Source organism: Acidovorax sp. NB1 (assembly GCF_005405905.1).
GTDB lineage: Bacteria > Pseudomonadota > Gammaproteobacteria > Burkholderiales > Burkholderiaceae_C > Acidovorax.
The window spans coordinates 167,561-222,694 of sequence record NZ_BJHU01000025.1 but is presented as its reverse complement, the minus strand read 5'-3'; the positions used below and the strand labels follow the sequence as shown (position 1 = coordinate 222,694).

General features: G+C 67.5%; 53 protein-coding genes (2 of these 53 only partly in view). 32 read left to right on the top strand and 21 right to left on the bottom strand.

Annotated elements, in window-relative coordinates; genetic code table 11:
* A protein-coding gene (locus AvAM_RS12260) for an acetoacetate--CoA ligase (protein WP_137747317.1) crosses the window boundary here: on the top strand, positions 1-1,831 show its 3' portion. Its footprint begins 278 nt before the window's first position; the window shows 1,831 of its 2,109 coding nt (coding positions 279-2,109); its start codon lies off the left edge, out of view; its stop codon occupies positions 1,829-1,831.
* A gap of 284 nt (positions 1,832-2,115) precedes the next feature.
* On the opposite strand, the gene AvAM_RS12255 is transcribed toward AvAM_RS12260, so the two are convergent.
* Both AvAM_RS12255 and AvAM_RS12250 read right to left on the bottom strand, forming a co-directional pair.
* Entirely contained in the window at positions 2,116-3,111 is a 996-nt protein-coding gene (locus AvAM_RS12255; RefSeq protein WP_137747316.1) for a tripartite tricarboxylate transporter substrate binding protein, read from the bottom strand.
* An 89-nt stretch (positions 3,112-3,200) separates the two neighbouring features.
* The gene (locus AvAM_RS12250) at positions 3,201-5,165 is read right to left on the bottom strand and encodes an AMP-binding protein (protein ID WP_137747315.1); all 1,965 of its coding nucleotides are present in this window, start codon (positions 5,163-5,165) and stop codon (positions 3,201-3,203) included.
* 80 nt (positions 5,166-5,245) lie between these two features.
* On the opposite strand from AvAM_RS12250, the gene AvAM_RS12245 reads away from it, so the two are divergent.
* The 4 genes from AvAM_RS12245 to AvAM_RS12230 all read left to right on the top strand — a co-directional run bounded on the left by AvAM_RS12245 (position 5,246) and on the right by AvAM_RS12230 (position 8,196).
* Positions 5,246-6,199, top strand: coding sequence for a LysR family transcriptional regulator (locus tag AvAM_RS12245; protein WP_137747314.1), 954 nt, complete (start codon positions 5,246-5,248; stop codon positions 6,197-6,199).
* A 40-nt stretch (positions 6,200-6,239) separates the two neighbouring features.
* Positions 6,240-6,866: a CDP-diacylglycerol--serine O-phosphatidyltransferase gene (gene pssA, locus AvAM_RS12240; RefSeq protein ID WP_137747313.1), complete on the top strand. Its 627-nt coding sequence runs from the start codon at positions 6,240-6,242 to the stop codon at positions 6,864-6,866.
* A 55-nt stretch (positions 6,867-6,921) separates the two neighbouring features.
* Positions 6,922-7,287: a hypothetical protein gene (locus AvAM_RS12235; RefSeq protein ID WP_137747312.1), complete on the top strand. Its 366-nt coding sequence runs from the start codon at positions 6,922-6,924 to the stop codon at positions 7,285-7,287.
* A 66-nt stretch (positions 7,288-7,353) separates the two neighbouring features.
* On the top strand, positions 7,354-8,196 hold the full coding sequence (locus tag AvAM_RS12230) for a PhzF family phenazine biosynthesis protein (RefSeq protein WP_137747311.1): 843 nt from the start codon (positions 7,354-7,356) through the stop codon (positions 8,194-8,196).
* 61 nt (positions 8,197-8,257) lie between these two features.
* Here the strand turns inward: AvAM_RS12230 and AvAM_RS12225 are convergent, their stop codons facing one another.
* Positions 8,258-9,181 (bottom strand): LysR substrate-binding domain-containing protein, encoded by a 924-nt coding sequence (locus AvAM_RS12225; protein WP_137747310.1) that lies wholly within the window; start codon positions 9,179-9,181, stop codon positions 8,258-8,260.
* Positions 9,182-9,247: 66 nt separating this feature from the next.
* Between AvAM_RS12225 and AvAM_RS12220 the strand changes: the two genes are divergently transcribed.
* The 3 genes from AvAM_RS12220 to AvAM_RS12210 all read left to right on the top strand — a co-directional run bounded on the left by AvAM_RS12220 (position 9,248) and on the right by AvAM_RS12210 (position 11,237).
* Positions 9,248-10,396: an MFS transporter gene (locus AvAM_RS12220; RefSeq protein WP_375708154.1), complete on the top strand. Its 1,149-nt coding sequence runs from the start codon at positions 9,248-9,250 to the stop codon at positions 10,394-10,396.
* Between the two features lie 58 nt (positions 10,397-10,454).
* Positions 10,455-10,733, top strand: a complete 279-nt coding sequence (locus AvAM_RS12215) for a hypothetical protein (RefSeq protein ID WP_137747308.1) — start codon at positions 10,455-10,457, stop codon at positions 10,731-10,733.
* A 237-nt stretch (positions 10,734-10,970) separates the two neighbouring features.
* Positions 10,971-11,237 (top strand): hypothetical protein, encoded by a 267-nt coding sequence (locus AvAM_RS12210; RefSeq protein WP_137747307.1) that lies wholly within the window; start codon positions 10,971-10,973, stop codon positions 11,235-11,237.
* Positions 11,238-11,347: 110 nt separating this feature from the next.
* On the opposite strand, the gene AvAM_RS12205 is transcribed toward AvAM_RS12210, so the two are convergent.
* Entirely contained in the window at positions 11,348-12,271 is a 924-nt protein-coding gene (locus tag AvAM_RS12205; RefSeq protein WP_137747306.1) for a DMT family transporter, read from the bottom strand.
* Positions 12,272-12,442: 171 nt separating this feature from the next.
* Here AvAM_RS12205 and minC point away from each other — a divergent pair, with 171 nt between their 5' ends.
* Genes minC through AvAM_RS12185 form a run of 4 tightly spaced genes read left to right on the top strand, consistent with a single transcriptional unit; the run spans position 12,443 to position 14,778 of the window.
* Complete coding sequence (minC, locus tag AvAM_RS12200; protein WP_137747305.1) at positions 12,443-13,213, top strand: septum site-determining protein MinC; 771 nt, start codon at positions 12,443-12,445, stop codon at positions 13,211-13,213.
* Between the two features lie 46 nt (positions 13,214-13,259).
* Complete coding sequence (minD, locus tag AvAM_RS12195) at positions 13,260-14,078, top strand: septum site-determining protein MinD (RefSeq protein WP_137747304.1); 819 nt, start codon at positions 13,260-13,262, stop codon at positions 14,076-14,078.
* Positions 14,079-14,081: 3 nt separating this feature from the next.
* On the top strand, positions 14,082-14,348 hold the full coding sequence (gene minE / locus AvAM_RS12190; RefSeq protein WP_056163087.1) for a cell division topological specificity factor MinE: 267 nt from the start codon (positions 14,082-14,084) through the stop codon (positions 14,346-14,348).
* A gap of 37 nt (positions 14,349-14,385) precedes the next feature.
* Positions 14,386-14,778: a VOC family protein gene (locus tag AvAM_RS12185; protein ID WP_137747303.1), complete on the top strand. Its 393-nt coding sequence runs from the start codon at positions 14,386-14,388 to the stop codon at positions 14,776-14,778.
* 22 nt (positions 14,779-14,800) lie between these two features.
* Here the strand turns inward: AvAM_RS12185 and AvAM_RS12180 are convergent, their stop codons facing one another.
* Positions 14,801-15,391 (bottom strand): MOSC domain-containing protein, encoded by a 591-nt coding sequence (locus tag AvAM_RS12180; RefSeq protein WP_137747302.1) that lies wholly within the window; start codon positions 15,389-15,391, stop codon positions 14,801-14,803.
* Entirely contained in the window at positions 15,388-15,909 is a 522-nt protein-coding gene (locus AvAM_RS12175; protein ID WP_137747301.1) for a flavin reductase family protein, read from the bottom strand. Before AvAM_RS12175 ends, AvAM_RS12180 begins: the two co-directional genes overlap by 4 nt.
* 105 nt (positions 15,910-16,014) lie before the next feature.
* Between AvAM_RS12175 and AvAM_RS12170 the strand changes: the two genes are divergently transcribed.
* Positions 16,015-16,803 carry an alpha/beta fold hydrolase gene (locus AvAM_RS12170; RefSeq protein WP_137747300.1) on the top strand — a complete coding sequence of 263 codons (789 nt, stop codon included), beginning with the start codon at positions 16,015-16,017 and terminating at the stop codon, positions 16,801-16,803.
* 74 nt (positions 16,804-16,877) lie between these two features.
* Positions 16,878-17,636: a YdcF family protein gene (locus tag AvAM_RS12165; protein ID WP_137747299.1), complete on the top strand. Its 759-nt coding sequence runs from the start codon at positions 16,878-16,880 to the stop codon at positions 17,634-17,636.
* 20 nt (positions 17,637-17,656) lie between these two features.
* Here AvAM_RS12165 and AvAM_RS12160 read toward each other — a convergent pair whose 3' ends face one another.
* Both AvAM_RS12160 and AvAM_RS12155 read right to left on the bottom strand, forming a co-directional pair.
* Positions 17,657-18,235: an NAD(P)H-dependent oxidoreductase gene (locus tag AvAM_RS12160; RefSeq protein WP_137747298.1), complete on the bottom strand. Its 579-nt coding sequence runs from the start codon at positions 18,233-18,235 to the stop codon at positions 17,657-17,659.
* The gene (locus tag AvAM_RS12155; RefSeq protein ID WP_249368092.1) at positions 18,232-18,882 is read right to left on the bottom strand and encodes a TetR/AcrR family transcriptional regulator; all 651 of its coding nucleotides are present in this window, start codon (positions 18,880-18,882) and stop codon (positions 18,232-18,234) included. The genes AvAM_RS12160 and AvAM_RS12155 overlap by 4 nt, the downstream gene beginning before the upstream one ends.
* Positions 18,883-18,974: 92 nt before the next feature.
* Here AvAM_RS12155 and AvAM_RS12150 point away from each other — a divergent pair, with 92 nt between their 5' ends.
* On the top strand, positions 18,975-19,661 hold the full coding sequence (locus tag AvAM_RS12150) for a hypothetical protein (protein WP_137747297.1): 687 nt from the start codon (positions 18,975-18,977) through the stop codon (positions 19,659-19,661).
* Positions 19,662-19,716: 55 nt separating this feature from the next.
* Here the strand turns inward: AvAM_RS12150 and AvAM_RS12145 are convergent, their stop codons facing one another.
* Positions 19,717-21,054 carry a D-amino acid dehydrogenase gene (locus tag AvAM_RS12145; protein WP_137747296.1) on the bottom strand — a complete coding sequence of 446 codons (1,338 nt, stop codon included), beginning with the start codon at positions 21,052-21,054 and terminating at the stop codon, positions 19,717-19,719.
* 119 nt (positions 21,055-21,173) lie between these two features.
* Between AvAM_RS12145 and AvAM_RS12140 the strand changes: the two genes are divergently transcribed.
* Positions 21,174-22,085, top strand: a complete 912-nt coding sequence (locus tag AvAM_RS12140; RefSeq protein ID WP_063462142.1) for a LysR family transcriptional regulator ArgP — start codon at positions 21,174-21,176, stop codon at positions 22,083-22,085.
* A 129-nt stretch (positions 22,086-22,214) separates the two neighbouring features.
* The gene (locus AvAM_RS12135; RefSeq protein WP_063462141.1) at positions 22,215-22,829 is read left to right on the top strand and encodes a TetR/AcrR family transcriptional regulator; all 615 of its coding nucleotides are present in this window, start codon (positions 22,215-22,217) and stop codon (positions 22,827-22,829) included.
* 88 nt (positions 22,830-22,917) lie between these two features.
* On the opposite strand, the gene AvAM_RS12130 is transcribed toward AvAM_RS12135, so the two are convergent.
* From AvAM_RS12130 to AvAM_RS12115, 4 genes are all read right to left on the bottom strand, one after another.
* Positions 22,918-23,856 (bottom strand): fasciclin domain-containing protein, encoded by a 939-nt coding sequence (locus AvAM_RS12130; RefSeq protein ID WP_063462140.1) that lies wholly within the window; start codon positions 23,854-23,856, stop codon positions 22,918-22,920.
* Between the two features lie 178 nt (positions 23,857-24,034).
* Positions 24,035-24,457, bottom strand: a complete 423-nt coding sequence (locus AvAM_RS12125) for a universal stress protein (protein WP_063462139.1) — start codon at positions 24,455-24,457, stop codon at positions 24,035-24,037.
* 114 nt (positions 24,458-24,571) lie between these two features.
* The gene (locus AvAM_RS12120) at positions 24,572-25,417 is read right to left on the bottom strand and encodes a metallophosphoesterase (RefSeq protein WP_137747295.1); all 846 of its coding nucleotides are present in this window, start codon (positions 25,415-25,417) and stop codon (positions 24,572-24,574) included.
* A 12-nt stretch (positions 25,418-25,429) separates the two neighbouring features.
* Positions 25,430-26,398, bottom strand: coding sequence for a LysR family transcriptional regulator (locus AvAM_RS12115; protein ID WP_137747294.1), 969 nt, complete (start codon positions 26,396-26,398; stop codon positions 25,430-25,432).
* Positions 26,399-26,523: 125 nt separating this feature from the next.
* On the opposite strand from AvAM_RS12115, the gene AvAM_RS12110 reads away from it, so the two are divergent.
* Positions 26,524-26,964, top strand: coding sequence for a hypothetical protein (locus AvAM_RS12110; protein ID WP_137747293.1), 441 nt, complete (start codon positions 26,524-26,526; stop codon positions 26,962-26,964).
* A gap of 195 nt (positions 26,965-27,159) precedes the next feature.
* Here AvAM_RS12110 and AvAM_RS12105 read toward each other — a convergent pair whose 3' ends face one another.
* From AvAM_RS12105 to norR, 5 genes are all read right to left on the bottom strand, one after another.
* Positions 27,160-29,034, bottom strand: a complete 1,875-nt coding sequence (locus AvAM_RS12105; protein ID WP_137747292.1) for a phosphoenolpyruvate carboxykinase (GTP) — start codon at positions 29,032-29,034, stop codon at positions 27,160-27,162.
* A 290-nt stretch (positions 29,035-29,324) separates the two neighbouring features.
* Complete coding sequence (queC, locus tag AvAM_RS12100; protein WP_137747291.1) at positions 29,325-30,035, bottom strand: 7-cyano-7-deazaguanine synthase QueC; 711 nt, start codon at positions 30,033-30,035, stop codon at positions 29,325-29,327.
* 89 nt (positions 30,036-30,124) lie between these two features.
* Positions 30,125-30,271 carry a hypothetical protein gene (locus tag AvAM_RS25645; protein ID WP_171012206.1) on the bottom strand — a complete coding sequence of 49 codons (147 nt, stop codon included), beginning with the start codon at positions 30,269-30,271 and terminating at the stop codon, positions 30,125-30,127.
* A gap of 75 nt (positions 30,272-30,346) precedes the next feature.
* Positions 30,347-31,546, bottom strand: coding sequence for a threonine ammonia-lyase (locus AvAM_RS12095; protein WP_137747290.1), 1,200 nt, complete (start codon positions 31,544-31,546; stop codon positions 30,347-30,349).
* A 154-nt stretch (positions 31,547-31,700) separates the two neighbouring features.
* Positions 31,701-33,266: a nitric oxide reductase transcriptional regulator NorR gene (gene norR / locus AvAM_RS12090; RefSeq protein WP_137747289.1), complete on the bottom strand. Its 1,566-nt coding sequence runs from the start codon at positions 33,264-33,266 to the stop codon at positions 31,701-31,703.
* A 277-nt stretch (positions 33,267-33,543) separates the two neighbouring features.
* Between norR and AvAM_RS12085 the strand changes: the two genes are divergently transcribed.
* The 6 genes from AvAM_RS12085 (at position 33,544) to ipdC (ending at position 41,357) form a co-directional block, all read left to right on the top strand.
* Positions 33,544-35,826 carry a nitric-oxide reductase large subunit gene (locus AvAM_RS12085; protein WP_137747288.1) on the top strand — a complete coding sequence of 761 codons (2,283 nt, stop codon included), beginning with the start codon at positions 33,544-33,546 and terminating at the stop codon, positions 35,824-35,826.
* 84 nt (positions 35,827-35,910) lie between these two features.
* Positions 35,911-36,339, top strand: a complete 429-nt coding sequence (locus AvAM_RS12080) for a hemerythrin domain-containing protein (protein ID WP_137747287.1) — start codon at positions 35,911-35,913, stop codon at positions 36,337-36,339.
* A gap of 224 nt (positions 36,340-36,563) precedes the next feature.
* Positions 36,564-38,582, top strand: a complete 2,019-nt coding sequence (locus AvAM_RS12075; RefSeq protein WP_137747286.1) for a ribonucleoside triphosphate reductase — start codon at positions 36,564-36,566, stop codon at positions 38,580-38,582.
* An 87-nt stretch (positions 38,583-38,669) separates the two neighbouring features.
* Positions 38,670-38,873, top strand: a complete 204-nt coding sequence (gene nrdD / locus AvAM_RS12070; protein WP_063463280.1) for an anaerobic ribonucleoside-triphosphate reductase — start codon at positions 38,670-38,672, stop codon at positions 38,871-38,873.
* Positions 38,815-39,546, top strand: coding sequence for an anaerobic ribonucleoside-triphosphate reductase activating protein (locus AvAM_RS12065; protein ID WP_137747285.1), 732 nt, complete (start codon positions 38,815-38,817; stop codon positions 39,544-39,546). Before nrdD ends, AvAM_RS12065 begins: the two co-directional genes overlap by 59 nt.
* A 164-nt stretch (positions 39,547-39,710) precedes the next feature.
* On the top strand, positions 39,711-41,357 hold the full coding sequence (gene ipdC / locus AvAM_RS12060; protein WP_063463278.1) for an indolepyruvate/phenylpyruvate decarboxylase: 1,647 nt from the start codon (positions 39,711-39,713) through the stop codon (positions 41,355-41,357).
* A 68-nt stretch (positions 41,358-41,425) separates the two neighbouring features.
* Here the strand turns inward: ipdC and recQ are convergent, their stop codons facing one another.
* Together recQ and AvAM_RS12050 are read right to left on the bottom strand one after the other, a co-directional pair.
* Positions 41,426-43,333 carry a DNA helicase RecQ gene (recQ, locus tag AvAM_RS12055; protein ID WP_137747284.1) on the bottom strand — a complete coding sequence of 636 codons (1,908 nt, stop codon included), beginning with the start codon at positions 43,331-43,333 and terminating at the stop codon, positions 41,426-41,428.
* Positions 43,333-44,802: a PLP-dependent aminotransferase family protein gene (locus tag AvAM_RS12050; RefSeq protein ID WP_137747283.1), complete on the bottom strand. Its 1,470-nt coding sequence runs from the start codon at positions 44,800-44,802 to the stop codon at positions 43,333-43,335. The genes recQ and AvAM_RS12050 overlap by 1 nt, the downstream gene beginning before the upstream one ends.
* Before the next feature lie 132 nt (positions 44,803-44,934).
* Here AvAM_RS12050 and AvAM_RS12045 point away from each other — a divergent pair, with 132 nt between their 5' ends.
* The 5 genes from AvAM_RS12045 to yegQ all read left to right on the top strand — a co-directional run bounded on the left by AvAM_RS12045 (position 44,935) and on the right by yegQ (position 49,581).
* A complete protein-coding gene (locus AvAM_RS12045) occupies positions 44,935-45,396 on the top strand; it encodes a rhodanese-like domain-containing protein (RefSeq protein ID WP_137747282.1) in 462 nt (153 codons plus the stop codon).
* Entirely contained in the window at positions 45,390-45,935 is a 546-nt protein-coding gene (locus AvAM_RS12040) for a GNAT family N-acetyltransferase (RefSeq protein ID WP_137747281.1), read from the top strand. Before AvAM_RS12045 ends, AvAM_RS12040 begins: the two co-directional genes overlap by 7 nt.
* Positions 45,932-46,996, top strand: coding sequence for a homocysteine S-methyltransferase family protein (locus AvAM_RS12035; protein WP_137747280.1), 1,065 nt, complete (start codon positions 45,932-45,934; stop codon positions 46,994-46,996). Before AvAM_RS12040 ends, AvAM_RS12035 begins: the two co-directional genes overlap by 4 nt.
* 181 nt (positions 46,997-47,177) lie before the next feature.
* Entirely contained in the window at positions 47,178-48,107 is a 930-nt protein-coding gene (gene ttcA / locus AvAM_RS12030) for a tRNA 2-thiocytidine(32) synthetase TtcA (protein ID WP_137747279.1), read from the top strand.
* A gap of 34 nt (positions 48,108-48,141) precedes the next feature.
* A complete protein-coding gene (gene yegQ / locus AvAM_RS12025; protein ID WP_137747278.1) occupies positions 48,142-49,581 on the top strand; it encodes a tRNA 5-hydroxyuridine modification protein YegQ in 1,440 nt (479 codons plus the stop codon).
* Between the two features lie 25 nt (positions 49,582-49,606).
* Here yegQ and AvAM_RS12020 read toward each other — a convergent pair whose 3' ends face one another.
* Entirely contained in the window at positions 49,607-50,551 is a 945-nt protein-coding gene (locus tag AvAM_RS12020; RefSeq protein ID WP_063463265.1) for a LysR family transcriptional regulator, read from the bottom strand.
* Positions 50,552-50,726: 175 nt separating this feature from the next.
* Between AvAM_RS12020 and AvAM_RS12015 the strand changes: the two genes are divergently transcribed.
* From AvAM_RS12015 to AvAM_RS12005, 3 genes are all read left to right on the top strand, one after another.
* Positions 50,727-52,367 carry an argininosuccinate lyase gene (locus AvAM_RS12015; RefSeq protein WP_171012205.1) on the top strand — a complete coding sequence of 547 codons (1,641 nt, stop codon included), beginning with the start codon at positions 50,727-50,729 and terminating at the stop codon, positions 52,365-52,367.
* A 156-nt stretch (positions 52,368-52,523) separates the two neighbouring features.
* Positions 52,524-53,867 carry an SH3 domain-containing protein gene (locus tag AvAM_RS12010; protein WP_137747277.1) on the top strand — a complete coding sequence of 448 codons (1,344 nt, stop codon included), beginning with the start codon at positions 52,524-52,526 and terminating at the stop codon, positions 53,865-53,867.
* Positions 53,868-53,981: 114 nt separating this feature from the next.
* Positions 53,982-55,134, top strand: the 5' portion of a protein-coding gene (locus tag AvAM_RS12005; RefSeq protein WP_137747276.1) for a hypothetical protein. The gene runs 500 nt beyond the window's last position; the window shows 1,153 of its 1,653 coding nt (coding positions 1-1,153); its start codon is at positions 53,982-53,984; the stop codon falls past the right edge of the window.

The window sequence follows — 55,134 nt, the reverse complement described above, 5'->3', positions numbered from 1 at the left end:
CAATTACGCACGCCAAGCGCTACGGCATGTGGATGCGGCCCACGCCGCAGGCCTGCCCGCCATCATCAGCCGCAACGAAAAAGGCCAGCACCGCGAACTGAACTGGCCCGAGCTGCGCCGCCAGGTGGCGTCGCTGGCGCTGCACCTCAAGGCCCAGGGCGTAGTGCCCGGCGACCGCGTGGCCGCCTACCTGCCCAACGTGCCCGAAGCCATGATTGCCTTTTTGGCCACGGTGAGCATCGGCGGCGTGTGGAGCATCTGCGCGCCCGACATGGGCACGCACGCGGTGCTCGACCGCTTCCGCCAGATCGAACCCAAGGTGCTGATCGGTGTGGATGGTGTGAGTTATGGCGGGCGCGACCACGACCGCCGCCCCGTGCTGGCCGAGCTGCGCGAGTCCCTGCCCAGCGTGCAGCACGCGGTGCTGCTGGGCAATCTGGATGCTTCTGTTTCGATAGCTGGTTGGGCAAGCTGGACTAGCGCTACCGCCCAAAATGATGCTGAAACGGCGGCTTTCGAGCCGATGTGGCTCCCGTTCGACCACCCGCTGTGGATCGTCTATTCCAGCGGCACCACCGGCCTGCCCAAGCCCATCGTGCACGGCCACGGCGGCACGGTGCTGGTGGCGCTGCAGCTCAAGGTGCTGCACAACGACATCGGCTGCAGCTACGAGGCCAACAGCTTTGGCGAGCGCTACCACTGGTACAGCTCCACCGGCTGGGTGATGTGGAACGCGCAGCTCTCGGGTTTGCTGTCGGGCACCACCTGCGTGATCTACGACGGCAACCCCGGCGGCAGCAAGGACCACCCAGACTGGGGCGTGCTGTGGCGCTTTGCGGCCGAAACGGGCGTGACCTTTTTCGGGGCGGGCGCGGCGTTTTTTGCCAACTGCATGAAGGCGGGCATCACGCTGGCCGACTACGGCGACCTGACGCGCATTCGTGCGCTGGGTACTACCGGCTCGCCGCTGTCGCCCGAGGTGCAGCAATGGGGCACGGCGCAGTTCGAGGCCATCGGCACGCATGACATCTGGTGGAACAACATCTCGGGTGGCACCGACTTTTGCGGCGCCTTCATCGGCGGCAACCGCGAGATGCCGCAGGTGCCGGGCGAGATGCAATGCCGCATGCTGGGCGCGGCCGTGGAATCATGGGACGCCGAGGGCCGCCCGGTGCAGGATGCGGTGGGCGAGCTGGTGTGTGCGCAGCCGATTCCGTCGATGCCGCTGTACCTGTGGGGCGACAAGGACGGCAGCCGCTACCTGTCGAGCTACTTCGACATGTACCCCGCAGGCCACGGCCGCCAGCCCGGCGGTGGCGACGGCCCCGCGAGCATGGGCGCGGTGTGGCGCCATGGCGACTGGCTCAAGATCGGCGCCAACGGCGGCTGCGTGATCTATGGCCGCTCTGACGCCACCATCAACCGCCACGGCCTGCGCATGGGCACGAGCGAGATTTACAGCGCGGTGGAGGCCTTGCCCGAAGTGCTTGACAGCCTGGTGGTGGACCTGGAATACCTGGGCCGCGAGAGCTACATGCCGCTCTTTGTGGTGCTGCGCCCTGGCTATGCGCTCGACGACGCATTGCGCGCGCGCATCAACGGCGCCGTGCGCACGGCGCTGAGCCCACGTTTTGTGCCGGACGACATCTTTGCCGTGGCCGAGGTGCCGCGCACCCTGAGCGGCAAAAAGCAGGAGCTGCCCATCAAGAAGCTGCTGCTGGGCCAGCCCATCGAGAAGGTGGTGAACAAGGACGCGATGGCCAACCCGGGGTGTCTGGACTGGTATGTGGCGTTTGCGGCTGAGCGGGTTGAAAAGCTACAAAATCCATAGCTATCCAGGCATGCTGGACGCGCGGTAACGGCCATTTTGTTTGATTTTTTGCATGGCCGCACTGCTGGATCAGGCCCAAACCACTTGAGCACCAGCGGCGCTGCGGTGTGACTCCCTCTCCCCCCGTGGGAGAGGGTGGGGGAGAGGGGGCCTGTGCCAAGGGCGATGCCTTATCACCCCCTCTCCCCGGCCCTCTCCCGCGAGGGGAGAGGGGGTGTTCGGGGGCGCTATGACCAATGGTGCGGTAGAAGGCTGCCCCGCCCCTCAATCCGTCAAACCGTCCGTCAATCCAGCTTCGCGCCGGATGCCTTGATCAGCCGCTCCCACACCGGCCGCTCCTTGGCAATCGCAGCGGAGAACAGCGCGGGCGAGCTGTTCTGAACATCAAAGCCCATGGCCGCAATGCGCTGCGCCACATCGGGCAGCTGCGTGGCCTTGCGCACCTCCTCGGCAATGCGTTCCTGGATGGCGGGCGGCGTGCCTGCGGGCGCACCAAACGCCAGCCAGCCCGCCACGCGGTAAGCCTCGTCGTTCAGGCCCTGTTCGGCCAGGCTGGGCACATTGGGCAGGGTGCCCATGCGGCGTTCGCCACTCACGCCGATGGCCCTGAGCTTGCCCGCCTCGATGTGGGGCTTGGCCTGCAGCGCGCTCGCAAACGCGATCTGGATCTGGCCGCCCAGCAGGTCCTGCACCATGGGCGCCTCGCCCCGGTAGGCGACATGGCTCATGTCGGCGTTCTGCGTGAGGCTCATGTAGGCCCCGGCCAGGTGCGGATACGCGCCGGTGCCATACGAACCATAGGCCACCTTGCCCTTGTTGGCGGCCACGTACTTCAGCAGCTCGGGGCCGGTGGCCACGGGCACGCTGGGGTGGGCCACCAGCACCAGGGGCGCGATGGCGATCTGGTAGATGGGCGCAATGTCCTTCTCGGGGCTGTAGGGCAGCTTGGTGTAGAGGAACTGGTTGGTGAGCATGGAGTTGCTCAGGCCCAGCAGCAGGGTGTAGCCATCGGGCGCGGCCTTGGCCACCGCGTCGGTGCCGATGATGCCGGCCGCGCCGGGCTTGTTGTCGATGACCATGGGCTGGCCCAGGCCCACGGCCATCTTCTCGGCCAGCACGCGGGCCAGCACATCGGTGGCACCGCCGGCGGCAAAGGGCACGACGATCTTGATGGGCTTGTTCGGGTAGGCCTGCGCGAACGCAGAGGTGCCGGTGCAGGCGGCGGCCAGGGCGGCGGCGCCCAGCCAGGTGCGGCGGTTCATCAGGCGGAAAAAGGGCATGGTTTGTCTCCTGTCATGGTTATCAAAATTCGCTCAGCGGCTGCGCCATGCATGGTGGCGGGCCGGGGCCTGGCTGTCACGCCATGGGCTTATCGGGTGGTGGGGCTCCCTGCGGCGGGGCCGGTGGTGGTGTGGACGGTGAGGGGCAGGGGCGCGAGCAGTTCGCGCAGGCGGGCAGCCAGCGCCTCAGCGCCCGGGCCGGGGGCCACGGTCACGCGCACTGCGTTGTCGCCCTCGGGCTGTACCTGGGGGCGGGGGCTGCCCGGGGCTTCTGCGCACACACCATCCACCAGCGCCTGCACCGTGTGGCAGGCGGCGCGCTGGCGCAGCTCGGGCTTGTAGATCTTGCCCACGTTGGTCACGGGCATGGTCTCGATCACCTGTACCCAGCGCGGGCGGGCCACGGCCTCATCCACGCGTTCGGCGGTGAAGGCCAGCAGCTCGGCCTCGGTCACCGGGGCGGCACCGGGCACCAACGTGGCATAGACCACGGGCAGCTCGCCCGCATAGGCATCGGGCGCACCCACGGCGGCGCACAGCTGCACGGCGGGGTGGGCGCCCAGCGCGTCCTCGATCACCTTGGGGTCGATGTTGTGGCCGCTGCGGATGATGAGGTCCTTGGAGCGGCCGCTCAGGTGCAGGCGGCGCTGCTCGTCCACAAAGCCCAGGTCGCCCGTGGCCAGCCAGCCGTCCTGCGTGAAGGCCTTGGCCGTGTCGGCCGCGTCCAGGAAGCCCGAGAACAGATTGGGCGACTGGAACAGCACCATGCCCGGCTGGCCGGGCGGCATGTCCTTGTCGGAGGCATTGCCCTGCGCATCCAGCGCCACCACGCGCAGCTGGGTGTACGGCAGCCGCCAGCCCACGCAGCCTGCGGGCGCGTTCACGCCGGGCGGGGTGATGGTGGAGATGCCCGCCATCTCCGTCATGCCCAGGCTTTCGTGGATGTGCAGCCCAAACAGGCGTTCGAACCGTGCCGCCAGCTCGGGCGCCAGGATGGCGGCGCCGGTGCGGCAGTAGCGCAGCGTGGAAATGTCAGCCCCGTCCAGCGGCACATTGGCCAGCGCCGCCAGCACCGTGGGCACGGCCGACAGGTAGGTGCAGCGGTAGCGCTCCACCAGCCGCCAGTAGTTGGCAATCACCTCGCGGTTGCGGAACAGGCCGGTGGTGGGGATGATGGTCTCCACCCCCGCCGACAGTGCCGCCAGCGAGCCCGGCAGCACGCCTGCCACATGGAACAGCGGGTAGCCGTTGATGCCCACGTCGCCCGGCGCGATGCCCTGCATCTGCACGCTGCCCCAGGCGGTGAACACCTGCGCACCATGGCTGTGGCGCGCCAGCTTGGGCGCGCCCGTGGTGCCGCCGGTGTGGAAGTACGCGGCGATGTCGCTGGCCACAATGCGGCGGCCGCTCACCAGGTGGTCGCTGGGGTGCTGGTGGCGCGTGGCCAGGTCCAGCACACCTGCGGGCAACGGGCCTGCCGCGCTGGGGCTTTCGTTGTGCGGGGCCACGCGCAGCACCGTGGTCAGCGTGGGCACCAGGGCGCGCAGGCGCAGGGCCTTGCTCCAGTAGCCCAGGTCGCCCTCGCCGCCATAGGCAATCAGCACCTTGGCGCGGGCCAGGGTCATCATGGCCGCGATCTTTTCGTCGGTGAGCATGGGGTTGAGCGGCTGCACGATGCCCGCCGCCTCGCCGCCCCACAGGGCCAGGTGGTATTCCAGGCAGCCGGGCAGCAGCACGGCCACGGCATCCTCAGGCCCCACGCCCAGGTGGTGCAGCAGGTTGGCCGTCTGGTGGATGCCGGTGAGCAGCTGGGCATACGACCAGCGGATGGGTTCGGCGGCCGGGTCGGCCGTGGGCAGAAAGGCAAGCGCCGTCTTGTCGCCAAACGCCGCCGCCGCGTTCACAAAAATTTCGTAGGTGCTCTGCACCGGCAACGCCTCGGCCAGGGGGCGGGCTTCGAGCCGCTGCACGTCCTGCAGGCTGCGGATGGGGGCGGACCGGGTGAACGGGGGGTGGAGAGGGGGGAGCGATTGCAAAGCAGGGGTCGTGGCCATGGACGCATCAGGGGGAGCAGAACACCCATTGTTGTGGCGACAGGATTTCTTGACAATCCCATGAAGCATTGACACTCTGTATGAAAAATTTTGACAAACCACCGGCTGCCGACCGGCTAGACCTCTCGGCCCTGACCCTGCTGGTGGAGATCCTGGACGCGGGCAACCTCAGCCTGGCGGCGCGCAAGCTCAAGATGAGCCGCGCGAATGTGAGCTACCACCTCGCACAGCTCGAAAAGTCGGTGGGCGTGCAGCTGGTGCGCCGCACCACGCGGCGCGTGGAGCCCACCGAGGTGGGGCTGCGCCTGTATGACCATGGCCGCAGCATCGTCAACGAGATCCTGGCGGCGCAGGAGACCATCGCCACCCTGGGCAAGAGCCTGCAGGGCCGCGTGGGGCTGAGCATGCCCGTGGGCTACGGCCAGGTGGTCATGGCCAGGTGGCTGATCGAGTTCAAGCGCCTGTACCCCGGCATCCTGCTGGAGGTGGTGTTCGAAAACCGCGTGAGCGACCTGGTGCGCGAGGACGTGGACATCGCCATCCGCATCATGACCGAGCCCCCGCCCACGCTGGTGGCCCGTCCGCTGGGGGCCGTGCGGTATGTGGTCTGCGCCTCGCAGGCGTATGCCAGGGCCCAGGGCCTGCCCCGCCAGCTCAGCGACCTGGGCGCGGTGCCGCTCATCTCCGCAGGTTTTATCGGGCGCGAGCTGCGCGTGGCCGCCTACCGCAACGGCCAGCGCGAAGAGGTGCTGCCCCGGTCCACGCTGCTGTCCGAAAACATGCTCTTCCTGCGCGACGCGGTGCTGGAGGGCCTGGGCATGGGCCTGATGCCCGACTACGTGGTGCAGGACCTGGTGGACCAGGGCGACCTGGTGACCGCGCTCGATGACTACCGCCTGAGCGTGTTTGGCACGCAGATGTTTCTGCTCTACATGCCCAACCGCTACCAGACCAGCTCGGTGCGCACGCTGATCGATTTCATCCTGGCCAAGGTGGGCGAAGGCGGCGTGGCCCCCCCGGCGGCGCGCCCATAATGCCGTTGATGCCCACTGCGCGCACCACAGCGCCCCTTTCATGAACACACCCAACCCCCCCAAGCGTTTTTCGATGATCCGTGAGTTCCACCTGGCGGACTGGTTCACGCTGGGCAACGCGTTCTGCGGCGTGGGGGCGTTGTTCTCGGTGATGTCGTACCTGGAGACGGGCGACATCGTGCACATCTACTTTGCCTGCGCCCTGGTGCTGGCCGCGCTGGTGTTTGACGTGCTGGACGGCCGCATCGCCCGCTGGCGCCAGAAAAGCTCGGCCATGGGCCGCGAGCTGGACTCGCTGGCCGATGTGATCTCGTTCGGCGTGGCCCCGGCCATCATTGCCTATGGATGCGGCATGCAGGGCCTGTATGACCGCATCGTGCTCGCCTACTTCGTGGCCTGCGGCGTGTCGCGCCTGGCGCGCTACAACGTCACGGCCGAAACGCTGTCGGAAGGCACGGGCAAGGTGAAGTATTTCGAGGGCACCCCCATCCCCACCTCCATCGTGCTGGTGGGCCTGATGGCGCTGGCGGGTGCAATGGGCGCGGTGCGCGAGCACCTGTGGTTTGGCAAGGTGCTGATCGGCGGCTTCACGCTGCACCCGCTGGTGCTGGTGTTTGCGGTATCGGGGTCGCTGATGATCAGCCGGATCCGGATTCCGAAGCTGTGAGCCGATCGGAGCTTGGCACGATGCTTGTCGAGCACATTTCTTGTGGTGATTACCCATGAAGCCGACCGCTGACAAAGCCAAGCATGTTCCCAATCGCTTTCGCCGTGAGCACTTGGTCGGGAATGTTGCGCTGGCTATTTGTCTTGTCGTATTTGGTGTGGCGGCGGTGTATTCCAACCAGTTAAAGCTATCGGCAGGCAGGGGCCGCTCGCTGGTTGTGTTGAGCGATGGGCCCCTGTGGCTTGCGCTTGGAGCAATGGCTTGCGGCGTGCTCGGGCTCCTGTCGGTGGTCGTGGACCACCTTGATCGCCGGGACAACGAGCCCTTGTATGCGGCGTTTCGATGGATCGCGTTGCGGTTGGGTGGGGTTCTGCTGGCCTCCGCGCTCATTGTTCATTTTTGCGTCACGCTGCTGCGGTGATTTCTGTTGCAGCGACTGTGCTGTGTGACAGCCCTCTCCCCTCCTCCTTCTTTTTTCGTCAAAACCATGGCACTCCAGAAGATTGCTGCGTTCTCCGACGGCACCCAGGGCGGCAACCCCGCCGGCGTGTGGATCGGTGACCAGCTCCCCACCCCCGCCGACATGCAGCGCATCGCTGCCGAGGTCGGTTTTTCTGAAACCGCGTTTGCCGCGCCGCTGGGTGGCGCCCGCTGGTTGGTGCGCTATTTCTCGCCCGAGAGCGAGGTGCCTTTTTGTGGCCACGCCACGATTGCCCTGGGCGCCGCGCTCGCACAGCGCGAGGGCGACGGTGTGTTTGCGCTGTCGCTGAGCCAGGCCGAGATCACGGTCGAAGGCCGCCGCGCGGGCGATCTGGTGCAGGCGGCGCTGCAGTCGCCTCCCACGCGCAGCGGGCCCGCGCCTGCAGGGCTGCTGGCCGATGCGCTGGCTTTGTTTGGGCTCGGCGCAGCCGATCTGGACCCGCGCATTCCGCCCGCGCTCATCCACGGCGGGGCCGACCATCTGGTGCTGGCCCTGCGCAGCCGCGCGGCGCTGGCGGCCATGCACTACGCGCTGGACGCGGGCCGCACGCTGATGGTGAACGCCAAGCTCGTCACCATCGTGCTGGTGTGGGTGGAGTCTGACCGGCTGCTGCACACCCGCAACGCTTTTGCCTCGGGCGGAGTGCTGGAAGACCCGGCCACCGGCGCCGCCACGGCCGCGCTGGCGGGCTACCTGCGCGACCTGGGCTGGCCGCACGGTGGTGCCATTGACGTGGTGCAGGGCGAGGACATGGGCATGCGCTCGCGCCTGCGGGCCGAGATCGGGCCGCAGGCGGGCAGCTCCATCCGCGTGTCGGGCACGGCGCGGTGGATGGGTGACGGTGAGTGATTTGCGTTTGCTATTAAAAATATAGCTAATAACGCATACTGAATGCGCGAAGAGGGCAGTTTTATGCTTGAACGGTGCGTGCGGGGTTGGGTGCGGAAGGCCCCGGGGCGTTCATGGCGTCCTTGAGCCATTGCACCAAACGCAGCGTCTCCGGCGACGGGTCCGGGGCCGTGCCGAAGTAGTGCCGCGTGAGCGGCAGCCGCAAGCCGGGCAGCGGCGACACCAGCCGCCCCGAGGCCAGGTCGTGGGTGATCAGCGACACCGGCGCCACGGCAAAACCCAGCCCATCCACGGCGGCTTGCAGCACAAAGTGCAGGTGGTCAAACTGCAGGCAGCTGGCGGGCTGCAGCGCGGGCGCGTTCACCAGTTTCTTCCAGCTCTCCCAGTCCTTGCTGCGCGACTTGGACAGCAGCAGCACGTGGGCCGACAGTGCCTCGGGCTGCGCCACCGGGCGCTGGGCGAACAGGGCGGGTGCGCCCACCACCAGCGCCTCGTCCTCCAGAAACGGCTGCACCTGCATGCCCGGCGGCCACCCGCGCGGGCCGCGCCGCAGGGCCAGGTCGAAGGTTTCGGTGGCATGGTCTGGCGCCAACGTACTGGTGATGACCTGGGGTTCGATGTCCGGGTGCTGGGCCACAAAACCCGGCAGCCGGGGGATCAGCCAGCGCACCGCAAAGCTGGACCGCACATTGATCTTCACGCTGCGCAGCCCGGCATCGCCGCGCAGCGCCTGGGCGGCGGCGCCGATCTGCGCGAGCGCAGGGCCCACCTGTGCGTGGAACTGGTGCCCCGCCGCCGTGAGCAGCACCTGCCGCGTCTTGCGCTCGAACAGGTCCACGCCCAGGTGCTCCTCCAGCGCCTTGATCTGGCGGCTGATGGCGCTGTGGGTGACATGCAGCTCCAGCGCAGCGCGCGTAAAGCTCTGGTGGCGCGCCGCCGCCGCAAAGGCGCGGACGGCGTTGAGCGGGGGCAGACGGGGTGACATGCGTGCAATTTTGTCACGCATGGGGCGCAGCAATATCGTTTGTCGCCACTGTTGCCGCCGCGCACCATGCGGGCCATGCCACAGCCCTCAGCCAACACCTCAGCCTCAGACCACCACTCACGCCGTGCTGCCCTGGCGCTGGGCCTGGCACTCCCCGGCGACACGGTGCTCTACCTGCTGCTGCCCATGTTTGCCCCGGCGTTTGGCGTCACCCTGTTCGAGGCGGGCCTCCTGCTCGCGGCCAACCGCCTGGTGCGCATCGCGGGCTACGGGGCGGTGGCGCGGTTCTATGCCCGCCATGGCGAGCGGCTCACCTGCTCGCTGGCGGTGCTGGTGGCCGCCGGGTGCGCGCTGGGGTATGCCACCCTCAGCGGGTTCATCGCCCTGTTGGGCCTGCGGCTGTTGTGGGGCCTGGCCTTTGCGGCGCTCAACCTCGCCACCCAGGCGCTGGCCACGGCCGAGCCCATGGGCGCTGCGCGCCGCGCCGGGCAGTCGCGCGCGTTTGCCGCGCTGGGGCCCATGCTGGCCCTGCCTGCGGGGGGAGTCTGTGCGCTGTGGTTGGGGCCCCGGGCCATCTTCTGGGTGTTTGCGGTCGTCGCGGTGTGCGCGCTGCTGGCCACGCGGCACCTGCCCGCCCAGCCACATGCCTTACCGCCGCCACCGCCCAAGCGTTGGGGCAGGCTGCCGGGCCGCCTGGACCGTTTTTCGTTTGTCGAGGGGCTGGTGCTGGACGGCCTGTTCATCATCGGCCTGTCTTACCTGGGGCGCGATGTGCTGCCGGGCCATCCGGTGGTCGTGGCGGGGCTGTTGCTGTCGGTGCGCTACCTCGCCGAGATCGTGCTGAGCGCGGTGGGCGGCGACCTGGCCGAGCGCTACGGGGCCGAAGTGCTGCTGGTGGGTTTTGCGGTGCTCACGTCGGTGGCGCTGGTGGGCTTTGGCCTGGGGTGGCTGTGGAGCAGCGCGCTTGCCATCGTGGTCTTGCGGGCCCTGCTGCTGCCACTGCTGCCGCCCCTGGTCGCGCGCCGCACACCGGGGCCGGGGCGCATCCAGGCGCTGGCCACGCGCTCGGTGTGGCGCGACCTGGGCGCCGGTGCGGGCCCGGTGCTGGCGGGCGTGCTGCTGCCACTGGCACCGTCGGCCTGGGTCTATGGCGGGGCGGCGCTGCTGCTGTCGGCCACGGCCATCGCCTGCTGGGCACCGCGCCGCGATGGATAACGCACGCCCTGGCCATTCCCCCGTTTCACCTGCCTTCCCATCCTTTCGGAGAACTCCCTTGAACATCCACACCACCCTGATCCGCTGTGCCGGTGGCACGGTAGACCTGCCCGCGCGGCCCATGAACCACCGCAGCGATGGCGGGCATGTGCTGGTTCACCCGCCGCGCCCCGTCTGGGAACGCAGCGAGCTGAAGCCCCAAGAGCTGGCGCATTGGTCCTGCCTGGTGGCCGCCACGGGCCGGGCCATGCTCGACACCCTGCCGCAGCTCGCGGGAGGCTGCCTGAACTACTGGGAGGCGGGCAACAACGCGCTGAACCCGCTGGCCCATCCCTAGAGCCTGTTCAAAGTCTTTTTTGGAGATCGCATTGGAGTGCAATCGGGAGGAGTGGATGCTTCGGACGCGCCGCATGGGCTCATGCCCATGCAAGCAGCCGGGGCGTCCAATCGCCCGATTTCACTCCAACCCTTCGGGCAAGTGCCTTGTCGGGCGGTCTGCGGCGTTGCGGCGCTTGTGGATAGCCGGGCTATCCACTGCGCACCGCGCCTTGCATCCCATCCCGACAAGGTACTTGTGCGACTCCAAAAAGACTTTGAACAGGCTCTGAGGCCCAAAACCCCCGCGCTGCACCGCAAGATGCACCTGCATGTGTTCGGCCGAAGCCCCCGGGCCACCCACCCGGACTGGCTGTGGGGCGAGCCGCCCAGGTTTCCTGCATTTGCGCAGTCCGAGGCCTGGACCCGGCAGTTCACGCGGCTGGAGGACGGTGAAGGTGCGGCGCTGGGTGCGCGCATTCAGGAGTTGCTGGGCACGCGGTACGCGCTGGGTTTGCTGGGCTGATGGCGTGCGCCGCCGGGCTGCGCAGCATTTTGCTATCAAATAAATAGCTTAAAACGCATGCTGATAAGGCGGTAAGTGCCTTTTTAATGCCGATATTCTTTGCGCGGTGGTCACACCGCCGCAGGCCGCCGGTTCACCAGCACAATGCCCGCCGCCACCAGCACCAGCGCCGCCACCAGCCCCGGCGTGACCGGTTCGCCCAGCCCCAGCGCCCCAAACAGCAGCGCGAACACGGGCGTGAGGAATACAAACACCGAAATCTTGGTGGCCGGGTAGTGCGCCAGCATCCACATCCAGGCCAGGTAGCTCACAAACGCACCCACCAGCGCCTGCACCAGCAGCGAGCCCCAGGCAAACGCGCTGAACTGCCAGACCCAGGCCTCGCCCAGGCCCAGCGACAGCACCGGCAACACCGCCGTGCTCACCGCCACTTGATAGAAAAGTTGCTTGGCAGGCGCCACGCGCGCCAGCGGGGTGGTGCGGATGACCACCGTGGTCAGCGCCCACATCAGCCCGGCCGCCAGCCCCAGCAGGTCGCCCAGCCAGGCCTGGGGCAGGGCGGCATTGGCGGGGCCCAGCAGCCCGTCGCCCAGTGCCAGCCCCACGCCCACAAAGGCCGCAGCCAGGCCCAGCCACTGCCAGCCCTGCAGGCGCTCGCCAGGGATAAAGCGCGGCAGCAGCAGCGCCACCCAGAAAGGCGATGCATACAGGAAGACGGTCAGCCGCGAGGCACTGGTGTACTGCAGGCCCAGGTAGATGCACGCAAACTCGCCCGCAAACAGCGCCCCCGCCAGCAGCCCGGCGCGTGCCGCCCCGGCGGGCTCGCCCGCTGCCGACAGCCGCACGCCCCGCCACAGGCACCAAGCGGCCACCGCCACCGTGGCCAGCGCAAAGCGCACAAAGGCCTGGAACACCGGCGCCACCTCGACCACCGTGGCCTTGACCAGCACCTGCTGAAAGCCCCAGAACATGCAGCAGGCAAGCAGCAGGGTAATGGCGAGGGCGTCGATGTGTGTTTTGCGGGTGGAAGGCATCGCGGCATTATCAAAGGGGCGCTGCGCGCGGGCGGTCGCCGGTGTGGCAGGACCGGGGCGTTGGCCCGCCCCGGGGCCCCTGGCCCTGCTGGAACAGGCGCTTACACGGGCCCACGGTACACTTTGCGCCTTCTGAAGCTGCTTCCCACGCTCCTTTCCACACCCGCATTCATGGCCCTTACGACGGCGGCCCAGGCCCGCACCAGCTTTGACCTCAAGAGCGCTTCGCTGCCCGTGGTGGCTGTGCTGCTCAAGACCACCGACGCCGCGCAGTTCGCGGCCGACCTGGCGGAACGTGTGGCCGACGCCCCGGGCTTCTTTGACAACGACCCGGTGCTGATCGACCTGGCCCCCGTGCGCGAGTCCGAAGACACCATTGACTTTGCCTCCATAGTGGCCGAACTGCGCCGCCACAGCACCCTGCCCGTGGCCGTGCGCGGTGGCAGCCCCGCCCAGATGGACGCTGCGCGTGCTGCAGGCCTGGCCGCCGCGCCCGATGCGCCCCCCGCGCGTGCCGAGGCACCCGCGCCAGTGCAGGAAGTGGTGCGCGAGGTGATCCGCGAGGTCGAGGTCGAAGTGGTGCGCGAAGTGCAGGTGCCCATGCCCGGCCCCGGCACGGTGGTGGTGGACAAGCCCTTGCGCTCCGGCCAGCAGGTGTATGCGCGCGGCGCCGACCTGGTGGTGATGGCGGTGGTGAGCTTTGGCGCAGAGGTGATTGCCGACGGCAACATCCACGTCTATGCCCCGCTGCGCGGCCGCGCGATTGCCGGTGCGCGGGGCAACACCGAAGCCCGCATCTTTTCGACCTGCCTGGAGCCCCAGCTGGTTTCCATCGCAGGCATCTACCGCACCACCGAGACCGAGCTGCCCGCCGAGGTGCGCGGCAAGCCCGCCCAGGTGCGGCTGGAGGGCGAGAAGCTCCTCATCGAGCCGCTGGCCTGATCCCTTCATTCCCCATTCGTATCAACCCACAGAGAATCAGCAACACATGGCCAAAATCGTCGTCGTGACCTCCGGCAAGGGTGGCGTGGGCAAGACCACCACCAGTGCCAGCTTTGCCACCGGCCTCGCCCTGCGCGGCCACAAGACCGCCGTGATCGACTTTGACGTCGGCCTGCGCAACCTGGACCTCATCATGGGCTGCGAACGCCGCGTGGTGTATGACCTGATCAACGTGATCCAGGGCGAGGCCAACCTGAACCAGGCCCTCATCAAGGACAAGCAGTGCGACAACCTGTTCGTGCTGGCCGCCAGCCAGACGCGGGACAAGGATGCATTGACGCAGGACGGCGTGGAGAAGATCCTCAAGGATCTGGCCGAGATGGGTTTCGAGTACATCGTGTGCGACTCGCCCGCAGGCATCGAAAGCGGCGCCCTCATGGCGATGCACTTTGCCGACGAGGCGCTGCTGGTGACCAACCCCGAGGTGTCCAGCGTGCGCGACTCCGACCGCATTTTGGGCATGCTGGGCAGCAAGACCAAGCGTGCGATTGAAGGCGGGGAGCCGATCAAGGAACACCTGCTCATCACGCGCTACAACCCGAGCCGCGTGGAAGACGGCCAGATGCTGAGCCTGGAGGACATCCAGGACATCCTGCGCATCAAGCTCATCGGCGTGATTCCGGAATCGGAAGTGGTGCTGCAGTCGTCCAACCAGGGCACGCCCGCGATCCATTCGCAGGGCAGCGATGTGTCCGAGGCGTACAAGGATGTGATCGACCGCTTCCTGGGCGCCACCGACAAGCCGCTGCGCTTCATCGAGGCGGAAAAGCCCAGCTTCTTCAAACGCCTGTTCGGGAGCAAATAAGCCATGGCTTCTTTCCTCTCCTTCCTGCTCGGCGAAAAGAAAAAGACGGCCAGTGTGGCCAAGGAGCGCCTGCAGATCATCCTGGCGCACGAACGCAACGGCCGCAATGCCTCCGAGCCCGACTACCTGCCCGCGCTGCAGCGCGAGTTGGTGGCCGTGATCTCGAAATACGTGAAGATCAACCCCGAAGACCTCAAGGTGCACCTGGAGCGCCAGGACAACCTGGAAGTGCTCGAAGTCAAGATCGAGCTGCCCGACACGGTGCGTTGAAGCGCGGCGCGTGACGCGCCGTGCGAAAGGCCCTGCCATGCTGTCCCATGTGTTCATCGGCGTGAACGACTTTGACCGGTCGATGGCGTTTTACAGCCCCGTGCTGGAGCGCCTCGGGCTGGCGCTGCGTTTTACCGAGCCTGCCCGTCCCTGGGCCGGGTGGCAGATACCCGGGGTGGCCCGCCCGCTGTTCCTCATCGGTCGGCCCTTTGACGGCCAGCCCGCCGCGCCGGGCAACGGCGCCATGAACGCTCTGCTGGCTGCCGATCGCGCCACGGTGGATGCAGTGCATGCGCTGGCCCTGCAGCACGGAGGCCGTTGCGAAGGCCCGCCGGGCCTGCGGCCCGAGTACCACGCGAACTACTACGGGGCGTATTTCCGCGACCCGGAGGGCAACAAGCTCTGCGTCTGCTGCCACGGCGACGCCTGAGCCTGCCCGGCAGCTGTTGGCGTCAGCGCGCGTGTTTGGCGAACTTGCCCGCAAACGCCTGGGCGATGCTCAGCCCGCGCTGTCCGGGCACCACGGTCCCAGTCTGTCCGGTGGCAAGGGAGCCGGGCCGGTCCACAGCCAGGTAGTAGCCGCAGCAGCCCGCCACCGCCATCGCGCGGCCTGCCTGCGCAAACCCCATCACGGCGGTGAACTTGAAGCAGGGCTCGCGCGGCGCGGTGACGCGCAGCACGCAGTCGGGGAAATGCCACTCGTCGCCCACAAACACCTCGTGCTCCAGCGGGCCGTCGATGGTGAGGTTCTCGCCCAGAAAACCCGGCGGCAGTGCTTCGTCGAACAGGCTCATGCCCCGCTCGCGGCGCTGCACCTGCCAGAACGCATAGTGCGCGGCCGGGTAGGCGTACACCGCCTTGGCCAGGCCGCCATGCACGCTCAGGTCGGCCTGCTCGTCCCCTGCCAGGCCCAGCGGGCCCACGACCACAGGGCCGGTCACGGGCGCCTTGCCGATGGCGCTGAGAATGGAGCGATCGCCCATCTTCAGGCGCCGGGCCGCGCCGATGTTCACGTGGCGCACCACCACGGTGGCGGCGGTCACAGCGGGTGCTCGGTGTAGAACTTGCCGCCGTGGTAGAGCAGGGGCGATGCGCCCTCGCGGTGCTCACAGCGTTCGACCTCACCCACAAAGATGGTGTGGTCACCCTCCTTGTACTGGCTGCGGTTGAAGCACTCGAAGGTGGCAGCGGCACCGGCCAGCAGCGGGGCGCCGCTGATGCCGGGGCGGTGCTCCAGACCGGCCCAGCGGTCGATGCCGCGTGTGGCAAACCGCTCGGCCAGCGTTCTTTGGTCTGCGGCCAGCACATGGATGGCGTAGTGCGAGCCATCGGCAAAGGCGGGCATGGAGCTGGCGCCATGCGACAGGCTCCACAGCACCAGCGGGGGCTCCAGCGACACCGAGTTGAACGAGCTGGCCGTGAGCCCCACCAGCTCACCCGCCGCGTTGCGGGCGGTGACGATGGTCACGCCCGTGGCGAACATGCCCAGCGCATTGCGGAACTCGCGCGTGGAAAAGCTCGGAGGCAGGGCGAGGACGGGGCGGGGGGGCGAGGGGTTCACGAAGGGCGGCGCCCGCAGGGGCAGCAATGGGGGCAATGGAAGGGAGCAACTATTATCAGGCGGCTCCCACCACCGCGCTGTTGCGGGGTTTACTGGTTCCACCGCATGGCCGTCCTTCCTACCTTCACCACCCTGGGCTCGGGCCCCACCGTGCTCATGCTGCACGACGCCGACGGCGACCACCTCACGTTTGCCCCGCAGGTGGAGACCCTGGCCACCGCCGGTTACCGCGCCGTGGCCTGGGACATGCCCGGCTATGGCCGCAGCGCCCCGGTGGAGCCCTACACCTTCAAGGCGCTGGCGCAGAGCTGCCTGGCCTTGATCGACGCGCTGCAGGGTGGCCCCGTGGCGCTGGTGGGCCATGGAATGGGTGCCATGGTGGCGCTGGAGGCGGCCGTGCGCGACCCCTCCAAGGTGCGCCGCCTGGTGCTGTGCGCGGGCGGGCCTGCGCTGGATGCGCAGGCGGTGGATGACTGGGTGGCGCCCCGTCTGCGCGCCCTGGAGGCGCTGGACGCCGGCGGCAGCATGGAGCAGCTGGCGCAGACGCTGGTGCCCCAGTTCATCGGCACCGGTGCGCTGCCCGAAGGCGTGCGGCTGGCCAGCCACGCGCTGGCCCAGGTCTACCCGGGGGCCTACCGGCGCGCGCTGGCGGCCCTGCCCACGTTCGACCGGGGCGCGGCCGCCCTGGCGCAGCTGACCATGCCCGCCCTGCTGGTCGGTGGCGACCTGGACCGCTGCACGCCGCCGGTGGCCCTGGAAGCGCTGGCCCAGGTGCTTCCCGATGCGGCAACTTTGCAGCTGCCCCATGTCGGGCACTGGCCGCAGCTGGAGGACCCCGAGGGGTTTGACGCCGCGCTGCTGGACTTTCTGGCCCGGCGTCGCTGGCTGCATTGACCGGCGGGTAGCTGCCGCCCGGGCCGGGGCGGCCGCTGTGTGCTGGCATGATCGCCGCCTCGGATGTGACCCCTATGCTGTTTGCCCTCAAGAAAATCCTGTCCGCGCTGCTGATGCCGCCGGTGTCCAGCATCCTGCTCGCGTTTGTGGGCCTGTGGCTGGCACGCTTTCACCGCCGCACGGGCCTGGCCGTGGTGGTGCTGTCGCTGCTGTCTGTGCTGGCCCTGTCGTGGCCGCCCGTCGCCGATGCGCTGGTGCGCAGCCTGGAGCGTCACCCTGCCGTCGCGCCCCAGCAGCTGCCCCAGGCGAAAGTCCAGGCCATTGTGGTGCTGGGGGGCGGGGCCGATACGGTGGCCCCCGAGTACGGTGTGGACGTGCTCAGCCGGGGCGCCCGCGAGCGCGTGCGCTACGCCGTGTACCTGCAGCAGCAGACGGGGCTGCCCATCCTGGCCACGGGGGGCTCCACCGGCGGCATGCGCGCCGAGGCGCTGGTGATGAAGGACGTGGTGGAGCGCGAGTTCAAGGGCAAGGTGCGGTGGACCGAGGTGGAATCGCTCGACACCCGCAACAACGCCGAAAAATCAGCGCTCCAGCTCAAGGCCGCAGGCATCGAACGCATTGCGCTGGTCACCCATGCCTGGCACATGGTGCGCGCGACCCGGGATTTCGAGCGTGCCGGGCTGCAGGTGCTGCCCGCACCCACGGGCTTCAAGGGCGGGCAGGCGCGCAAGCTGTACCGGCTGCTGCCCCGGGCCTCCGCGCTGGCCGACAGCAGCCTGGCGCTGCATGAATGGCTGGGCATCCTGGCCCAGCACTGGTCGCTGGATGCCTGACAGCGCCTGGCGAACAGGCTTTAGGCCGCTGCCGTCAGGGCGTTGAGAAAACCGCTGGCGGCGGCTACCGCCTGTGCATCGGACTGCACGGCCCCCGGTGGCCCGCCCTTGCCCCACAGGGCGCCGCCCCAGGTCATCGACAGAAACTGCGCGCACAGCGCCACCGAATCGATCATGGGCTGCGCCTTGGTGCGGTCGCCGCTGGTGGTGATGAGTGCCAGCGTCTTGGCGCCCATGGGCTCCTTGAAGGCCAGGCCCGGCACACGCATCCAGGCGCTCCAGTGGTCCAGGTAGGTCTTGAGGGGTGAGGGGATGCTGTACCAGTAGACCGGAGCGACAAACACAATGTGCGTGGCGGCCAGGGTGGCATCGAGCAGCGTTTTCATGTTGCCTTCGGGCGGCGCATAGGTGCCCGTGGTGTGGCGATGGTCCACAAAAGGCGGCAAGTCCATGCGCGCCAGGTGGTGCCAGGTCTGCGCGGTGCCCGCAGGCAGCGCGGCGGCGGCCTGGCGGGCCAGCCACTCGGTGTTGCCGGTGTGGCCCGGTTCGCGGGTGGAGGTGGTGAGGAAGAGGTAGTGGGGTGCGGTGGGCGTGGTCATGGCGCCATCGTAGCGCTGGCCTGCACGGGCCGCAGGTACGCCAGGCACAGCGCGACCAGTGCGTCCTCAAACTCTGCGCTGTCCAGCAGCGGCGACTGCTCCAGCGACGCGGCCCGCACGGCCCCCATGAAGGCGCGCGTGAGCACAAACAGTTGCGCCGCCGACGGCGTTTGCAGATGGTGCTCGTCGGCCATGCGCTGCAGGTGCAGGGCGATGCGTTCGCTGGTGCCCCGCACCGACACCAGCATGGTCGCGCGGTAGTCCTGCTTCCACGACAGGCGGGCCAAGGCCCGCAGCTCCTGCGGCCCGCCGCCAAACGCCTGCAGGTAGTGGCGCACATAGTGGCGCACCTGCTGCTCGGGGGGCCAGCCCTCGGCACGGGCCTGGGCCAGCAGCGCGTCCAGCGCCAGCATCACGCGGTCGCAGTGCTGGTCCAGCATGGCCACCAGGATGGCCTCCTTGCTGGGGAAGTACTGGTAGAGCGAGCCCACGGACACCCCCGCCAGCTCGGCAATCCGGTTGGTGGTCAGCGCGCCTTCGCCCTGCGTGGCCACGATGCGGGCTACGGCCTCAAAGATGGCATCCACGGTGACCTGGGAGCGTTCCTGCCGGGGCGTGCGGCGGGGGGATGGGGTGGTCTGGGGCATGGGCAAACCTGAGCGCAATGCGAGTAGGCGGCAAGGCCGGGGCGGCCTATTCTGCCGCCATCGACCATGCCCACTACCCGGAGAACCCCACCATGAACGAAACCAGCCAGCTCGCCCTGGGTGCCGCCACCATCGGCTTGGCGGGCACCTGGGTGTGGCGCCAGCGTCCGGCCCTGCGCACATTGCACCGAGTCAGTGCCATGGCGCTGGCCCTGTTCTTGGGGGCACATGTGCTGGGGCACCTGGCTGGTCTTGCAGGGGCTGCGGCACACCAGGCCGTGCTGGAGGCGCTGCGCAGCATCTACCGCCAACCGGTGGTCGAGGGGCTGCTGCTGGCCGGTGTGTTGTTCCAGGCGTGCAGTGGGCTCACGCTGCTGTGGCGTGGGTGGCGCAAGCGCAAGGGGGTTGTGGCGTGGGCACAGGCAATGTCGGGGGCGTACCTGTCGCTGTTCCTGCTGATCCATGTGGCGGCCGTGCTGGCAGCGCGCCAGCAAGGGGTGGACACCAACCTGCAGTTTGCGGCGGCGGGCATGCACAACCCGCCCTGGCAGTGGTTCTTCGGGCCGTATTACTTCCTGGCGGTGCTGGCGCTGTGCACCCATGTGGGCTGTGCGCTGTACTGGAACCTGCCCCCCAGGCAGCGCGCCCCGGTCTTGGCGGCGGCCCTGGTGGTGGGGGTGTTGCTGGCGGCCACGCTGGTGGTGATGTTGGCAGGGGGCTTCCGGGGCCTCGAAGTCCTGTTGACCACCGGGCCCGGCGTGGCGCAGGTGGCTGGCTGAGGTCGGCTTGCTACCGGTGTCACCCCAGACACCGGGGCGGCAGCGCGGATGTCGCTCAGGCCACCTTGGCCGTCAAGGTGCGGTTGCCTTGTTCCATGCCGCAGAACCCGAAGTTCATCGCAGGCACCTGCCCGCTGATCAGTTCGGCCAGCGCCTTGCCCGAACCCGCGCCGTGGGTCCAGCCCAGCGTGCCGTGGCCCGCATTCACCCACAGCTTGCCCACGCGCGTGCGGCCGATGAACGGGATGTTGGTAGGCGTGGCCGGGCGCAGGCCGGTCCAGTACTGCGGGTCGCCGCCTTCTTCGGGCGTGCGGGTGTCGCACACGCCGGGCAGGATGGCCTCGATGCGGCGCGAAAGCATGTGACAGCGTGCGCGGGCCAGCGAGCTGTCGAGCGTCAGGTCCCAGCCATTGAGTTCGATGGTGCCCGCCACGCGCAGGTGGTTGCCCAGGCGGCTCATGGCGATCTTCTTGCCGTCGTCGATGGTGGAGACCATGGGCGCGCCTTCGGGCCGCAGCAGCGGGAAGGTCGCGCTGTAGCCCTTGCCGGGGTAGATCGGCAGATCCACGCCCACGCTGCGCAGCAGCGGCGCGCTGTAGGAACCGCAGGCCACCACGACCGCATCGGCCTTCAATATGAAGTCTTTTTTGCCTCCACCGCCCGGCTGGCGTGCCATGACAGCTACAGAATCAATAGCATTGCCAATCTTGTTCAGGCGCAGCACGTCGTGGCCGTAGAGGAACTGTGCGCCCCGTGCGATGCAGCGGCGTGCCAGCTCTTGCGTGAAGACGCGCGCGTCGCCGCTTTCGTCGGTGCTGGTGTAGGTGCCGCCGGTGATCTTGTCGCCATAGGCCCTGAAGGCGGGCTCGATCTGCAGCAGCTCGTCGCGGCTGACCAGGCGGCGCTGCACGCCGTGCTTGCGCATCAGCTCCACGGCATGGCCTGCGGCGTCAAACGATTTCTGGTCGGTGTAGAAGTGGGCGATGCCGCGTTCGAGCCGGTTGTATTCGATGCCGGTGGTGCCCACCAGGTCCTTCAGCGCCGCATGGCTGTAAGCACCCAGCGCCACGATCTGCTGCACATTGCGCTCGAACGCCGCGTCGTTGCATTGTGCGAGGAACTGCAGGCCCCAGCGCCATTGCTGCCAGTCCATCTGCGGGCGAAACAGCAGCGGCGCCTCTTTGTCGAACATCCACTTCAGCGCCTTCAGCGGCGCCTCGCGGTTGGCCCAGGGCTCGCAGTAGCTCACCGAGATCTGCGCCGCGTTGGCAAAACTGGTTTCGAGCGCCGCATCGGGCTGGCGGTCGATCACGATGACCTCATGGCCCCGCTCCAGCAGGTGCCACGCGGTGCTGATGCCGATGATGCCGGCGCCCAAAACAATGGTTTTCATGAGGGCGCAGTGTGCGCGACATTGCGTTCTACTAAAAGCAAAATTAAACTTACTCCAAAAACATCAGGGCGTCTAATGCAAATACCCCTGCTGCCGATGCCTTGCCGGAGACCAGAACCATGAGCACCTACGACCCCGCCGCCCTCGAATGCCTTGCTGCCATCGTTGAAGAGGGCGGTTTCGAGCGCGCAGCGCAGCGCCTCAATGTCACGCAGTCGGCCGTGTCGCAGCGTCTGCGCGCGCTCGAAGCGCAGGTGGGCTCGGTGCTCATCGTGCGCAGCCGGCCGCTGCGGCCCACATCGGCAGGGCAATTGCTGCTCAAGCACACCAAGCAGATGCGCCTGCTGCGCGCCGACCTGGAGCGCGACTTGCAGGAGCTGGCGCCCAGCGCCCCCGGCGGCACGCGCGAGGACGAGCGCATCTCGATCGCCATCAACGCCGACAGCATCGCCACCTGGGCCATGGGCGCGCTGCACGACCTGGTGCGCGAGCGCCTGCCGCTCGAAATCATCGTGGACGACCAGGACTTCACACAGGAATGGCTGCGCTCGGGCCAGGTGCTGGGCTGCGTGACCACGCTCAAGCAGGCACTGCGCGGCTGCAAGATGGTGCCGCTGGGGGCCATGCACTACGTGGCCGTGGCCTCGGCCAGCTATGCAGAGCAGCATCTACCGCATGGGCTCACGCCGCACAACTTCCGCGACGTGTCGTTCTTGTCGTTCAACCGCAAGGACGACATGGCGGCCGAGTTTGTGGCGCGCGCCTTCGGGCTCAAGCGTGTGGCGCTGAACCACCTGTTTGTGCCGGGTTCCGAGGCGCAGATGCGCGCCGTGGCGGCGGGCTGGGCGGTGGGTGTGGTGCCCGAGCTGCTTGCGCGTGGCCCGATTGCCGACGGCAGCATGGTGGACCTGGCGCCCGGCCGCTCCCTGCCCATCCAGCTGTACTGGCATTGCTGGAACCTGGAATCCGAGCTGCTCGATGCCCTGTCGGCCGCGCTGACCGGTGCCGCCGCCCAGTCGCTGGTGTCCTGAGCGCACCCCCGTGTGCACTCCTTGGGCGCACTGTAGAAGGCACGCTTTGTGCTGGTTAAAACGTGAACGACGTAGTTGCATTACAACTTAGTCATTTATTTTTTTACCGTAATGTATAAAATATAGGCCATGCAAACCCAGCCCCCCAAAGTCTCGTTCAAGGAGCAGATGCACCAGGCGCGCGAGGAGGCCATCCTCCAGTCGGCCTGCCGTCTGCTGGGCGAAAAGGCCTTTGACGCCATGACCATGGACGACGTCGCCAATGCCGTGGGCATTGCGAAGGCCAGCCTGTACAAGCACTTCTGCAGCAAGGAAGAGCTGTGCAGCGCCGCCATGGTGCAAATCCTGGGGCGCGTGCAGGCTTACTTGGCGGGCCTGCCCGCCGACATGCCGCCGCTGGACAAGCTGCGCTCGCTGGTGCGCTGGTCGCTGGAGCGCCTGCTGACCAACGAAATGCCGCTGCTGCCCAGCCGCAACTCCACGCTGCGCGCGGTGCTGATGGCCAACAAGGACTACCTCAACGGCCTGGTGGGCGTGAGCGACCAGATCGGCGAATGGATCACCGAAGCCCAGGCCCAGGGCGTGATCAGCCCCAGTCTGCCGCCCATCGTGGTGCTGTACACCCTGTATGCCCGCGCCTGCGACCCGGTGGTGAGTTTTCTCAAGGAAAGTGGCCAGTACTCGGACGCGGAGATTGTTGACCTGGTGGTGCGCACCTGTTTTGACGGATTGGCGGCCCGCTAGGAAGTCCCCCCGGTTTTTTCCTGGATCCGATCAAAAAGAAAGCCCGGCATGCCGGGCTTTCTTGCGTGGGGGCCGTCCTTTTCGGTAGTTACTTGGGCAGGATCACCTTGTCCACCACGTGGATCACGCCATTGCTGGTGAATACATCGGCGGCCGTGATGTTGCTGGTGCGCATGTTCTGGTCGGTGATCACGAGGCTGGTGCTCACGGTGAAGCTCTGGCCCTGTACTGTGGTGATGGCGGTGTTGGTAGGCACCTCGGCCTTGAGCACGCGCGCAGGCACCACGTGGTAGGTCAGCACCTTGGTCAGCAGCGCGGTGTTGGCCAGCAGGTCGGCCTTGCTCACCCCCAGCTCGGTCAGCAGGGCGGCAAAGGCGGCGTTGGTGGGGGCAAACACCGTGAACGGGCCGGTGCCCTGCAAGGTGCCCACCAGCCCTGCGGCCACCACGGCCTCGACCAGGATGCTGAAATCCGGCAGGGCCGAGGCCGTGGCCACGATGTCCTTGTCAGCGGGCAGCAGCACCTTGTCTACCAGATGCACCACGCCGTTGCTGGCCTGGATGTCGGTGCTGGTGATGGTGCTCACGCGGTTGCGGCCGTCGGTGATCTTGAGGCCGTTGTTCGATTCGATCTTGAAGAATCCGCCGGACACCGGCGTGATCGCCTTGCCCAGCGGCACATCGGCCCGCATCACCTTGCTGCCGAGTACGTGGTAGGTCAGCACGGCGGTCAGCAGCGGCTTGTTGGCCAGCAGCGCGTCCTTGGTCACGCCCAGCTCGGCCAGCAGCGCAGCAAAGGCGGCGTTGGTGGGGGCGAACACGGTGAGCGTGCCGGTGCTCAGGGTGTTGGCCAGCCCGGCAGCCGTGACGGCTTCGACCAGGATGCTCAGGTCGGGGGTGTTCTGCGCCAGCTCGACGATGTTGCGCTGGGGTTCGTCGTCGCTGCCCCCACAGGCTTGCAGCAGGGTGGTGCTCGCGCCCAGGGCGGCGGCCATCAGGACGGTGCGGCGGTTGAATGCGGTGTTCATGGGTCGCTCCTCTCGGTATCGATGGAAATGACACGCCAGGATGGGCGTGGCGCGAATGTATAACCAATTGGTATCAAAATAAACCAATTGGTCATTCAAAGACCATTCGGTAATGATGGGTGAAAAAAAAGCCCTGCAGAGGCAGGGCTTGGTGCGATGCGCACGAAGGCGCCGGGAGTTAGCGCACGATCAGCAACGGCACCTTGCTGTGGGCCAGCACCTGGGTGGTGACCGAGCCCATCACCAGGGTGGCAATCGCGCCGTGGCCGTGCGAGCCCATGACCAGCAGGTCGAACTTGCCGGTGTCGGCCACCTTGGCAATGGTTTCGCCCACGGTGCCCACCTTGACGCTGCGCTTGGCATCCACGCCATGGCGGCCCAGGAACTTGCACACGGGCGCGAGGATTTTTTCGGCTTCTTCGGCGTGGTAGGTGTCCACCACTTCCTTGCCCAGGGCCGCGCGGGCGCGGGCGGGCAGGGGGGCTTGCACGGTCAGCACGGTGTAGGTGTGGGTGCCGCCCAGCAGTTCTTCGTGGGTGGCCAGGTAGGCCAGCATTTTCTTGGTGTAGGCGCTGCCATCGACAGCAAGCAGGATGTTCATGGTGTTCTCCGAGAAGGGATAAGGCAGACTACTCTGCGCAGGTGCCTGTTGTCTTGACCTGGGTCATGCTTTTTTGTCCGGCGCGTGGCGAATTCACAAGAACCGCGCGTTTGATCATACGGTGACCGTCCAGCAGGGCCGGAAGGTGGCCTGCTCCCCCTTGCGGGCATAGCCCAGCGGGTTGGCCACCACGCGGCATTGCCATGCCGAACCATCGCCACGCTGGCCCTGGGCCAGGTAGTCGCTGGGCGCGTGCAGGTGGCCATGCAGCCACAGCTGCGCATGGGGCAGCAGGTGGTCCAGGGCGTTGCAGAAGCCGGCTGTGCCGGGCACGAGGCCATAGCGCGGGTCGGCACTTTTCAGGCTGGGCGCAAAGTGGGTGACGGCCACGGTGGGGCCGTCAAACGGCTGCTGCAGTGCCGCGGCCAGCCATTCCTGGCAGGCCATGGCCTGCTCGCGCAGGGGCTCGGCCAGGAAGGGCTCGCCATGCCGCGTGCCGCCGGTCTTGCGCAGGTAGAAGTTGGCGGCGCGGAAGGCCTTGTCGCGCAGCTTCAGGCGCCGACCCAGGTCGGTGCTGCCTTCGTGGTCGGCCAGGGCGTCGAAGTCGCTCCAGAGCGTGGTGCCCACGAAGCGGACGCCCCGCAGCACCCGGGTTTCGCGCTCCAGCCAGGTGATGCCCAGGCGGTCGCAGGTATGGCGCAGGCGCAGGTGGGCGGCGTCGAAGTCCTGCGCGTCGTATTCGTGGTTGCCGGGCACAAACAGCACCGGCGTGGGCCAACCTGCGTGTTGGGGCAGAGGCGAAAAGCGGGCCAGGCCAAAATCATCGTCGGCCAGCTGCGAGCCGCTCTGGTAGGAGCCCACGTCCCCCGCCAGCACCAGTACATCGGCACCGGGGGCAGGTTCAGGAACAAAGTGGGGATGGGCCTCCAGGTGGAGGTCGGACAGGAGCTGGATGTTCATGCAGCCCACAGTCTACGGGCTCTCCTGCTCCGGGAAGGTGCGCCGCGCAGAACGCGCTAGCGCGTGCAGCAGCCAGGTCATGGCCGCCTGCTGCGGGCCCCGGCGGCGCCACAACGCGTCCACATGCACCGGGGGCACATCCAGCGGCAGGGCCCTTTGCACCAGCTTGTCGGCAATGCCGGTCACGGGCACAAAGTGGCGCGGCAGCACGGTGAGCAGGTCCGAGCCCGACACCACCCGTCCCGCCGTGAAGAACTGGTTCACGGTGATCACCACCTTGCGCTCACGCCCCAGCGAGGCCAGGGCCTCGTCAATGAAACCAAAGGGGCGGCCCGAGAAGCTGACCAGCATGTGGCGCGCCTGGCAGTAGGCGTCCAGCGTGAGGGGGGCATCCGCCAGCGGATGGCCCTGGCGCATCACACACACGTATTCGCCGTCATAGAGACGGCGGCTTTCAAACGCCACCACGCCGCCCGATTGGGCACGGGCCGTGAGGTCGGCCAGCGCAGCAGGAAAGTAGCCCACGGCCATGTCGGCGGCTTCTTCGTCCAGCAGGCGGCGGGGGTCGCGCGTGGTCAGCGGCAGCACCCGGATGGCAATGCCGGGCGCTTCGCGCTCGATGATCTCGACCAGGGCAGGCACCAGCGTGGCGGCCGTGGCATCGGCCATGGCGAGCACAAAGGTGGATTCGGCGGTGGCCGGGTCGAACAGGCCCGGGGCCAGCGATTCCTGCAAGTGAGCCAGAGCCTCGCGCACGGGCGGCCACAGCGCCAGCGCCCGGGGGGTGGGCTCCACCCCCTGGCCGCTGCGCACCAGCAGCTCATCCCCCAGCACCTCGCGCAGGCGCCGCATGGCGTTGCTCACGGCGGGCTGGGTGATCGAGAGCTTGTTCGCCGCACGCGTGAGGCTGCGCTCCGCCATCACCTCGTCAAAAACGCGCAGCAGGTTCAGGTCCAGGGAGCGGAAGTTCAAGGGTGTCATGGCTGGTTATCACCATTATGAATATCCATGATTCAAAATATAAACTTGAACACGCAAAGGGTAAACCCTAATATCACCCCATCGCCCGGCAATCTCGCCACAAGCGTTAGAAAAGGGAAACCGAAATGACCGCCTTTGCACACGTTGAATACCCCACCGAACATCCCGGCGTTGTCCGCGCCGAAAACGCCGCCGCAGCCCTGAAGGGCGCTGCCGCCCGCTTTGATGGCGCCCGTGGCGCTGCCTCCCTCCTGCTGGCGGCCGTGGTGTCCGCCCTGCTGGTGGTGGCCAACCAGGTGATCGACACCTGGAGCGAAGGCCACCTGCTGGCCGCCTGGATGGTGCTGTGGCTGGTGGCGTTTGCCGCTCTGGCCCTGCTCACCGCCCCCGCACGCCGCGCTGGTGTGGCCCTGCGCAGTGGTGTCCAGACCTGGGCAGAAAGCCGCCGCCGCGCCGCCGAAGACGAGCGCACCTGGCAAGTCGCCATGAAGGACCCCCGCATCATGGCCGAACTGAACCACGCGATGGGCATCCCCACCGTGGAAGACATCCGCAAGTACTACTGACCACCGAACCCGCCGCACTGGTGGGCGGCGGGGGGTAATCGATTGAAAGCCGTGGCCTGCCACGGCTTTTTTTATGCCCTTATTCTGGCGAGCGGGGGCTTGCCGTGCACTGCGAGCCCAGCGCAAAAAAAGCCGCCCCGCCAGAAGGCGGAGCGGCTTTGAAGGGAAAGCTTCTCAGATCTCAGGACGGTTGCATCAGGCCGCCAGGCGCTTTTCCAGCGCGGCCTTGGTGTCCAGCAGCGCCTGGGGCAGGTGGTAAGCCAGCTGCTCGAAGTGCGCATCGTGCAGCTTGAACTCCTCGGCCCAGGCGGCCTTGTCGATGCTGGTCACGGCGTCGAACTTCTGGGCGCTGAAGTCCAGGCCCGTCCAGTTGATTTCAGCGTACTGCGGGGCCACGCCGAACATGGTTTCCTGGCCTTGGGCCTGGCCTTCGATGCGGTCGATCATCCACTTGAGCACGCGCATGTTGTCGCCATAACCGGGCCAGACAAACTTGCCCGCCTCGTCCTTGCGGAACCAGTTCACGCAGAACACCTTGGGCACGGCCTTGCCGGTGGCGGCGATCTTGCCTTCCATGCTGAGCCAGTGCTGGAAGTAGTCGCTCATGTTGTAACCGCAGAAAGGCAGCATCGCGAACGGGTCGCGGCGCACCACGCCCTGGGCGCCAAAGGCGGCAGCGGTGGTCTCGGAACCCATGGTCGCTGCCATGTACACGCCTTCGGTCCAAGTGCGGGCTTCGGTCACCAGCGGCACGGTGGTCGAGCGGCGGCCGCCGAAGATGAACGCGTCGATCGCCACGCCGTTGGCGTCGTCCCACTGCGCATCCAGCGCCGGGTTGTTGGCGGCAGCCACGGTGAAGCGCGAGTTGGGGTGCGCGGCCTTGGCGCCGGTTTCCTTGGCGATCTGGGGCGTCCAGTCCTTGCCTTGCCAGTCGATCAGGTGGTCCGGCAGCTTGCCGCCAGCGTCCTTTTCCATGCCTTCCCACCACACGTCGCCGTCGTCCGTCAGGGCCACGTTGGTGAAGATCACGTCACGGTCCAGGCTGCGCATGCAGTTGGGGTTGGTGTGCATGTTGGTGCCGGGGGCCACGCCAAAGTAGCCTGCTTCGGGGTTGATGGCGACCATCTTGCCGTCGGCACTGGGCTTGATCCAGGCGATGTCGTCACCGATGGTGGTGACCTTCCAGCCCGCAAAACCAGCCTCGGGCGGAACCAGCATCGAGAAGTTGGTCTTGCCGCAGGCGCTGGGGAAGGCCGCCGCCACGTGGTACTTCTTGCCCTCTGGGTTGGTCACGCCCAGGATGAGCATGTGCTCGGCCAGCCAGCCCTGGTCGCGGCCCATGGTGGAGGCGATGCGCAGGGCCAGGCACTTCTTGCCCAGCAGCGCGTTGCCGCCGTAGCCCGAGCCATAGGACCAGATTTCGCGCGTCTCGGGGTAGTGAACGATGTACTTGACCTTGGGGTTGCAGGGCCAGCTGGTGGTGTCCTTCTCGCCTTCAGCCAGAGGAGCGCCCACGGTGTGCATGCAGGGCACGAACTCGCCTTCCACGCCCAGCACGTCGTACACGGCCTTGCCCATGCGGGTCATAAGGCGCTGGTTCACAGCCACGTAGGCGCTGTCGGTCAGCTCCACGCCGATGTGGGCAATGTGGCTGCCCAGCGGGCCCATGCTGAAGGGCACCACATACATGGTGCGGCCCTTCATGCAGCCGTCAAACAGGGGCTGCAGCGTGGTGCGCATCTCGGCGGGGGCCATCCAGTTGTTGGTGGGGCCTGCGTCTTCCTTGGCGGCCGAGCAGATGTAGGTGCGGTCTTCCACGCGGGCCACGTCCGACGGGTCGGACCACGCCAGGAAGCTGCCGGGGCGCTTGGCAGCATTCAGCTTCTTGAAGGTGCCTGCATCGACCAGCTGCTGGCACAGGCGGTCGTACTCTTCCTTCGTGCCGTCGCACCAGTAGATGCTCTCGGGCTTGCACAGGGCGGCCATGTCGGCCACCCAGGCGAGCAGCCGGGCGTTTTTGACGTAACTGGGGGCGTTGAGATTCAGGCCCTGCATGGTGGGTGCGTTCATCGGGGGAGCTTCCTAAGTTGAAAAACAGTTTTTTCAAAGGAAGCGGACCGGGCGGAACGCGGCAAGGCCTGGCGCAGTTGCGGTGCTGAGCGCTGCCTTTGAAAAAACGGCTTTCTTGCTCAGTCGGCGGGCGGGAGCGTGTGTCAGCCCCACGGGGTGGAGGCTATTCCACGGATTCCGCGGGTCGGCTGGGATGTCAATTTTATGAATCTGCCGCCCGTTTGTCTGTCAGACAGGGGTCAAAACCATGCAAAAAAAGCATGGGGTTATGCATCGACGCTCCGCGTGCCTCACGGGCTGGCCGGGCTGCCTTTCCACCGCTCGTAGCCACTCTTGCGCAGCGCACAGGCCGGGCAGGTGCCACAGCCATAGCCCCAGGCGTGGAGTGAGTCGCGCACGCCGTGGTAGCAGGTGTGCGAGTCGTTCACGATCAGATCGACCAGCGCCTGCCCGCCCAGGGACCGGGCCAGCTCCCAGGTTTCGGCCTTGTCCAGCCACATGAGCGGGGTGTCGAAGGTGAAACGCTGGCCCATGCCCAGGGACACGGCCACCTGCAGGGCCTTGAGCGTGTCGTCGCGGCAGTCCGGGTAGCCCGAAAAATCGGTTTCGCACATGCCGCCCACCAGCGTGTGCAGGCCCCGCCGGTAGCCCACGGCGGCCGCCAGCTGGAAGAACAGCAGGTTGCGCCCCGGCACAAAGGTGTTGGGCAGGCCCGCTGCGGTCATCTGGATCTCGGTGTCGCTGGTCAGTGCGGTGTCGCTGATACGGCCCAGCACCGCCAGGTCCAGCATGTGGTCCTCGCCCAGCCGCGCATTCCACTGCGGAAACTGGGCGCGCAATGAAGCCAGCACGGTTTGCCGTGCCTGCAGCTCGATGTGGTGGCGCTGGCCGTAGTCAAAGCCGATGGTTTCCACATGGGCGAAGTTTTCCAGCGCCCAGGCCAGGCAGGTGGTGGAGTCCTGGCCTCCAGAAAAAAGAACAAGCGCGTGTCCGGGTCGCATGGGGGCTCCTGGTCAAGGGATGAAAACGGGGGAAGCGAGGGCAAAAAAAAGCCCCGCAGCGCGGGGCGTTTGGCTGTGTTGCGGGCGACTCAGGCCATGAACACGGCGATGAAGGCCAGCAGGAAAATCAGCACACCGCCGACCACGGGGAGCACCACGGGCATCATGGGCACGATGTTTTCCACGGGGTCGTGCGCTGCGGTCTGAGGGGCGTGAGAAGTGTTGTGGTCGGACATGGTGGGGCTCCAGATGCTGAAAACTTGCGCAATTCTAGCCGCCTGTGCGCCGTGGCGGCCAGCGGGGCGTGGGGTTCACATCAGCGCGGCTTCCATGCCCGCCGTGCGCAGCCGCTCCAGCACCTCGTCCACATGGGCCTTGCTGCGGGTTTGCAGCACCAGCTCGATCTCGACGTTCTGCGCGGCCAGCATGGTGAAGGCGCGCTGGTGGTGCACCTCGCCGATGTTGGCGCCCGCGTCGGCCACGGTGGCGGTGATGCGCGCCAGCACACCCGGCACGTCGCGCGCGCTGACCTTGATGCGCGCGAGGCGTCCCGACCGCACCATGCCGCGCTCGATGATGGCCGCCAGCAGCAGCGGGTCGATGTTGCCGCCGCACAGCACCAGGCCCACGCGCTTGCCCTGGAAGCGTTCGGGGTAGCGCACCAGTGCCGCCAGGCCTGCAGCCCCTGCGCCTTCGACCAACGTCTTTTCAATCTCCAGCAGCATCAGCACGGCCTGCTCGATGTCGCCTTCGTCCACCAGCACCAGGTCGTCCACCAGGCGCTTGACGATCTCCTGCGTGATCTTGCCCGGCGTGCCCACGGCAATGCCTTCGGCAATGGTGGAGGTGCCCTGCGGGTGGTGCGTGCCCTTCACCGCGTTGACCATGGCCGGGAAGCGTGTGGTCTGCACGCCCACGACCTCGATGCCCGGCTTGATCGCCTTGGCGGCCGTGGCCACGCCCGAGATCAGCCCGCCGCCGCCCACGGCGATCACCAGCGTGTCCAGGTCGGGCACGGCCTGCAGCATCTCCAGGCCCAGCGTGCCCTGGCCCGCAGCCACGCCCTCGTCGTCATAGGGGTGGACAAAGGTCAGGCGCTGCGCGTCGGCCAGCGCGTAGGCATGCTGGCGGGCTTCTTCCAGCGTGTCGCCGTGCAGCACCACCTCGGCGCCAAAGCCACGGGTGCGTTCCACCTTCACGGCGGGCGTGAAGCGCGGCATCACGATCACCGCGCGCAGGCCCAGGCGCTGCGCGTGGTAGGCCACGCCCTGCGCATGGTTGCCTGCGCTCATGGCCACCACGCCCCGGGCGCGTTCGTCCTCAGACAGCAGCGTGAGCCGGTTGCAGGCGCCCCGTTCCTTGAACGAAGCGGTGAACTGCAGGTTCTCGAACTTGAGGAACACCTGCGCGCCCACGATCTGCGAGAGTGTCTTGGATTCGACACAGGGGGTGTCCAGCACCTGGCCTTGTAGGCGGGTGGCGGCGTCACGGATGTCTTGGAGGGTCAGCATGGCGCCATTGTGGCGCAGGCTTGTGGGGGGCCGCCACAGGGTTGCACGGAGGACGTGGCGTGGCGCTGGGGTGGCCTTGTGGTGCATGTACAAGAGCAAAAAACGGCCTTACCGCGCGATGGTATTGCCTTTGTAGCTATCAAATTAATAGTATCTACTTGATGCCCAGCCTGCGCGCCAGCTTGTGCAGGTTGCTCGCATCCACCTCCAGCGCCCGCGCGGCCTGGGCCCAGTTGCCCCCGTGCTGCGCCAGGGCGGTGGTGATGCTGGTGCGCTGGCAGGCGTCTACGGCCTCGCGCAGCGGGCCGGTGGGGGCGGCCGGCAGGGCGGCACGCGGCCCGGCGGATTGCGCCGGGGCATCCGGCGGCGCGGCCGGTGTGTGCACGGCATCGGCGTCCAGGTCCAGCAGCGCGGGCTCCAGCGTCACGATGTCGGCGCGGCTCACGCCCCGGCTCAGCGCCTTGAGGGCAGCGCGGCTGACCACGTGTTCCAGCTCGCGGATGTTGCCGGGCCAGGGGTAGCGCCGCAGCGCCTCCTGCGCCGGGCCCGACAGCCGCAGGCTGCGCAGGCCCAGCCGCGCGCGGTTCAGCTCCAGAAAGCGGCCCGCGATCAGCAGCACGTCGTTGCCGCGATCGCGCAGCGGCGGGATGGGCACGGGGTACACCGACAGCCGGTGGTACAGGTCGGCGCGGAAGGCCCCGCCCGTGACCTGCTCGCGCAGGTTGCGGTTGGTGGCGGCGATCACGCGCACATTCACGCGGCGCGGCCGGTCGGCGCCCAGGCGCTGGATCTCGCCGTTCTGCAGCGTGCGCAGCAGCTTGGCCTGCACGGCCAGCGGCAACTCGCCCACTTCGTCGAGGAACAGCGTGCCGCCTTCGGCCGCCTCGAAGCGTCCCGGCCGGTCGGCCACCGCGCCCGAGAACGCGCCGCGCACATGGCCGAACAGCTCGCTTTCGGCCAGCGACTCGGGCAGGGCCGCGCAGTTCACATGCACCAGCGGACGGGCAGCGCGCGGCGACTGGCGGTGCAGCCGCCGTGCGAACAGCTCCTTGCCCACGCCGGTCTCCCCCAGCAGCAGCACCGGCAGATCGGAGCCTGCCACCACGTCCAGCTCGTGCAGCAGGCGCATCAGGGGCTCGCTCTGGCCGACGATCTCCATGTCTGCATCGCCCGCGCGGGGCGTGCGCTCGTCGTCCACGCCCCGCAGCGGCGGTGCCGTGCGCAGCGCCTGCACCTCGCGCTCCAGCCGGGAGATGCGCACCGCCGCTTCGGCCAGCACGCGGCAGTCGGCCAGCGCGGCGCGCGCGTCGTCGCCGAAGGTGCCGGTCTGCAGCGCATCGAGCGTGAGCACGCCCCAGGGCTGCCCGTCCACCGACAGCCGGATGCCCATGCAGTCGTGCACGGGCAGGGGCTCGCCCACCAGCGTGTCGAGCAGGCCGTCGTAGGGGTCGGGCAGTGTGCTGTCGTGGTGGAACCAGGTCACGTCGGTGCGCGCCAGGATGGCCGCCAGCCGCGGATGCTGGCTGACGGCGAAGCGCCGGCCCAGCGCCTCGCGCACCAGGCCCTCCACCGCGACCGGCCGCAGGTGGTCTTCCTCCAGCTGCAGCAGCGCCACCGCGCCGCAGTGAAAGCGCTCCCGCAGGTGCGCCACCAGGCGCTGCAAGCGCACGGCCTGGGGCAGGTCGGTCGCCAGGTCGGCAAGCAAGGGCGTGTGAAGCATGGTGAATTTTACCTATCGATGGTGTTTATCACCTGATTTGTGAAGGGTGAAAAGAACCCTGATTGCGCTAAGTCATTGATGTGATTGGGCCAGGCCGCTGGCCTGCCGCTTGCGATAGAAGAGCGAACCTTTTTTGTCTTGTTCGTTTTCAGTTTCAGGATTGCCATGACATCGAGCCCTCACCTTCCGCCTGCGCGGCGCACTCCGATGCCGCTCGCGTGGCGCCCCGCCGCCCGCCCGGCCACTGCGGCCCCTTTCACCGCTCTGGAGGCCCGCCATGGGTAACTACCGCAAGCTCTGGTTCACGCTGATCGGCGTGCTCATCGTCACCTTCAGCCTGCTGGGCTACTACGGGGCCGAGGTCTACCGCACCGCGCCACCCATCCCCGCCCGGATCGCCACGGCCGGGGGCGAGATCCTCTACACGCACGACAGCATCCTGGACGGCCAGACCGCCTGGCAGTCGGTGGGGGGCATGCAACTGGGCTCCATCTGGGGCCACGGCGCCTACCAGGCGCCCGACTGGACGGCCGACTGGCTGCACCGCGAGCTGCTCCACTGGCTCGATGTGGCCGCCGAGCGCGCGCACGGCAAGCCGTTTGCCGAGCTGGATGCCGCCGCTCAGGCCGTGCTGCGCGACCGCATGAAGACCGAGTACCGCACCAACACCTACAACCCCGAGACGGGCGTGGCCACGGTGTCGTCCACCCGGGCCGATGCGATCGCGATGACCGCGCTGTACTACGACCAGCTGTTCAGCGACGTGCCCGCGCTGCACAAGACGCGCGAACACTTCGCCATGAAGGAGAACACCCTGCCCAGCCCAGAGCGGCGCGCGCAGATGACGGGCTTCTTCTTCTGGACGGCCTGGGCTGCCGCCACCGAGCGGCCGGGCAGCGTGGCCACCTACACCAACAACTGGCCGCACGAGCCGCTGATCGGCAACCAGCCCACGGCCGAGAACATGGTCTGGTCGGTGATGAGCGTGGTTGTGATGATGGCGGGCGTGGGCTTCCTCGTCTGGGGCTGGGCCTTCCTGCGCAAGCACGACGAGGCCGACCCTGAGCCGCCCAAGCACGACCCCCTGTCGCGCGTGCCGCTCACGCCATCGCAGCGCGCCCTGGGCAAGTATTTGTTCCTCATCGTCGCGTTGTTCAGCTTCCAGGTGCTGCTGGGCGGATTCACGGCGCACTACACGGTGGAAGGCCAGCAGTTCTACGGCATCAACGTGTCGCAGTGGTTCCCGTATTCGCTGGTGCGCACCTGGCACATCCAGAGCGCGCTGTTCTGGATCGCCTCGGGCTTCCTGGCGGCGGGGCTGTTCCTTGCGCCGCTGATCCATGGTGGCAAAGACCCGGCCTACCAGAAGCTGGGCGTGGACATCCTGTTCTGGGCACTGGTCGTGGTGGTGGTGGGCTCGTTCGTGGGCAACTACCTGGCGATTGCGCAGATCATGCCGCCCGAGTGGAACTTCTGGCTGGGCCACCAGGGCTACGAATACGTGGACCTGGGCCGCCTGTGGCAGATCGGCAAGTTCACCGGCGTGGCCTTCTGGCTCGTGCTCATGCTGCGCGGCATCGTGCCCGCGTTCCGCCAGCCTGGCGACAAGAACCTGCTGGCGCTGCTCACTGCCTCGGTGGTGGCCATCGGCCTGTTCTACGGCGCGGGCTTCTTCTACGGCGAGCGCACCCACCTGTCGGTGATGGAGTACTGGCGCTGGTGGGTCGTGCACCTGTGGGTCGAGGGCTTCTTTGAAGTGTTCGCCACCACGGCGCTGGCCTTCATCTTCTCCACGCTCGGCCTCGTGTCGCCCCGCATGGCCACAGCGGCCAGCCTGGCCTCGGCCTCGCTGTTCATGCTGGGCGGCGTGCCTGGCACCTTCCACCACCTGTACTTCGCGGGCACCACCACGCCGGTGATGGCCGTGGGTGCATCGTTCAGCGCGCTCGAAGTGGTGCCGCTCGTGGTGCTGGGCCACGAGGCCTGGGAGCACTGGCGCCTGCAGCACCGCGCGAAGTGGATGGCCAACCTCAAGTGGCCGCTGATGTGCTTCGTGGCCGTTGCTTTCTGGAACATGCTGGGCGCGGGCGTCTTCGGCTTCATGATCAACCCGCCGATTGCGCTGTATTACCTGCAGGGCCTCAACACCACGCCGGTGCACGCCCATGCCGCGCTGTTCGGTGTGTACGGCTTCCTGGCGCTGGGCTTCACGCTGCTGGTGCTGCGCTACATCCGCCCGCAGCTGGTGTTCAGCGACAGGCTGATGAAGACCGGCTTCTGGTGGCTCAACGCCGGCCTGGTGCTGATGATCGCGACCAGCCTGCTGCCCATCGGCCTGTTCCAGTTCCACGCCAGCGTGAGCGAAGGCCTGTGGTACGCCCGGGGCGAGGCCTTCATGCAGCAGCCCTTCATCCAGACCCTGCGCTGGGTGCGCACCTTCGGCGACGTGGTCTTCATCGTCGGCGCGCTTGCCGTGGCCTGGCAGGTGGTGAGCGGGCTGTTCGGCTCGCGGGCCCCGGCAGCCACCGCAGGGGTTTACCTGGCGGAGTCCCGCCGCTGAGCCGCGCCGCGCGCTGCGGCCACCACCCCCGGCGGCAGCGCAGGCCCTTCATCCCTTCATTCATTCATCCCACAAGGAGCGAACATGAACCTCGACAAATTCAAGCACCAGCACACCGACATCCTGCGCAGCATTGCCACCTTGCGCGCCTTGGCCCAGGCGGGCGTGGAAGGCAATGCCAGTGCCATCGCGCAGGGCATCGTGGCCATGAGCGGCACCATCAAGCTGCACCTGGCCGTGGAAGACCAGGTGCTGTACCCCGCGCTGCAGCGCGGCGGCAACGTGGAGCTGGCGCGCCTGGGCCGCCAGTACCAGAGCGAGATGGCCTCGATCGCCAGCGCATACGACGCGTTTGCGCGCCGCTGGAACACGGCCGAGAACGTGCGCCGCAACGCCCAGGGCTTTCGGGACGAGGCCAACGTGGTGCTGCGCCGGGTGTTCGAGCGCATGCAGCGCGAAGACCATGACTTCTATCCCCGCATCGAGGAAGAAGAAACCGCCGACTGCCATTGAGCCATTGAGTCACCGCGCCATCGCGCACCCATCGCATGCCTTCGCATGCACCCTGATCCATCGGTAGGGCCTGAGGGCACCTTCCTTTTGCCGGCCCTTGTGCCGGCTTTTTTTTACCCCTGCTTACCGTCCCGGTTGTGTTGGGTCAAACTACCTATAGTGTTTGATGGGTATCGTGGACACCATAGGTAGTGTTTTAAACCCCTGTTGGATTGTGAGAACCCATGGCGCCCACCCTCGTCACTTTGCCCCGCGAAGTCCTCTTGCGCAGCGGCCAGCGTGTTCCTTTTGACCCTGAACGCATCCGTGCTGCGCTGGCCAGCGCGGGCCAGGCTTCGGGCGAATATGGCGCAGAAGAAGCCGCACTGCTCACCGCGCAGGTCACCAAGGTGCTGATCCACCGCTTCCAGGGCGAAGCGCCCACGGTGGAGCAGATCCAGGACGTGGCCGAGCAGACGCTGATCGCCGCCAACCACCTGGCCACCGCGCGCGCCTACATCGTCTACCGCGAGCAGCACGCTACCTTGCGCGCTGACAAGCAGACGCTGGTCGATGTGGAAAGCTCCATCAACGAATACCTCACGCGGGCCGACTGGCGCGTGAACGCCAATGCCAACCAGGGCTACTCGCTGGGCGGGCTGATCCTGAACGTGGCGGGCAAGGTCACGGCCAACTACTGGCTGTCGCACGTCTACACGCCGGAGATCGGCGAGGCGCACCGCAATGGCGACATGCACATCCATGACCTGGACATGCTCAGCGGCTACTGCGCGGGCTGGTCGCTGCGCACGCTGCTGCACGAGGGCCTGAACGGCGTGCCAGGCAAGGTCGAGGCGGGGCCGCCCAAGCACATGAGTTCCGCCGTGGGGCAGATCGTGAACTTCCTGGGCACTCTGCAAAACGAGTGGGCGGGCGCACAGGCGTTCTCGTCGTTCGACACCTACATGGCGCCCTTCGTGCGCATCGATGCCATGGACTACGCCGCCGTGCGCCAGTGCATCCAGGAGCTGGTCTACAACCTCAACGTGCCCTCGCGCTGGGGCACGCAGACGCCGTTCACCAACCTCACCTTCGACTGGACCTGCCCCGACGACCTGCGCGAGCAGGTGCCCGTGATCGCTGGCCAGGAGATGCCGTTTGCCTACGGCGACCTGCAGGCCGAGATGGACCTCATCAACCGCGCCTACATCGATGTGATGACCACGGGCGATGCCAAGGGGCGCGTGTTCACCTTCCCCATCCCCACGTACAACATCACCAAGGATTTCCCCTGGGAGAGCGAGAACGCGCAACTGCTGTTCGACATGACCGCCAAGTACGGCCTGCCGTACTTCCAGAACTTCATCAACTCTGAGCTGGAGCCGAACATGGTGCGTTCGATGTGCTGCCGCCTGCAGCTCGATCTGCGCGAGCTTCTGAAGCGCGGCAACGGCCTGTTCGGCAGCGCCGAGCAGACGGGCAGCCTGGGCGTGGTCACCATCAACTGCGCGCGCCTGGGCTACCAGCATGCGGGCGATGAAGCGGGCCTGTTTGCCGCGCTTGACCGCCTGATGGAACTGGGCAAGCAGAGCCTGGAGACCAAACGCAAGCTCATCCAGCGGCTCATGGACCAGGGCCTGTTCCCTTACACCAAACGCTATCTGGGCACGCTGCGCAACCACTTCAGCACGCTGGGTGTGAACGGCATCAACGAGATGGTGCGCAACTTCACGAGCGGCCGCGAAGACATCACCAGCGAAGCAGGCCATCGCCTGGCCTTGCGCCTGCTCGACCATGTACGCGCGCGCATGACCGACTTCCAGGAAGCAACCGGCCACCTCTACAACCTGGAGGCCACGCCCGCCGAGGGCACCACCTACCGCTTCGCCAAGGAAGACAGGAAGCGCTGGCCCGGCATCCTGCAGGCGGGCACGGCCGAGCAGCCGTACTACACCAACTCCTCGCAGTTGCCCGTGGGCTTCACCGACGACCCGTTCGAAGCCCTGATGCGCCAGGAGCAGCTGCAGTCCAAATACACCGGCGGCACTGTGCTGCACCTGTACATGGGCGAACGCGTCTCCAGCGGCGCTGCCTGCCGCGAGCTGGTGAAACGGGCGCTGACGAACTTTCGCCTGCCCTACATCACCGTCACACCCACGTTCTCCATCTGCCCCACGCACGGCTACCTGGCGGGCGAGCACCCGTTCTGCCCACGCTGCGACGAAGAGCGGCTGGCTGCTAAACGCGCGCGTCTGGCGGCATGATTTATGAATAAAAAAGGGCATTTCCGCCCGTCTATCAAGCATTGACAGCTATCAAAATCATAGTATTTCAACCCCAAGGAGCACACCATGAGTCACTTTTCTCCCGCTGAACACACCGCCCTGGCCGCCGTGCAGCTCACCGACGACGAGCGCCAGCCCTGCGAGGTCTGGACCCGCGTAATGGGCTACCACCGCCCGGTGGCCAGCTTCAACACCGGCAAGCGCGGCGAGCATGCCGAGCGCCGCTTCTTTGCAGAGCACGCTGGTGGTTGCCGCAGCGGCGCCTGCTGAAGCGCAGTCCTTGCGCCTGGGCGGCCTCACGCCGCTGACCACCATCGACTTCCCCGGCCGTCTTGCGGCGGTGGTCTATTGCCAGGGCTGCCCCTGGCGCTGCGGCTACTGCCACAACCCCGAGCTGCTCGATGCCACGGCGCCGCCCGCGCTGCCGTGGGAGCGCGCACTGGCTTTTCTGCAAAGCCGCCGTGGTTTGCTCGACGGCGTGGTGTTTTCCGGCGGCGAGCCCACGCTGCAGGCCGCACTGCCCGCTGCGCTGGCCGAGGTGCGGGCTTTGGGCCTGCAGACCGCGCTGCACACCGGTGGCATGTACCCCGGGCGGCTCGCGGCCCTGCTGGCGCAGCTGGACTGGGTGGGCCTGGACATCAAGGCCTTGCCGCAACGTTACGACGCCATCACCGCGACGCCCGGCAGCGGTGCGCGCGCCTGGGACGCGCTGGAGGTGCTGCTGGCCCACGGCACCGACCACGAATGCCGCACCACCTGGCACGCCGGGCTGTTCGGCGTGGACGAGCTGCTGGACCTTGCCCGCACCCTGGCCGCGCGCGGCGTGCGCCGCTGGGCGCTGCAGGAATGCCGCACGCCCGGCGCACCAGCCTGGGCGCTGACGGACGCGCACCGGCAGCAGCTGGCCGCGCTGTTCCCAAGCTTTGCACTGCGCCGCGCGTGAACGCTGCACGCCTTTTTCCTGCGCAAAAATGCTTGGTTTGAAATAAACATGCGAACTTCGGCGATACCCCGCGCGCTTTGATGCGCATCAGAGGCGCCTTGCACAGCCCGCGCGGATCATCCGCCATCGCCGCACAACGGCACCCTCTGCAAGGAACCCAGCCCATGAACCCCCTTGGCCTCCAGCTGCTGCACGCGCTCAAAACCCACGGCGCGCGCGAGATTTTCGGCATCCCCGGCGACTTCATCCTGCCCCTGTTCAAACAGATTGAAGAGAGCGGCATCCTGCCCCTGGTCACGCTCAGCCACGAGCCCTCGCTGGGCTTTGCCGCCGACGCGGCCGCGCGCATGCACTGCGGGCTGGGCGTGGTGGCCGTCACCTACGGCGCGGGCGCGCTCAACGTGGTCAACGCCGTAGCCGGGGCCTATGCCGAGCGCTCACCCCTGGTGGTGCTGGCCGGCTGCCCGGGCGAGGTGGAGGCGCACTCGGGCCTGGTGCTGCACCACCAGGTGCGGCATGTCGATTCGCAGTGGCGCATCTTCCGCGAGATCACCTGCGACCAGGTGCGCCTGTCCGACCCCGCCACTGCGCCCGCCGATCTCGCCCGCGTGCTGCGCAGCTGCCGCGAATACTCACAGCCCGTGCTCATCGAGGTGCCGCGCGATATGACGCTGCATCCCATGGCCGAGGTGCCCCTGCTGCCGCCCAGCCCCTTCAATGAAGCCGCCGTGGCCGAGTGCGCCGACGAATGGATGGCCCGCATTGACGCCGCCCAGCGCCCCGTGCTGGTGGTGGACGTGGAGGTGCGCCGCTTCGGCCTGGAGGGCCGTGTGGCCGAGCTGGCGCGGCGCCTGCAGCTGCCGGTGCTCACCACCTTCATGGGCCGGGGCTTGCTGGCCGAGGAGGGTGTGCCCTTCCACGGCACCTACCTGGGCGTGGCGGGCGCGCCCGAGACGAGCGCGCTGCTCGACGATTCCGACCTGCCCATGATGCTGGGCGCCATCCTGTCGGACAGCAACTTCGGCGTGAGCGCCCAGCGCATGGACTTCCGCCGCGCGCTCATCGCCGCGCACCGCGAGGCGCGCGTGGGCCACCACCTGTACCCGAACATCCCCCTGGCCGCGCTGGTGGAGGCGCTGTTGGCGCGCGCCCCGGCGGTGGGCCAGCAGGCCACGCGCACACTGCCGCCTGCACCGGTATGCCCCGAAGGCCTGGTGGCTGACGACACCCCCGTGTGCGCGGCCGACCTCTCCCGCGCGCTCAACGACCACATCCGTGCGCAGGGTCCCATGAACATCGTGGCCGACATTGGCGACTGCCTCTTCGCCGCCATGGAGCTGCTGCCCACGCCGCTGGTGGCGCCGGGCTACTACGCGTCCATGGGTTTTGGCGTGCCTGCGGGCATCGGCGCACAGGTGGCCTCGGGCCAGCGCAGCCTGGTCCTGGTGGGCGACGGCGCCTTCCAGATGACGGGCTGGGAGCTGGGCAACTGCCCGCGCCTGGGGCTGGACCCGGTGGTCATCGTGCTCAACAACCAGACCTGGGAGATGATCCGCGCCTTCCAGACCGAATCGCGCTGCGCCGCGCTGGGCGACTGGCACCTGGCCCAGGCCGCCGACGCGCTGGGCGGGCGCGGCCACCGGGTGCATACCCGCGCGCAGTTCAAGGCGGCGCTCGATGCCGCATTTGCCGAGCGCGGGCGGTTTCAGCTCATCGAACTCATGGTGCCGCCGGGGGACAGCACGCCCACGCTGCGGCGGTTTTCCGAAGGCATTCGCGCACTGCGGGCACGGGCGGCGTCGGCTGCCTGAGTTCGAAGGATCTGTTCACGCAGCCCTGCAGCCATCGCATCGCGGTGCAGCCACGCGCGGCCGCTGGGCTACCCCGCGCGCACCACGCGCAGGACGTCCGCTCCGTAGGCTTCCAGCTTTTTCGCCCCCATCCCGCTGATGCCCTGCAGGTCGTCCAGCGACGCGGGGTTGCGCTCGGCAATCGCCGCCAACGTGGCGTCATGAAAGATCACATACGCGGGCAGGTTGTGCTCGCGTGCCACCTCGGCGCGCCAGGACTTGAGGTTGATGAAGCGCACCTGCGCATCCGGGCCCAGGTTGGCTGCGGCGGCGGGCGGCGCGCTGCCCGTGCCTTTGCGGGTGCGTGCGCGCTTGGCCGGTGCGGCAGCGGTGGATTCGCGCAGCTGCACCGGTACCTCGCCCTTGAGCACGGCGCGCGAGCCTTCGGTGAGGCTCAGGGTGTCAAAGCTGTGGCCGCTTTCCAGCATCACTTTGTGCAGGCCCACGGCACCGGTGGCCAGCAGCTGGCGCAGCACGCCGCGCAGTTGCGCTTCGGAATACTCCTTGCCCACACCAAAGGTCGAGAGCTTGTCGTGGCCGAACTGCTGCACTTTCTCGGTGTCCTTGCCACGCACGATGTCCATGATGTGGCCCGTGCCAAAGGTCAGCCCGCTGGCCGCGTGCACCCGGTAGATGGTGGACAGCAGCTTGCGGGCCGCATCGGTGCCGTCCCACACTGCAGGCGGGTTCAGGCAGTTGTCGCAGTTGCCGCAGGGCGTGGACTGCTCACCAAAGTAGGCCAGGAGGCGCACGCGGCGGCAGTCGGTGGCCTCGGCCAGGGCCAGTAGTGCGTCGAGCTTGCCGCGCAGCGCCTGCTTGAACTCCTCGCCCGCCGGGCTCTCGTCGATCATGCGCCGCTGGTTCACCACATCGTTCAGGCCGTAGGCCATCCAGGCGTCGGCATTCAGCCCGTCGCGGCCTGCACGGCCCGTCTCCTGGTAGTAGCCCTCAATGTTCTTGGGCATGTCCACATGCGCCACAAAACGCACATCGGGCTTGTCGATGCCCATGCCGAACGCGATGGTGGCCACCATCACGATGCCTTCCTCGCGCAGAAAGCGGTCCTGGTTCTTTTGGCGCACCTTGGTGTCCAGGCCTGCGTGGTAGGGCAGGGCCGTCAGGCCCGCGTCGCACAGCGTGGCGGCCAGTTCTTCCACACGCTTGCGCGACTGGCAATACACCACGCCCGCCTCGCCCGCATGCTCGCGCTCGATGAAGCGCAGCAGCTGCGTGGTGGCGTCCTTCTTCTCTTCGATGCGGTAGCGGATGTTGGGCCGGTCAAAGCTGCTGATGAACAGCCGCGCGTCCTGCAGCTGCAGCCGCTCGACGATGTCCTCGCGCGTGAGCGCATCGGCCGTGGCCGTGAGCGCGATGCGCGGCACCTGCGGGTAGCGCTCGTGCAGCAGCGTGAGCGCCCGGTACTCGGGGCGAAAGTCGTGGCCCCACTGGCTCACGCAATGCGCCTCGTCAATCGCAAACAGGCTCAGGTGGCCGCCGCTGTACAGGCTGTCGAGCAGGCCCAGAAAACGCGGCGTGTTCAGCCGCTCGGGGGCGGCATACAGCAGCGTGATCTCGCCCGTCTGCAGGCGAAACTCCACGTCCTGCGCCTCGTCGTAGCTCAGCGTGGAGTTGAGGAACGCCGCCTCCACCCCCGCCTCGTGCAGCGCGCCCACCTGGTCGTGCATCAGCGCGATCAGCGGCGAGATCACGATGCTCACCCCGCGCCCTCGCTGCTGGCGCACGATGGCGGGCACCTGGTAGCACAGGCTTTTGCCGCCGCCAGTGGGCATGAGCACCAGGGCGTCGCCGCCATTGCTCACATGCGTGACGATCTCTGCCTGCGCGCCCCGGAAGGCCGTGTAACCGAAGACTTCGTGCAGAACGGCAGAGCAGGCCGACAGTGTCTCGCCTGGGGCAGAAATTTCGATCACATTCATTACCGGTATTGTCCATGAGCGCCGATGCGCCCCAGCGCACGTGCTGCCGCATCGATGGCTTCGGGCGCGAGGGCCGCAAAGCCCAGGCGCCAGCCCGCGATGGCGGGCGCCGTGTGGTAGAGCTCGCTCAGGCTGGGGGTGGCAATGCCCAGGGCTGCCGCCCGGCGCGTGTACTGCGGCTCCTGGCCCTCGGGCAGGCGCACGGCCATCTGCAGGCCGCCCCGGCTGTCCATGGGGGTGGCCCAGGGCAGGTGGCTGTGCAGGGCCTGCAGCAGCACGTCGCGGCGGCTGCGGTAGAGCTGCCGCATCAGCCGCAGGTGGGCCGCGAAGTGGCCCTGGTCCATGAAATCTGCCGCCACCGCCTGCATGGGCTGCGCGGGGTGGCCGTCGTAGATGGTGCGTGCCGTCACCAGCGGGGCGACCAGCGCCTCGGGCAGCACCATGTAGGCCAGCCGCACCGACGGAAACAGCGATTTGGAAAAAGTGCCGATGTAGACCACCTGGCCCTGCTCGTCCAACCCTTGCAGCGCCGGGGTGGGCTGGTGGTCGTACAGAAACTCGCTGTCGTAGTCGTCCTCGATCAGCCAGGCCCCGGTGGCCCGGGCGTGGGCGATGAAGGCCAGCCGCCGCGCCAGCGACATGGCCTGCCCCGTGGGGAACTGGTGCGAGGGCGTGAGGTAGATCAGCCGGGGGGTGGGGCGTGCCGCGTCCAGCGTGGCGCCTTCGCCGTCCAGGGGCATGTCCACCAGACGGGCGCCGCTGGCGCTGAAGGCCGTGCGGGCGCCCGCGTAGCCCGGGTCTTCCATCCACACCGCATCGCCGTCGTCCAGCAGCGTGGCCGACAGCAGCTGTAGCGCCTGCTGCGAACTCGTCAGCACCAGCACCTGCCCCGCGTGGCAACGCACCCCGCGCGATTGGCCGAGGTAGCGCGCAATGGCCTCGCGCAGTGCGGGCAGGCCCTGGGGGTCGCCATAGAACATCAGCGCCGCCGCGTCCTGCCGCAGGCGCCGCTGCAGCAGCTGGCGCCACAGGCCGGTGGGAAAGGCCTCCAGGTCCGGGCTGCCCGCCACAAAGGCGCGCGGGCGCTCGGGCTCGCGGCAGCCCCCGGTGTCCACCATGCGCTGGCCCCGGGCCGACAGCCGCAGCGCGCCCGCAGCGCCCGCCGGGCGGAGGGCGCCACTGGCCTGGCGCGGCGCAGCGGCCTCCATGTCGATGGCCACAAAACTGCCCTGGCCCACCTGGCGGCGCAGGTAGCCCTCGGTTTCCAGCTGGGCATAGGCGGCCTCCACCGTCACGCGCGACAGGCCCAGGTCCTGTGCGAGGTGGCGGCTGGACGGCAGCCGCTCGCCCAGCACGGCCTGGCCGCTACGCACTGCCTCGCGCAGGGCGGCGCACAGGCGCGCCCGCCGCCCGCCGTCGGCCTGGGTTTCCATCAGCGACAGCAAAAGACGGGGTTTGATCGTGGCCATGGAGCTGGATTGGTCTTATTCGTATCGAGAAATTGGCCTCATTTATAAGGCCAAAGCGGCGCACACTGGCATCCATCGGCGCAACCTCTGCACACCACCACCGCACCACTACGGCATCACCCAAGGAGCCCCATGACCCACCCCGCCCCCACCTCCAGCGTTCTGGCCTTTCCCGCCCCCACCCCCGCGCAGTCGTGCGACTACATGGCCGCCAAGCTCAGTTTTCATGCCGATGCCTGGGACGTGGCCGAAGACCTGCGCAACGGCATCGATGCCATCGTGGTGCTCGACACCCGCTCGCCCGCGCACTACGAACAAGGCCATGTGCCCGGCGCCGTGAGTTTTCCCCACAGCACCATGGACGCGGACAGCACGGCCCACCTGGACCGTAGCAAGGTCTACGTGACCTATTGCGACGGCATTGGCTGCAACGGATCGACCAAGGGCGCCTACAAGCTCGCGCGCCTGGGCTTCACGGTCAAGGAGATGCTGGGCGGCCTGGACTTCTGGATCCGCGATGGCCAGCCCGTGGCCACCGGCCCCGAACGCGGCACCATGCCCGCCGCCCGGCCCGCCATCGAGTGCGCATGTTGACCACCGCTACCTGCCCGCCCCCTGCGGGCTGGGCCTTGCGCCCCGCGCTGGCGGCCGATGCCGAAGTGCTGGCCCGCCTGTGTGCGGCGCATGCGGCCTACGAGCAGATTCCGCACTGCGCCGACGGCCACGCCGAGCGGTTGGCGCACGGGCTGAAGGCCGGGCGGCTGAACGCCTGGCTGGGTTATCTGAATGGGCACGCGGTGGGCTACGCCAGTGCCACCCTGGACTACGCCACCCTGGCGGCGCAGCCCTTTCTGCACCTGGACTGCCTGTACCTCGCCCCGGCGGCACGGGGCCTGGGGCTGGGCCGTGCGCTGCTGGACGCCGCCGTGTGCCGCGCGCGCGCCCTGGGCTGCGCGCAGCTGCAGTGGCAAACCCCCGTGTGGAACGAAGGCGCGATCCGCTTTTATGACCGGCTGGGGGCCACGCGGCTGGCCAAGCAGCGCTACACCCTGGTTTGTGGCGACGTTGTGCCGACGGTGCCGAAACCCCTTGCGGGCCCGGCCGTCGAGCGGGTTTCTACAATCGGGGGATGAAAACGCCTGCCTACACGCGCGCCGCGCAACTGCCCGACATCCTCGCCCAACGCATCGTCATCCTCGACGGCGCCATGGGCACCATGATCCAGCGCTTCAAGCTGGGCGAGGCGCAGTACCGGGGCGAGGGCTACAGCGGCCCGGGCAGCGCGGGCGACCGGTTCAAGGACTTTGCCTACGACGTGAAGGGCAACAACGAGCTGCTCTCGCTCACCCGGCCCGACGTGATCAGCGACATCCACGAGCGCTACCTGGCAGCCGGTGCCGACCTCATCGAGACCAACACCTTCGGCGCGACCACCATTGCGCAGGAGGACTACCACATGGCCGACCTGGCGCGCGAGATGAACCTGCGCTCGGCCCAGCTCGCCCGCGCCGCCTGCGACAAGTACAGCACGCCCGACAAGCCCCGCTTCGTGGCCGGTGCCCTGGGCCCCACGCCCAAGACGGCCAGCATCAGCCCCGACGTGAACGACCCCGGCGCGCGCAATGTGGACTTTGAAGCGCTGCGCGCCGCCTACTACGAGCAGACCGAGGCGCTGGTCGAGGGCGGCAGCGACGTGTTGCTGGTCGAGACCATCTTCGACACGCTGAACGCCAAGGCGGCCTTGTTTGCCATCGACGAGTATTTCGAAAACAGTGGCCAGCGCCTGCCGCTGATCATCAGCGGCACGGTGACCGACGCCTCGGGCCGCATCCTGAGCGGCCAGACCGTGACCGCCTTCTGGCACAGCGTGCGCCACTCGCGCCCGCTGGCCATCGGCCTGAACTGCGCGCTGGGCGCCACGCTGATGCGCCCCTACATCCAGGAGCTGAACCGCGTGGCCGAGGACACCTTCATCAGCTGCTACCCCAACGCCGGCCTGCCCAACCCGATGAGCGACACCGGCTTTGATGAAACACCCGAGATCACCAGCCGCCTGGTGCACGAGTTCGCGGCCGAGGGGCTGGTCAACATCCTGGGCGGCTGCTGCGGCACCACGCCGGACCACATCGGCGCCATTGCCCAGGCGGTGGAGGCTGTGCCCACCCGCAAGATGTTTTACCCCGCAGAAGCTTGAAAATCCGAGAAAAATTGGCCGTTTGCGCGCGACCAGTAAGCGTTTATAGCTATTAAATATGTAGCAATTCATGCGCCACCGCCCTGCGGTAGCGCATTGCGGGTTGCCGGAAGCTGCGGCACCCTTGCGCCTTTCCGTTGAAGTCTTTTCCGCACCCTCTGCCAGCTCCGGTCTGTTTGCCATGTCCGTTATTGCCACCTTGCCCGACACCCCCTCTGCGGAGGCTGCCGAGAAAGCCGCTGCCCACGCCGCGCTCAAGCTCGAAAAGCGCCTGGTGCGCCAGGTGGCCCAGGCCATCACCGACTTCGGCCTCATCGAAGACGGCGACAAGGTGATGGTGTGCGTGTCGGGCGGCAAGGACAGTTATGGAATGCTGGACGTGCTGCGTTTGCTGCAGCAGCGCAACGGCAATCGGTTCGAACTGATCGCCGTCAATCTGGACCAGAAGCAGCCCGGCTTTCCGGCCCATGTGCTGCCTGAATATCTGGCCCAGGTGGGCGTGCCCTTCCACATCGAAACGCAGGACACCTACAGCGTCGTCAAGGAGCACATCCCTGAGGGCAAGACCATGTGCAGCCTGTGCAGCCGCCTGCGCCGGGGCATTTTGTACCGCGTGGCCGACGAGCTGGGCTGCACAAAAATTGCGCTGGGCCACCACCGCGACGACATGCTGCAGACCTTCTTTCTGAACATGTTCTTCGGCGGCAAGCTCAAGGGCATGCCGCCCAAGGTGCAGAGCGACCGGGGCGACCACCTCATCATCCGCCCCCTGGCCTACGTGGCCGAGGACGACCTGGCACGCTGGGCGCAGATCCAGCAATTCCCCATCATCCCCTGCACGCTGTGCGGCAGCCAGGAGAACCTGCAGCGCAAGCAGATTGGCCAGATGCTGCGCGACTGGCAGCAGCTCTACCCCGGCCGCATCGAGAACATGGCCGTGGCGCTGCGCAACCTGGTGCCCTCGCACTTCATGGACCCGCGCCAGTTCGACTTCAAGGGCCTGTTACCCAACGGCATGGCCGACGCCGATGGCGACAAGGCCTTTGACGCCGAAGAACTGCCTGCGCAGGCCGTGGGCATGCTCGCGGGCCTGCCGCTGATGCCGCGCTGACCTGACACCGATGATTTTTAGATTGGGCCACCCCATGACCACGCTCAAAGCCCCCGAACTCCTCCTGCCCGCTGGCTCGCTCGACAAGATGCGCGCCGCCTACGACTTTGGTGCCGACGCGGTGTACGCAGGCCAGCCGCGCTACAGCCTGCGCGCGCGCAACAACGAGTTCCGCCTGGAGCAGATCAAGCAAGGCATTGACGAGGCCCACGCACGCGGCAAGAAGTTCTTTGTGACGAGCAACCTGATTGCGCACAACGACAAGATCCGCACCTACCTGCGCGACATCGAGCCCGTGATCGACTGCCAACCCGACGCGTTGATCATGGCCGACGCGGGCCTGATCATGATGGTCAAGGAAAAGTGGCCCGAGCAGGTGGTGCACCTCTCGGTGCAGGCCAACACCACCAACTGGGCGGCCGTGAAGTTCTGGCAAAAGATGGGCGTGGAGCGCGTCATCCTGTCGCGCGAACTGAGCCTGGACGAGATCGAAAAGATCCGCCAGGAATGCCCCGACATGGAGCTGGAAGTGTTTGTGCACGGCGCGCTGTGCATCGCGTATTCGGGCCGGTGTTTGCTCAGCGGCTACTTCAACCACCGCGACCCCAACCAGGGCACCTGCACCAACGCCTGCCGCTGGAACTACGCCACGCACGACGCCGACATCGACCCCACCACGGGCGAAGCCATTGCGCAAAAAATGGAAGGCGACTTCAACTTCGAGGCCGCGCAGCAAAAGGCTGAGCAGGCCTTCGCCTCCACCACCGGCAACGGCGAGCGCCACCCCAAGGCCGACAAGGTCTACCTCATCGAAGAGGCCGGCCGCCCTGGGCAGATGATGCCCATCATGGAAGACGAGCACGGCACCTACATCATGAACAGCAAGGACCTGCGCGCGGTGGAGCACGTGGCGCGCCTGGCGCAGATCGGCGTCGATTCGCTCAAGATCGAAGGCCGCACCAAGAGCCTGTACTACGTGGCCCGCACCGCCCAGGTGTACCGCCGCGCGATCGATGACGCCGTGGCGGGCCGTCCCTTCAACCCCGAGCTGCTCATCGAGCTGGAAGGCCTGTCCAACCGCGGCTACACCGGCGGCCTGCTGGAGCGCCGCCCCAGCAACGACTACCAGAACTACCTCAGCGGCCATTCGGCCACGCAGCGCAGCCAGTTCGTGGGCGAGGTGCTGGGCGCCGAGGGACAGGTGGATGTTGGCTTGCAAGGCGACTGGGTGCAGGTCGAAACCAAGAACCACTTCGCCGTGGGCGACCTGCTCGAAGTGGTGCACCCTAGCGGCAACACCCAAGTGCGCCTGCAAGCAATGCGCAACGTGGAAGGCCAGCCCGTGCAGGTCGCCCAGGGCAACCCCGTGCGCGTGTGGATTCCGCTGCCCGCACGCTACAGCGGCGCGCTGCTGGCCCGGGTGGTGGAGGCCCAGGCGGGCGATGCGAAGGCAGAGCCTGCACTGACCGCGTGAACCAACGCGCCGCTGCGCGCCTGGGTCAACCCCGCAGGGAGAGCACGTGCTCGATGAATGCGTGGCAAGAATGGGCCGGGTTGGCGAACACCTCCGCTTTGACCAGCACACCAAGAGGCCCCACACCCTGGGGTCTCCACGATAGAACGGCCAGATCCCTGCGCCGCACCAACGGCCGCACAAGGCTCGCAGGCACGCAGACCAACATGTCGCTGTCCGCCAGCATCGCGTAGATGATTTCCGTCGAGCGACTCGATACGCGGCACAGTTCCGGCACCCCACCCAAATCGTCGAACAGGCTATCCACCTGTTGAGGGCCCAACCCTGTGAGCGGCGGTGCCAGCCAGCGTTGTGACAGCAGATCTGCGCCCGTGACGGATGTCTGTTGAGCCAGCGGGTGCGTGGGACGGCAGGCAACGACGAATTCATCCTGGAGTGCGGCATGGAACTCGAACCCCTGCGGCAGCGGGGTTGGTTCGCGGCAGATCGCCAAGTCCAGGGTTCCTTCCTGGATGCTCTCCAGCAGGTTGTCGATGGTGACTTCGTGGACATCGATGGCGGCGCTCGGGTGCAAGGCGCAGTAGGCCGGAATGGCGGCGGTCAGCAACCCATTGATGCCCGCCGCAATGCTTCCGATGCGGATCAGCGCGGAAGCGGCGCCTTGCTGCATCAATGCTGCATTGCCAGCAGCTGCCTGCAGAGGCACCAGCGAAGCGCGCAGCAGCGGCAACACCACATCCCCCAGACTGGTCAACCGCATGCCCTTGGAGTGTCTCTCGAACAGGGGGCCGCCCAGAGAGCTTTCCAGCTCGACCAGCGCGTGGGTCGCTGCGGGCTGGCTCATGCCAATGGAAGAGGCCGCGCGGTGCAGGCTTTGCAGGTCGGCAATCGCAATGGCCAGCTGCAGGTGCTTGAGGCGCACGCGCCCCAGGATGCGGTTGAACAGGACCGAGGGCGTCAAGTCTGGCATGGGCTATTCGAAAAATGGATTCAATTGAAAAAGAAGCATTGGCCTTGCTTGGATCGTTGTGGAACGATTCCGGGGCCAGTGGGGTGCAAACCCATGCTGGGTTCATTCAATTAACGAATCTTATTCCCGCGCCAGCCCGCCGCTGGCTGAGCGGTATCTCAGGAGACAAAACCCCATGCCATCGCCTCAGCGCCACCCTGCGCGCACGATCACCTTGCGCCCCACCCGCTTCCTGCTCGCCCCGGTCGTGGGTGCCATCCTGGCCATGGGCCAGGCGCAAGCCGCCGACACGCTCGACACCGCCTGCAAAACCACCGCCGAGTGCCAGGCGCAGGTCGCCAAGATCCAGGGCGTGGTCAAAGGGGATGCCACCAGCGCCTTGGCCAAGTCGCAAGACACGTTCTACTGGTTCGGTCGCATCAACATGGCATCGACCGTGGTGAATGTCGAGCAGGGCATCATCCCCAAGGCCCAGGCCGGCCGCATCGCGCGCGGTGTCGAGCTGTCGATCACCCAGGCCACCACGCCCGGTGGCAAGCGCCCCACCGATGTGCTGCAGGTCGAGAAGATCATCACCGACGCTGTGGGCCCCGAGGCCACGCTCATCCACACCGGGCGCAGCCGCCAGGACATCCATTCCACCTTGAATGCGGCGCAGTTGCGTCTGGAGATGCTGGACTTTGCCGATGCGCTGGACCAGGTGCGCGCACGGCTCATCAACACGGCGCAGGCACACACCGCCACCTATGTGCCCGCGTACACCAATGGCGTGCAGGCCATGCCCATCAGCTACGGGCACTACCTGATGGCGTTTGCCGATTCGTTTGCGCGCGACTCGGCACGCATCCGCGAGGCCTACGCGCGCATCAACCTCAGCCCCATGGGCACGGCCGTGCTGGCCAACTCCAGCTGGAGCATCAACCGCGAGCGCCTGGCGCAACTGCTGGGGTTTGACGGGCTGATCGTCAACTCGCTGGATGCGGGGCAGATCAGCACCTACGACATTCCCATCGAGGCCACCTCCATCGCCAGTTCCACGGCCATCCGCGTGGGCGCCTTCATGCAGGATGTGCACACGCAGTACCACCAGACCCGGCCGTGGTTGTTGTTGGCCAGTGGCAAGACCTACACCAGCAGCGCCATGCCCCAGAAGGCCAACCCCGGCATCATCCAGAACACGCGGGCCAAGGCCAGCGACGTGGTGGCCTCGGCCCAGGCATCGCTGTGGCGGGCGCATAACGTCACGCCCGGCATGATCGACTACAAGAACACCTGGAGCCCGGCCAGCGCCAAGACCTTTGTGCAGGGCACGGAGATGCTGCAGCAGTTTGCCGATGTGCTGGACTCATTGCGCATCGACCCCGCGCGTGCGCTGGACGAACTCGAATCCGAGTGGACCACCTCGATGGAACTGGCTGAAGCGCTGCAGCGCAGCCATGGCGTGCCGTTCCGCGTGGGGCACCACTTTGCGTCGGACGTGGTGGTGTTTGCCAAAGAGCGCAGCATTCGCCCCAAGGATTTTCCGTACGCGGAAGCCGTGCGCATCTACCGCGAAGCGGGCAAGAAATACGACCTTAAGGACCAGCGCCTTCCGCTGGGTGAAGCCGCATTTCGCCGCGCTTTGTCTCCCGCAGACATGGTGACCACCCGCACCGGCACGGGCGGGCCGCAGCCGCAGGAGGTCACGCGCATGGCGACGGTTGCCAAGGACACCCTGGCCAAAGACCGCGTGTGGTCGGGCGAGGCGCGGCAGCGGCTGCTGGCGGCTGAGGCTGCCTTGAACGCGGCTTTTGATGGTGTGAAGTCGTTGCCTTGAGCGTGGGCTCGCGGGCTGTGTGCTTCAGGCGGGCCGAAGGGCTCGACCGGAGTGGGTCTCTCGGGCGGGCGATACTCACGCCCATCGCGAAGGGAGTCAACACACATGGGAACGACATCGAAAGCCCGGCGACGCTTGCGAGCTCCCGCTGCGTTCATGGTCGCCATAGCGGTTGCGTCGGTTGCTGCACTGGCGGGCGTCAGCGCGTGGGCCCAGGCCCCGGCCGTCGCGCCTGCCAAGCAGCGCTACGTGCAGGGCTCCTGGGTCAACCTGCGCGATGCTGCCCAGTCGCAGGCGCGCGTGGTGGCCCAGGTGCCTGCCAACACCGTGCTGCAACAGCTCACCGAGCGCGACGGCTGGTGCGCCGTGCTGTATGCGGGCGATGCGCGCCTGGGCCCGCCGCTGGCCGAACCCCTGCAAGCCCATGTGGCCTGCAACCTGCTGGCCGACCAGCCCCTCACCCTGGCGCAGGCGGGCAAGGACGCCGCCCGCGCGTTCTGGGTGGCGCCGTCGGCCAACCGCATGAGGGCCTACGGCAACGCACTGCCGCGCCCCGCTGCCTTGCAGTTGCCCGCGCTGGTCCAAAGCCACACGCTGCGGATGCCGGTGTTGTACCCCCAGCGCCCCGAATGGGAGGCGGCCAAAAAGCTCATGCGCGGCGGCGTGCTGCTGCGGCCCGAGCAGGAGATCGACCGGGGCCGCCCGGTGAACCCGCTGGACGATGTGAAGCTGGCCCGCGCCGTGGACCACATCCCCGCCGTGGCGCCCCTGGCCGCCCCGCCCACGCTGCCTGCGATTGCCCCGTCGTACTTCCGCAGCCACACGGGCGTGGCTCTGCTGCACGAGGCCGAAGCCGATGGCATCGCGGCGGTGGCGGGCAGCCGCATTGCCGTGGAGCCCACCACTGCGCCCTATGGCAGCTTCAACCGCCACAGCGGACCCGAGATCGAGTTCGTGACCGGCTTTTGGGACGTGGGCGGTGCCGATCTGGCCTTTGCCCCGGCGCTCACGCTGTACGCCATCACGCACCAGGGCCTGGTGGGCGCCCGCACCTTGGGTCGGCGGTATTGGGACATCAGCAATGCGGACCACTATTGCGGCGGCCACTACCCGGGCAAGGGCTTTGACGACCCGCGCAACGACGAGACCACTGCCGTGCGCGGCTACGCCAAGGTGTCAGAGTCGGCCGACGTGCTGGCTCGCCTGGTGCTGCCCGGCAAGCTGCCGCCCGATGCGGTGAAGGTAAAGACCCGGCGCTACGCCACCAGCTGGATGCAGCCCGCCGACCCGCCCATCCGCGACAAGCCCACGCGCAAGCACACCGCTGTGACGGTGCACGAGATCGACCTGGACCGCGACGGCGTGGCGGACATCCTGCGCATCGACACTCCTTCGCCGGGCGGCATGAGCTTCGAGCCCATCTTTGAATGGCGCTGGTACCTCAACATCAGCGGCCAGTGGTTCCGGGCCGGGCATTGGGTGGACCAGGAGTGCACCTGAGCGGCCTGTGAGGCCCCCGCCCCCGGCGGTTTTGGGTAGCATGGTTTCCGACACTGCCCATGGGTCTGCCGCCAGCGCCTGGCGTGCGGCCCCGACCCCACGAAAGGCCCGCCCATGTCCGTTGAGTCCCATTCCCTCTGCGTGCGGGAGTTGCGCCAGGTCCTGTTGTGGCCGCTGCGCCTGATGCCGGTGCGGGGCTCCGAGGGGCGGCACGCCAAGCCCTGGGAGCTGCTGGCGGACATGGGCGAGGCCTCGCCCTGGCGCGAGGTGGTGGACGAGTTCACGGGCGACAGCCAGCGGTTTCACGAGCGGCATTACAACGAGTTCGTGACCTTTTTGCCCTATGTGCAGCGCTTTCTGTATGGCGAGGGGCGCAGCCAGAAAGGTGGCAGCGCCACGGGCTCGCCCATGCGGGTGTTCCGGCGCAGCGATGTCAGCGCCGTGCGGGCGGTGCTGCACCCCGGCGCGGCGCCGATCACGCTCGACATCGTCCATGTGGACCTGTACTTTTTTCTCGACCTGGACCTGGTGCTGCTCAATGTCGAGGTCAGCGCCCGCGACCTGGCGCTGCCCCAGGCGCAGGAGCTGCTGTACCGCTTCGGCCGGGGCTACCCCGCCGGGTGGGATGCGGAGGGCCACGCCCAGCACTGCCTGTTCAGCGCGGAGTGGTTGGATGCCGCCGGGCAGGTGCTGGCCGCGTCCGACGCCAACCAGCGCGACCTGTTCATGGCCCATGTCAGCAGCCACCGCGCCCCGCGCATCGCGGCCCACTGGGCCTGGCTGCTGGAGCCGCTGGTGAGCGACCATTCGGAGCGCAGCGGCCCCCTGCGCTACCGGCAGATCGAGTACTACCGCATGCCGCAGCTGGCGTTTCTGGCGCTGGACGACCCGCGCGCCTTGAGCCGCAGCGACTTCGTGCGCCTCGGGCTGGTGACTGGCGCGGCCAGGCCGGGCGACGACGCCTGCCTGCCCTATGCCGAGGAGCACCTGGCCGACTTTGAACAACGGTTCTGCTACGACCGCTTCTGGAGCAGCAGCGGCGCCGCCCCCCACACGCGTTATCTGTGCAGCGGCCATTCGCTGCTGGTGCTGGGCGATGTCAACAGCCCGTTTTTTGTCTGCCGTGACCGGGGGGTGCTGGCGCAGTTCCGGCACCAGCATTTTTTGCTGTTCCTGATTGCACATTTCCAGAAAGCGGCGCTGCTGATGTTCTCGGACCGGCTGGCCGAGGCCCTGAAAAACCTGGACATTGCCGACGCCGCCAGCG

What these genes read in the sequence shown, in the direction of transcription:
- AvAM_RS12255 (WP_137747316.1), bottom strand. Translation starts at nt 3,111, where the DNA reads ATGCCCTTTTTCCGCCTGATGAACCGCCGCACCTGGCTGGGCGCCGCC.
- AvAM_RS12250 (WP_137747315.1), bottom strand. Translation starts at nt 5,165, where the DNA reads ATGGCCACGACCCCTGCTTTGCAATCGCTCCCCCCTCTCCACCCCCCG.
- AvAM_RS12245 (WP_137747314.1), top strand. Translation starts at nt 5,246, where the DNA reads ATGAAAAATTTTGACAAACCACCGGCTGCCGACCGGCTAGACCTCTCG.
- pssA (WP_137747313.1), top strand. Translation starts at nt 6,240, where the DNA reads ATGAACACACCCAACCCCCCCAAGCGTTTTTCGATGATCCGTGAGTTC.
- AvAM_RS12235 (WP_137747312.1), top strand. Translation starts at nt 6,922, where the DNA reads ATGAAGCCGACCGCTGACAAAGCCAAGCATGTTCCCAATCGCTTTCGC.
- AvAM_RS12230 (WP_137747311.1), top strand. Translation starts at nt 7,354, where the DNA reads ATGGCACTCCAGAAGATTGCTGCGTTCTCCGACGGCACCCAGGGCGGC.
- AvAM_RS12225 (WP_137747310.1), bottom strand. Translation starts at nt 9,181, where the DNA reads ATGTCACCCCGTCTGCCCCCGCTCAACGCCGTCCGCGCCTTTGCGGCG.
- AvAM_RS12220 (WP_375708154.1), top strand. Translation starts at nt 9,248, where the DNA reads ATGCGGGCCATGCCACAGCCCTCAGCCAACACCTCAGCCTCAGACCAC.
- AvAM_RS12205 (WP_137747306.1), bottom strand. Translation starts at nt 12,271, where the DNA reads ATGCCTTCCACCCGCAAAACACACATCGACGCCCTCGCCATTACCCTG.
- minC (WP_137747305.1), top strand. Translation starts at nt 12,443, where the DNA reads ATGGCCCTTACGACGGCGGCCCAGGCCCGCACCAGCTTTGACCTCAAG.
- minD (WP_137747304.1), top strand. Translation starts at nt 13,260, where the DNA reads ATGGCCAAAATCGTCGTCGTGACCTCCGGCAAGGGTGGCGTGGGCAAG.
- minE (WP_056163087.1), top strand. Translation starts at nt 14,082, where the DNA reads ATGGCTTCTTTCCTCTCCTTCCTGCTCGGCGAAAAGAAAAAGACGGCC.
- AvAM_RS12185 (WP_137747303.1), top strand. Translation starts at nt 14,386, where the DNA reads ATGCTGTCCCATGTGTTCATCGGCGTGAACGACTTTGACCGGTCGATG.
- AvAM_RS12170 (WP_137747300.1), top strand. Translation starts at nt 16,015, where the DNA reads ATGGCCGTCCTTCCTACCTTCACCACCCTGGGCTCGGGCCCCACCGTG.
- AvAM_RS12165 (WP_137747299.1), top strand. Translation starts at nt 16,878, where the DNA reads ATGCTGTTTGCCCTCAAGAAAATCCTGTCCGCGCTGCTGATGCCGCCG.
- AvAM_RS12160 (WP_137747298.1), bottom strand. Translation starts at nt 18,235, where the DNA reads ATGACCACGCCCACCGCACCCCACTACCTCTTCCTCACCACCTCCACC.
- AvAM_RS12155 (WP_249368092.1), bottom strand. Translation starts at nt 18,882, where the DNA reads ATGCCCCAGACCACCCCATCCCCCCGCCGCACGCCCCGGCAGGAACGC.
- AvAM_RS12150 (WP_137747297.1), top strand. Translation starts at nt 18,975, where the DNA reads ATGAACGAAACCAGCCAGCTCGCCCTGGGTGCCGCCACCATCGGCTTG.
- AvAM_RS12145 (WP_137747296.1), bottom strand. Translation starts at nt 21,054, where the DNA reads ATGAAAACCATTGTTTTGGGCGCCGGCATCATCGGCATCAGCACCGCG.
- AvAM_RS12140 (WP_063462142.1), top strand. Translation starts at nt 21,174, where the DNA reads ATGAGCACCTACGACCCCGCCGCCCTCGAATGCCTTGCTGCCATCGTT.
- AvAM_RS12135 (WP_063462141.1), top strand. Translation starts at nt 22,215, where the DNA reads ATGCAAACCCAGCCCCCCAAAGTCTCGTTCAAGGAGCAGATGCACCAG.
- AvAM_RS12130 (WP_063462140.1), bottom strand. Translation starts at nt 23,856, where the DNA reads ATGAACACCGCATTCAACCGCCGCACCGTCCTGATGGCCGCCGCCCTG.
- AvAM_RS12125 (WP_063462139.1), bottom strand. Translation starts at nt 24,457, where the DNA reads ATGAACATCCTGCTTGCTGTCGATGGCAGCGCCTACACCAAGAAAATG.
- AvAM_RS12120 (WP_137747295.1), bottom strand. Translation starts at nt 25,417, where the DNA reads ATGAACATCCAGCTCCTGTCCGACCTCCACCTGGAGGCCCATCCCCAC.
- AvAM_RS12115 (WP_137747294.1), bottom strand. Translation starts at nt 26,398, where the DNA reads ATGACACCCTTGAACTTCCGCTCCCTGGACCTGAACCTGCTGCGCGTT.
- AvAM_RS12110 (WP_137747293.1), top strand. Translation starts at nt 26,524, where the DNA reads ATGACCGCCTTTGCACACGTTGAATACCCCACCGAACATCCCGGCGTT.
- AvAM_RS12105 (WP_137747292.1), bottom strand. Translation starts at nt 29,034, where the DNA reads ATGAACGCACCCACCATGCAGGGCCTGAATCTCAACGCCCCCAGTTAC.
- queC (WP_137747291.1), bottom strand. Translation starts at nt 30,035, where the DNA reads ATGCGACCCGGACACGCGCTTGTTCTTTTTTCTGGAGGCCAGGACTCC.
- AvAM_RS25645 (WP_171012206.1), bottom strand. Translation starts at nt 30,271, where the DNA reads ATGTCCGACCACAACACTTCTCACGCCCCTCAGACCGCAGCGCACGAC.
- AvAM_RS12095 (WP_137747290.1), bottom strand. Translation starts at nt 31,546, where the DNA reads ATGCTGACCCTCCAAGACATCCGTGACGCCGCCACCCGCCTACAAGGC.
- norR (WP_137747289.1), bottom strand. Translation starts at nt 33,266, where the DNA reads ATGCTTCACACGCCCTTGCTTGCCGACCTGGCGACCGACCTGCCCCAG.
- AvAM_RS12085 (WP_137747288.1), top strand. Translation starts at nt 33,544, where the DNA reads ATGGGTAACTACCGCAAGCTCTGGTTCACGCTGATCGGCGTGCTCATC.
- AvAM_RS12080 (WP_137747287.1), top strand. Translation starts at nt 35,911, where the DNA reads ATGAACCTCGACAAATTCAAGCACCAGCACACCGACATCCTGCGCAGC.
- AvAM_RS12075 (WP_137747286.1), top strand. Translation starts at nt 36,564, where the DNA reads ATGGCGCCCACCCTCGTCACTTTGCCCCGCGAAGTCCTCTTGCGCAGC.
- nrdD (WP_063463280.1), top strand. Translation starts at nt 38,670, where the DNA reads ATGAGTCACTTTTCTCCCGCTGAACACACCGCCCTGGCCGCCGTGCAG.
- AvAM_RS12065 (WP_137747285.1), top strand. Translation starts at nt 38,815, where the DNA reads ATGCCGAGCGCCGCTTCTTTGCAGAGCACGCTGGTGGTTGCCGCAGCG.
- ipdC (WP_063463278.1), top strand. Translation starts at nt 39,711, where the DNA reads ATGAACCCCCTTGGCCTCCAGCTGCTGCACGCGCTCAAAACCCACGGC.
- recQ (WP_137747284.1), bottom strand. Translation starts at nt 43,333, where the DNA reads ATGAATGTGATCGAAATTTCTGCCCCAGGCGAGACACTGTCGGCCTGC.
- AvAM_RS12050 (WP_137747283.1), bottom strand. Translation starts at nt 44,802, where the DNA reads ATGGCCACGATCAAACCCCGTCTTTTGCTGTCGCTGATGGAAACCCAG.
- AvAM_RS12045 (WP_137747282.1), top strand. Translation starts at nt 44,935, where the DNA reads ATGACCCACCCCGCCCCCACCTCCAGCGTTCTGGCCTTTCCCGCCCCC.
- AvAM_RS12040 (WP_137747281.1), top strand. Translation starts at nt 45,390, where the DNA reads ATGTTGACCACCGCTACCTGCCCGCCCCCTGCGGGCTGGGCCTTGCGC.
- AvAM_RS12035 (WP_137747280.1), top strand. Translation starts at nt 45,932, where the DNA reads ATGAAAACGCCTGCCTACACGCGCGCCGCGCAACTGCCCGACATCCTC.
- ttcA (WP_137747279.1), top strand. Translation starts at nt 47,178, where the DNA reads ATGTCCGTTATTGCCACCTTGCCCGACACCCCCTCTGCGGAGGCTGCC.
- yegQ (WP_137747278.1), top strand. Translation starts at nt 48,142, where the DNA reads ATGACCACGCTCAAAGCCCCCGAACTCCTCCTGCCCGCTGGCTCGCTC.
- AvAM_RS12020 (WP_063463265.1), bottom strand. Translation starts at nt 50,551, where the DNA reads ATGCCAGACTTGACGCCCTCGGTCCTGTTCAACCGCATCCTGGGGCGC.
- AvAM_RS12015 (WP_171012205.1), top strand. Translation starts at nt 50,727, where the DNA reads ATGCCATCGCCTCAGCGCCACCCTGCGCGCACGATCACCTTGCGCCCC.
- AvAM_RS12010 (WP_137747277.1), top strand. Translation starts at nt 52,524, where the DNA reads ATGGTCGCCATAGCGGTTGCGTCGGTTGCTGCACTGGCGGGCGTCAGC.